A 57,671-nucleotide genomic window follows, 5' to 3' on the forward strand; every position below is an offset into this window, starting at 1 on the left:
TCGGGGCTGTAATGTTTGCCTGAGTAGTATTTTGAATTGGTTGCGCGGCACGGGCAAAGCACCTCGATGGTACTTTTCCCGGCGCCGGTTCTCTCACCGGGACCGCTCTAGCCTCCATTCAAGGACGAATGACTCATGGGAAAAAAACAGCCTGTCAAAGGCGCTGACACTGTCGATACTCACACCCGGGCCGGGCAACCGGACGACCCGATCGTGGCGCGGCCAGACTCACCGCCACGGCTCGATCCGCTGCCGCTTGAACCGCGCTTGCCCGATTCTGCGAACGATGCCATTGCCACGCAGGCGTCCGGGCTGGATACGCCGACGCCAGCGGTCGCGATCAACGACGTGGCATCCTTGCCGATTGCGCGGCCCTTACCCAGGCAGCGCCCACTGAGGTATTACCGGATCCCTGACAGCATCAATTTGCCGGATGCCGATGCTCAGGGCTTCCGGGTGTTTCAGGGCCGGCCGTTCGTCAAAGTGGCGGGCGGTTACGTGCAGGTCGGCATCGACTCTGAAACCAGCCTGTACCGTGCGTGTCTGGCCAGTGAGGCAACGCCGACCGGGCCGGTGCTGGTGCGCGATCACCACAGTCAGCTTTGGCGCGCGCTGGAGGAGTCAGCGGTGAATGTCTATCGTTCGGCGGTGGATGAGGGCGCCGAGGCGCGCAAACCGAATGAGCAGGACATGGAGCCCGATCACTCCGACGACGAATTTGAGCTGGCCTCGGAATCGATGCCGATCGCCCCGTTTACGCCCCAGGAACTGGCCTTCATGCGCGAAGCGGCGAGTCACAGCTTCGTCGACAATCAGTTGGGCTCCTACAACCGCGCCAACAATGGCCGCTATCCGTTCCGCGACTCACGTGGCCGCCCGGTGCGGATTCGCAAGATCGAAACCAGAGCCATCACCCCAGAGGGAGAGCAATACCTGGCGGCGGCGATCAAACCGTATATCAAGTTTGAAGGCCATGAAGACGTCGCCAGGCTTTATGAGGAAAAGCTCGAAGTGCGGCGTTTTACCCACGCCGATGCCAAAGTCCCGCAAGAAGTGGCTCTTGTCGGGCAATATCTGGTCGCGGCCAACAAACGTCTGGCCAAGGGCGAGGCGCTGGGGGTCTATGGCGGTACGATCATTCCGTTGAAGTACGTTCGCCGCCAGGAACAAACGTTCACCATGTATGCCGGTGCAACCATCCGCTATGGCGCCGGCCATTTGATTCAGGAGCGTCTGGTGATCGTGGGTGACAACGCCCTGTCCCGAATCAACTCCAATTTCGAGTATGACGCCACCGGCAGGCCGGTTCGCCAATCGCCGACCGGGTATAACGTGGGTTCGGTGGCGTTCAATGTTGAAGCGGAGTTGATCGTCGGCGACAAACTGATCCTCAAACCGTATGTGCTGACCGCTTTGTTTGCCCTTGAAGACATACCGGCAGGCGCAGAACTGCGGATGGATTACGACTATTCGGAGAAGGAGATGTCGTGGGTCTTTCTATAAGGTGGTTCGGCGGCGCCTGACCGGTTGATCGGGCGGGCGCCAGTGAGGGACTGCCTCAGCGAGCAGGCACTCGCCATAGATACCACGCCGCCACTGTCCGATACGGGCGCCATGCCTGGCCGATCTCCATCATCTGCTTGCGGGTCGGTTGCACCTCCAGCCCCTTCAACCGTCGATAGCCCTCGCGCACGCCGAAGTCGTCCGCCGGCAGGATGTCCATGCGCTCCAGGCTGTAAATCAACAGCATCTCCACGGTCCAGCGGCCGACCCCGCGCAGGGTGACCAGCCGCTCGATCAGCGCTTCGTCGTCCATGGCCAGCGCACTGGCGTAGTCCGGCACCACAGCGTCCAGCGTTGCCTGCGCAATGCCTTGAAGGGTCGCAATCTTGCTGGCGGAAAACCCGCAACCGCGCAGGCGATGGAAATCCGTGGCGAGGATCTGCTCCGGGCGCGGAAATGTCTGCCCCGCAAACAAAGCCACCAGCCGTCCGATAATCGCATCGCCGGCCTTGGCATGCAGTTGCTGATAGGCAATCGCGCGCACCAGCGATTCGTAGGGATCGCGTGCCGGATGCGGCTGATGCAGGCACGGCCCGACAGCGGCGATGTGCCGCCGCCAGTCGGCGTCGAGGGCGGCCAGAAAGTCACTGGCCGGCTGATAGCGCTCGGGCATGTTATTTCAGCAAGCCGTTGACTTCGCCATAGCTGAGCGCCTTGAGGTCATGAGTGTCGAGTTGGCCATTGGCGAGAAAGCTTTTGACCAGCGAGCCCATTGCGCCATACAAAAACTCGGCGATGCCCGACCCCGCGCTCAAACGGCGCACGCCCAGCGTCTGCAACTCGTGCGGCGAGGGCAGGCAGGCGACACCGAGGACGTTGACCGGCAGCGTGGTGCCCTTGCAGATGGCTTCGATTTCATAAGCCGCCGTGACACCTGCAGCGAACAGTCCATCGGTGCCGGCGGCTTGATACAGCGCAGCGCGACGCAGGGTCTCGGCGACGCGGTCTTCGGCCGGCACCAGGCCCTTGAGGTAAACGTCGGTGCGAGCGTTGATAAACAGCTTCACATCGCGTTTCGCGGCCACTTGCCGGGCGACTTCGATCTTGCGTGCCAACAGTTCCGGTGCGCCGCTGCCATCTTCGATATTGATCCCGACCGCACCGGCAGCGATCACCGCGTCGATGACTTCGGCGACACGCCCGAGATCATCGGAATACCCGGCCTCGATGTCCACGCTCAGCGGCACTTTGATCACCCGAGCGATGGATTCCACGGTGCAAATCAGGCGTTCGAGGGGCAGGGTGTTGCCGTCGGGGTAGCCGTGAGCCCATGCCACTGCCGCGCTGCTGGTGGCGACCGCTTTGCCGCCCAGGTGCTCGACCAGTCGCGCGCCAGTGGCGTCGGCGACGTTGGTCAGGAGCAGCAGGCCTTGCTGGTGCAACTGGTGAAATGCCGTGTCGAGCGCGTTCATCGAAAACCCTTCTTGTGAATGGTTGTAGGGGTCAGAAAGTCAATTGTTGCGTGAGCTGCACCGCGGCGTTTTCCAGTCGCAGCAAAAACGCCTTGCGCGGTTGTCCTCCACCATAGCCGGTGAGCGAGCCATCCGCGCCGATCACCCGGTGGCACGGCACCACAATCGCCAGACGGTTGTGCCCGTTGGCCAGCCCTACAGCGCGACTGGCGCCGGGTTTGCCCAAGCGTGTAGCGATAGTGCCGTACGTGCTGGTGTGGCCATAAGGGATTTGCAGCAGTTCGCGCCAGACTTGCCGGGCGAAGTCACTGCCGGGCATGTGCAGAGGCACCGAAAACTCTGTGAGCTTACCGGCGAAATACGCCGCCAGCTGCCGTTCGATCTGCTGCAAATGCACGTTATGCCCCGGCGCGACGAGGTAGGCATGGCGGTTCTGCAGTGATTCGACTTCGCGGGTCAACGCCGGGCGATCAAGAAACTCCAGCAACACCAGCCCCCGGCGTTCGGCCATGGCGATCATCGGCCCCAGTGGCGTGGTCAGACGCGTAAACAGCAGCGGTTCGCTGCGGGCGGCACGCCCCGGCGTGACGTGGAAAGATTTCTGGAAAGCATCGCGAAAGCCGCTGAGGGACTCATAGCCAGAGTCGAACGCGGCATGATCAATCGACGTGCCTTGTTTGATCCCGCCCAGCGCCATGCCGAGCCGCCGGGTGCGCAACCATGCGTGGAACGTCATGCCGAAATGCTGTTTGAACCAACGCCGCAATTTCAGCGGCTCGATGCCTTCGGCGAGCAGTTGCGCATCGCTCCAGCGTATCTCCGGCTCCGCGTCGATGGCCGTGAGCAACCGCTGCACCCATGGCGGGGCGATGGCCGCGGCATCCAGCGGCTTGCAACGCAGGCAGGCGCGGTAACCGGCGGACAGACATTCATCGGCGTGGGCGAAGAACTCGACGTTTTCAGGTTTCGGCTTGCGCGCCGTGCAGCTGGGGCGGCAAAAGATCCCGGTGGTTTTCACGGCCGTGAAAAATACGCCTTCATAGGCAGTGTCACTTTCGAGCATGGCGCGGACCATCTCGGCGTGGGGCGGCAGAGCAGCGGTTTGTATGTTCATGGCTTGAGAGTAAAACTGGATTGTCGATGGCTCCACCGAAAAATCGACAATGAATTTTCAGCAACCTGAACTACCGTGTAGGCGCTGCCGCAGGCTGCGATCTTTTGACGTTGATTTCGAAAAACAACATCAAAGGATCGCAGCCTGCGGCAGCTCCTACAGGGTTTATGAGGCACCGAATCCATGCATCCGTTTGTTATTCAACATATCGATCACATCGTCCTGCGGGTTGCGGACCTGCAACGCAGTATCGAGTTCTATGGACAAGTATTTGGCGCCGAGGTGGTCAAGATCAATGAACCACTGGGGCTGGTGCATTTACGCGCCGGTACCTCGATGATCGACCTGGTCGATCTGCACGGCGAACTCGGGCGCAAGGGCGGCGGGGCGGCGGGTGCCGAGCGGCGCAACGTCGATCACTTTTGCCTGCGTATCGAACCGTTCGATGAAGCGGCGCTGATCGAGCATTTGCAGGCGCACGGCCTGAGCGTCGAAAAAGCCGCCAGACGTTTCGGTGCCCAGGGTTACGGTTTGTCGGTGTACTGTTTCGACCCGGATGGCAACCAGGTCGAACTCAAAGGGCTGTCCGAGGTTTAAGCGCGTTTGGCCGTCAATAGCATCGACGCCGCCGCCGACAACAGCGCCGCGCAGCAACGATTGAAGATGCGTTTGCCACGCGGCTCGGCATACCAGCGGCGCATGTGCAGGCCCATCCAGGCGTAGGCGCCGATGGCGACCCACTCCAGCAGCAGAAACAGCCCGCCAAGCGCAGCGAATTGCGCAGGCATCGGGCGCGCCGGGTCGACGAACTGCGGCAGGAACGCGGTGAACAGCAGGATTGCTTTTGGATTGCCTGCTGCCACCAGGAACTCCTGACGGGCCAATGCAAAGAAGCCGACGGTCGCGCTGTTGCCGTGTTGCTCCATCTCAGGACTGGCTCGCCACAATTGCCAGGCCAGATACAGCAGGTACGCCGCGCCCACGATCTTGATCGCATGAAACAGCCATTGCGAGGTTTGCAGCACTACCGACAGTCCGGCGCCGGCGAGGGCGATCATTGCGGCAAAGGCCAGAATCCGCCCGATGCCCGCCCCGCAGGCGCGCCGAAAGCCATAGCGGGTGGCGTTACTGACCGATAGCAAATTGTTCGGTCCGGGGGCCATGTTCAAGGCGAAACAGGCCGGGATAAACAGTGAAAGCGTGGCAAGGTCCATGGCGCAGGCTCCGGGGGCGGGAACGGCATTTTTATCACGGCGTCACGGCGCTTGACCCGTACAGTCAGGCTGCGCTGTCGCGGTACAGCGGCTGCGAAGCTGATCAGTCCGTTTCGAACTTTTTGCTCGAAAGGAAACTCTGAAAAATCTGAGGGCGATGGTTTCGTCAGAAAAAACGATCCATACGGTCAGAAATGTCGTCTGCCGTGTATATTTCAGTCGACATTCAACTCACCCCGAATGGCCCCAGGTGGCCCCACCAAGAGCGATTTACATGCACGCAAAGGCCCGTGAAATTTATGTGCCACCGGTGCTGCAAGATCTGCGAGCCGGCACTGCCGAACTGCATATCGCACTGGAAAAACGCCTTCCTTTTTTTTCCGACACCCTTGATGCAAAAGCCTTTCAAAGGCTGATGCAGGCTTATTACGGTTTTTATCTGCCGCTGGAACGGGCCTTGCTCGACAGCGCGTGCGTCCCCGCCGATTTCGATCTGGCACCACGCCTCAAGACAGCCACCCTGCATAGCGATCTGTTGGCGTTGGGCGTCACCCATTCTGCACTTGAACAATTGCCGTTCTGTGGTGATTTGCCGGTCATCGACTCCAGCGCCGCGTGCCTGGGTGTGTTGTACGTACTCGAAGGCGCAACACTCGGTGGGCAGATCCTGCGGCGCGAAATCGCCGCGCGTCTGGGCCTGGAGGCCGATAACGGTGCGGCATTCCTCGATATCTACGGCGCCGCCACCGGACGGCGCTGGCGAGACTTCATCGAATACCTGGGCGCACGCCCACTGGATGCCGTTGCCCGCGCAGCCGTGGTCAACGCGGCACACACCACATTCAGCTGTTTCGAGCGTTGGCTCGACCGCCGGGAGGTACTGGCATGAACCCGCAAGACCGAGAAGCGTTTGAAGAACTGCTGGCCAACTGTGCCGACGAGCCGATCCGCTTTCCCGGGGCGATTCAGCCCCACGGTGTGTTGCTGACCCTGAGCGAGCCGGCGCTGGACATCATCCAGGTCAGCGCCAACGTTGAAAACGTGTTGGCGCGTCCGGCCGAGGAACTGATCGGGCAACCGCTGCACCAGCTGCTCGGCGATGCCTATGCCGGGGCCGTGCGCGGGGCGCTTCAGCAACCGGCATTTGCCGACGCCGGGCCGCTGAATTTTCAGCTCAATGGCACCGCGTTCGACGCGCTGTTGCACCGTCATCAAGGCGTGTTGATTCTGGAACTGGAAATCCACGTCGAGAACTTCCAGCCGCGAAATGTCGCCGGTAACCAGACGCATCTGGGGCGCATGCTCCAGCGTCTGCAAGCGGCTACGTCGTTGCAGGCGCTGTACGATATCAGCGTCAAGGAAATCCAGGCCATGACCGGTTACGACCGGGTGCTGATCTACCGTTTCGAGGATGAAGGCCACGGTCAGGTCATCGCCGAAGCGTCCGATCCGTCGATGGAAGTGTTCAACGGCTTGTTCTTCCCGGCCTCCGACATTCCCGAACAGGCGCGTGAGCTGTACCGCACCAACTGGTTGCGGATCATCCCCGATGCCGCCTACCAACCGGTGCCGCTGGTGCCGAAGCTGCGCCCCGACACCCAGACACCGCTGGATTTGAGCTTCGCGACCCTGCGCAGCGTCTCGCCGATTCACTGCCAGTACATGAAAAACATGGGCGTGCTGTCGTCAATGAGCATTTCCCTGCTCAAGGGCGACAAGCTCTGGGGCCTGATCAGTTGCGGCAACCGCCAGCCGTTGCACGTGCCGCACGAACTGCGTACCGCGTGCCAGACCATCGGCCAGGTATTGTCGCTGCAGATCAGTGCGCTGGAAGCGCTGGAGGTCAGCCGTCAGCGCGAGGAAAAAGTCGAGGCGCTGGCCTTGCTCAATCAGGCGATGATCGATTCGCCGCAGAACGTTTTCGACGGTTTGGCCAATCAGCCACAGGTCCTGATGGCGTTGGTCAATGCCGGTGGCATCGCGATCATTGAAGACAAACAGTTGCATCGCTATGGCAATTGCCCGGAGCCGGAAGAGGTCCGTGCGTTGCACAAGTGGCTGCAGGAAACCGGCGAGCCGGTGTTTGCCAGTCATCACCTGTCCAGCGTCTACCCACCGGCGGCGCACTATCAGCAAGTGGCCAGTGGCGTGCTCGCCATGAGCCTGCCCAAACCGGTGGACAACGGTGTGCTGTGGTTCCGTCCCGAGGTGAAAGAAAACATCAACTGGAGTGGTGATCCGCGCAAGCCGCTGGCGCTGGAAAGCTCCGATGCCGGGCTTCGTTTGCGCCCGCGCACCTCGTTCGAAATCTGGAAGGTCGAGATGGCCGGGATCTCCACCAAGTGGAGCCACGGCGACTTGTTCGCGGCCAATGACCTGCGCCGCTCGGCAATGGAAAATGATCTGGCCCGTCAGGTGCGTCGCGAGCAGGAAGCAGTGCGCGCCCGCGATGAATTGGTCGCAGTGGTTTCCCATGATCTGCGCAACCCGATGACGGTCATCTCGATGCTCTGCGGCATGCTGCAAAAAGCCTTCAGCTCCGAAGGCCAGCACACCTCGCGGCGCATCTCTACGGCCATCGACACCATGCAACAGGCGGCCGGGCGCATGAACACGCTGCTGGAGGATTTGCTCGACACGTCGAAAATCGACGCCGGGCGCTACACCATCACGCCGCAGAAGCTCGACGTCACGCAGATGTTCGAAGAAGCGCAAGCGTTGCTCACACCGCTGGCTCAGGACAAAGACATCAGCATTTCCTTCGCGGCGGATCCCGATCTGCGTATCCACGCCGACCCTGAGCGACTGTTTCAGGTGCTGTCGAATCTGATTGGTAACGCGATCAAGTTCACCCCGCGCCTGGGCACGGTCGGTGTGCAGGCCAAATCCATCGGTAACGACATTGTCTTTACCGTGCGTGACAGCGGCGAAGGAATCCCCAAAGCAAACCTGGCCCGCGTCTTCGACCGATACTGGACGGTGAAAGAAGGCAACCCCACCGGTACCGGCCTGGGTTTGTACATCAGCCAGGGTATTGTCGAGGCCCATGGCGGGCGGATCTTCGCCGAAAGCGAACCGGGACAGGGCAGTGAATTCCACTTTACGGTGCCGCGTCTGGACTGAACGCGCCGCGCACCGCGCAACGCCCTCCAAACGCAAAAAAACTGTAGGAGCTGCCGCAGGCTGCGATCTTTTGATCTTGTTTTTAAAACAAAAATCAAAAGATCGCAGCCTGCGGCAGCTCCTACACAAAGTGTGTTGTTGGCAGGGTGATTTTCTTCAATACCGGGGACGGGCGGCTGGTTACGGTGGGCACCTTGTTCCTCGTGTTGAAGCAGGTGTGCGATGAGTTTGATTATCTCGATGGCGGCGTTTGCCCTGGCGGCGTCCATTACCCCCGGCCCGGTCAATATCGTGGCGTTGAGTTCGGGCGCACAGTTCGGCTTTCGCGCCAGTCAGCGGCATGTCGCCGGGGCCACCTTAGGCTTTGTTCTGTTGCTGGTGCTGATGGGCCTGGGCCTGCATGAAGTGCTCACACTGTGGCCGTTCATGACCCGCGTGGTGCAACTGGCCGGCGTGGCGTTTCTGTTGTTCATGGCCTGGAAACTGGCGACTGACGACGGGCAGCTCAATGCTGGCGACACGGGGCGGGCGCCCTCGATGCTCTACGGCGCGATCATGCAGTGGCTCAACCCGAAAGCCTGGCTGGCCTGCGTGGCTGGCATGGGCGCGTTTGTCGCTGATGGCGAGGCGCGACTGGTCTGGCAGTTTGCCGCGGTGTATCTGGTGATTTGCTATGTGTCAGTGGCCTGCTGGGCGTATGCCGGGACATTTTTGCGCGGATGGTTGGCCAATCCGGCGGGGATGCGTTTGTTCAATCGTGTTATGGCGGGGTTATTGGCCGTGAGTGCGGGGTATTTGTTGTTGCCTTGAGCGCCTCTCTGCGCTTTCGGAGTGCCGTGACCGCTCATCTGAAAGACGTGCTACCTGTCAGATATGACAGTAGCCGTCTGGCTCCTTTGCGCGTGTGATGTGGGTTGTCAAAAAAACCGACACGGTTTCCAAGGAGAGAACATGACAATTACCCTGCTCAACTCAACGCAAGCCGATGAGGCGCTCGCACTCTCCCCCATGTTCATCCCCGGCTGGCAAGCTTCAGTGCAGCCGCCGGGCACGGCCCATGGCGGTATTCCCCAGGCAATTTATCAGCTGCCAGAAGGCCTGTTGGTGGTGATCGACCCGGCTCGGACGTTGTCCACCGCCATGGCCGCCTACGATGTCGTCGAGATGTGGGTCAACGGCAAACCGACGTCCATCGTCAAGATCATCAATCCGGGCGAAGAGAACGACCGTTTTGCGATGCGGTTGGCTGTCGGCTGGCTATTGAACGGCATCAATCAGCTGTTTTACCGGGTGAGCCGTCTTGGAGGAAATTTCGAGGATTCCCGACCGATACTGGACGTGCTGTATCACGATCCGGCGCCCGGTTATCCCGCGCCATCCGGTATCACTGTCATTCACCCTGTCAGCGTTGGCCCGGTGGAAGCGGCGAAAGGGGTAGAAATTACCGTGAACGTCAGTTTTGTGCGTGCTTTTGACGAGATTGTCTTGACCATTGGAACCTGGAGACGACCGATTACCGTCACAGATCCTACCCAGCCGATCACGTTCATGCTGACCACCGCCGATTTCCAGCAGATCGGCGATAACCAACGGATGCCGATCAGTGCCAGGGTGATCGATCAATTGAGCAACAGCAACGCCTCAGCGACGACCTACATGAATATCCATGTCAGCCAGTCGCCGGGTGTGGTGGCATTTCTCAATGGACCCTACAGCGTTGTTGCCGGAGGCGAGGTCAAGGAGATTGACCTAAGCCTGACCGAGGCAGGGCGGCCGAGTGCCGGATTGATCTCACTCACCTTGCCTGAGGGGGCGGAGTATCCGGACGGGGAAGGGGGGACTCGCAGTTTTCCTGTCGGCGCGGACGGCAGAGTGACGGTCAGCGGTGTGCGTGCAGGAAATACACCGGGGGTATTTTCACTAACGGCCAGTAGTGGCGGCGGCACCGCCAGCGCGGTGCTGACCATCACCGAACAGATGCCGGTCGGACCAATCGCACTTGATCCCGTACCAACCGGCATCACGCTCAGTCCGGACAATACATTGGCTTTTGTCACTGGCGCGGGATCGGTGCAGATAATCGATACGTCCACTTCCCAGCGGATCAAGAAGATTGATCTACCGCAATTGAGTGTCTCGTGGGAGATTGCCGTTAATGGCGATGCATCGCGTGTTTTTGCCTGTAACGGGAATAATGCGGTGATGGTCATTGATATCGCCACTTCGAGCATGATCGCCAACATTCCGGTAGCGGGGCACCCTATCGGCATAGTCATGAGCAAGAATGGGTTACAGGCCTTTGTCAGTACCTGGGGCGGCAACAGCGTTGGGGTTATCGACGTTGTGAATTCACGGGCGGTCAAAACCATTCCGGTCGGATCGCACCCCAGAGGCATTGCCTTGTCTCCGGATGGACGGTGGGTCTATGTCGCCAATAACAATAATTTCAGCGGTGTGGCTGGTTCCTCGATTTCCATCATCAGTACATTGACTTTATCGGTTGTCAGAACCGTGCCGATGCCTTTAGAGGCCTATGGTGTCGATATCAGTCCTGATGGCAAAAGCTTTTACGTCTGTGGCAGGAACCAGGCTACTGAAGGTTTTGTACTGCAGTACGATACGCAGACATTCGTACAGATCAGGGCCATAAGAGTGATTGGTTTGCCAAGGGGTATTGTCCTGGACCCCTCCGGTACGCAGGCTTATTGCTGCGACAGAGATACCAATACGGTATCGACGATTGATACGGCATCAGGGCAAGTCATTGCGACGACTACGGTGGGCCAAGGGCCTTTGGAAATTGCGATTAGCAAGGACGGCAAACTGGGTTACGTTACGTGTTACTACGACAACACGGTGTGGGTTTTCTCGCTGATGTCCGGTGCATCCGGACTGGGCACAACCGGTGCAATGTTTTCGGGTTTCGCGGTCAGCAGTCCACAAACGCGCGAGCCAATCCCGGGTGATGCTTACTGAACGAAGACGCCAAAGGGCTGTGGCTGATTCTGGCGTAGACACTTATCCCCGATACTGCCCCGGCGTCGCCGCCAGATGCTGTTTGAACGCCCGTTGAAAATGCGCCTGATCGGCAAACCCGGCTTCCAGCGCTACATCGGCAATCAGTCTGCCCCGGCGCAAACCCTCGCGGGCGTACTGAATACGCTGGTTGACCACAAAGGCGTGCGGCGTCATCCCGTAATGCTGTTTGAAGGCGCGGATCAGATAGGACGGTGACAACTGCGCCGCGCTGCAAATGTCATCGAGGCTCAGCAGGTCCGTGCAGTGTTCACGGATGAAATCGGCGGCGCGTTCAAGCTTGAAATTAGGCTCGCGCAATGGCTGTTCTGCCGGGTTCAGGCGCAACTGCAGCTCGGTGAAAAACTCCACCGCCGCGCTCTGTTTGCGCAAGACATCCTGCTGGTTATCGACCAGTACCTCATACAACCCGTTGAGATCACGGAACAGCCCGGCGTCGTCGAGATGGGTGGTCGCGAAACGCCGGAACTCAAGCTCGGCGGCAAACCCCAGTTGATGCTGCAAGTCCGTCAACCACGGTGTCTCGACGTACAGCATCACGTACGACCATGGCTGATCATCGATCGGATTGCACGCATGCACGTCGCCGGGATACATCAGCACCACGGTGCCCGCCGCGACTTCGAACTGGGTCTGTTCATGCACATACGTGCTGCGCCCGGCAGTGATCGCACCGATGGAAAAATGCGCGTGAGAATGCCGCGCATAGCAAACCTCGCGGCCATCGGCGATGGCCCGCGCCTCGATAAAGGGCAGGGCTTCGTCGCGCCAGAAACGCGGGGCTTTTTCAGGGTTTTTCGCGGCAGCGTGTTTCATCAACGTCATTCCCGGCAGGCCAGCACCCGAGTGTATTAGCTCTGGCCGGCAAAGGCCCGCTCGAGTTCGGCGATGTCGAGTTTTTTCATGCTGAACATGGCCTGCATGGCCCGCTGCGACTTGCTGGTGTCTGGGTCCAGCATCATGTGCATGAAGGCCACCGGCACGATCTGCCATGACACGCCGAACTTGTCCTTGAGCCAGCCGCATTGCTGGGCTTCTACCGGCCCACCAGCGCTGAGGTTGCCCCAGAAATGGTCGACTTCTTCCTGATTCTGGCAATTGACCTGAAACGATATCGCTTCACTGAACTTGAACACTGGCCCGCCGTTAAGGCCGGTAAAGGTTTGGCCATCGAGTTCGAAACTCACGGTCATCACCGCACCTTCCGGCTGCCCGTGAAATTCCTGGCCGACCTTGCTGTAGTGGGTCAGGCCGGTGATTTTCGAATGGTCGAAGATCGAGCAGTAGAACTTCGCCGCAGCCTCGGCCTGATCGTCGAACCACAGGCACGGTGTGAGTTTCTGAAAACGTTGCATGGCAGTCATCCTCGGCAGGTTAGACACGCTGGATTAACAGCGTAGTCAGTCTGTGGTCGGCTGGCGGTGCCGTAGATCGCCAAGTCGGCGCCTGTCAGTAACGTATAGCCTGGCAATCCTGCAAACACCCTGAACCCTGTGGGAGCTGGCTTGCCAGCGATGAGGCCGTCACGCTCGGCATCAAGGGTGTCTGACCCAATGCCATCGCTGGCAAGCCAGCTCCCACAAAAATCGCCGCGTGACTGAAGCTAGCGCCGCTCAGCCTGCATCAGCAAAGACTGCGGCACAGGGCTTTGCGGATGCTGTGGCTCTTGCAATCCGGCCAGTTGAAAACCGGCCATGTCCAGCGCATTGAGCCAGCTCGACAGGGTGCGGAAGTACCACGGCATCGGCTGCCACTGGCCCTTGAACCCGGCGAAAGTCTCCTCACGCCAACCATCCTGATAATCACCCGCCGCGACGGCCCACGGGTGCAACGTCTGGATCACCAGTGCGCCACCGGGCACCAGCAACGCGTTCATGGCCGCGAGCAAGGGGATGATGTCCTGATGCAATAAGGAGAAATTCGCGCAGATCAGGTCGTAGTCGCGACCGATGTCTGCCGTCGCCTCGACCAGCGCCTCATAACTGGCGACATGCACCTGCGATGCACCGGGCAAACGCGCCGCCTCAACCAGCGTCGCATCGCCATCCACGCCCGTGGCGTCAATGCCCCGATCCGCCAGTGCCCGCAACAGCCAGCCTTCGCCACAACCCAGGTCGAGCACCCGCTGTGGTTGCCGGCCCATGATCGCCAGCAGAATCGCCTGATCGGTGACCTGCTGACGGCTTTCGATGGCGCCGATGCGGATCACGTCGATCCAGGCGTGGGCGTTGTCGTGCCAGCTCTGCAGCAGGGTGATTTCGGGGGAGGGCATGTTGGTGTCCGGACAGTTGAGTGGAGGATGCCGTTTGCAAAAATTCAGTATGGACGCCGGACTCAAGATCGCCATGCAGGATGCACTGACCCTGCATGGCGATCCGTCGTGTATCTACTTCGGCACGCGCAGCTTATCCAGCAATCGATTGACCAACAGCTCGTTGAGCATGATCACCTGTTGCAGCGCCAGCAGCGGTTTACGCTCCGGGCCACCCACCGAGTTGGCGATATTGCCGGCCATGGCATGGGCGTATGACAGCGATTCACAGGCTTCGACCAGCAGGGTTTCGTCATCCAGCGTGGGGTCGACGAGGAACACAGGGCGAAACTTGGGCGATGCTGGAGGAGCTGCCAGGTCTTCGGGCTTGAGATAGTAGTCGAGGGCGCGATCGGTGGCTTCTTTGACCTTTTGCGGGTCAAGCGCGGGGTCGTGGGGGATGGGATCGGTGTGTGGTGGGTTAGGCGTGATTTTGAACATAGATAAAGCTCCAATTTAAAAAATGGGAGCCATCACCCTCGCTACCAAACGGCGGGTGGCGGCCATGCGCGGGTTGGTAGACCGGTTAAATCGGGAAACCCGGCGCTCACAGAGGAGCCCCACGCATGCCCACCATACAAAGCTATACCTTAAATAAGAGACAGCATCGAAGGTGTCGCAACAACGACAATTTAAAGCGGGCTACCAAACCCGATCACTGTTTTGCAGTGACAGGCAAACGATATAGCCCGCCCCATAGCCGTGTAAGCCGGCGGATTCTGGCGCACGCGTAGGTAACGGCGCAAGGTGTTGTAGGGAGGATGGCGTAACGGTTCGTGTACTTTAAACGTGATAACCGGATGACGTTTACCCATGGACAATGGTGAATGGTCAGAGTCCAAAACCAGGGCACCTTCTGGACTACAGGTTCGTACTCCACGCCCTACGACTGTTCCAGAGTCCACCGACTTGCACGTCTGAACGCAGAATTTTATTGTTTGCTGCACTGAGCTTCATCAAACCAGTCAGTCAGTATTCAGAGGCTACGATGACCACCAGCGGAAAGACCGAGGAACCTTGCAAAAAAGCAGTTCGTGAAGAGCTGACATTTCTTGATGTTCGGCAAGCTGCGCGTGATGGGCAAAAAGTTTTCAGAAAATTTGTGATCACTGGCAGGCTGCCTTAGCGGAGGTGCACCATGGATCGATTGGCTGGCGGTTGCCTATGCGGCGATGTCCGTTTCGAAGTATCCGGCCAGCCCTACCGCGTCGGCATCTGCCACTGCCTCGACTGCCGCAAACGCCACGGCGCGCTGTTCCACACCTCGGCAATTTTCCCTGAGCAAGCGCTGAAGGTCACCGGCAACCCACGCGACTATAACGGCCGGTTTTTCTGCCCGCGTTGCGGTTCACCCGTGTTCACGCGGTCGACAGATGAAGTTGAGGTCAACGTGGGTTCGCTCGATGAACCGAACCAGTTCAAACCCACTTATGAACTCTGGACCATCCGCCGCGAGTCGTGGCTATCGGCGCTTCCACTGGCTCACCACTACGAGCGTGATCGCGAGAGTACAAGTCGCACAGAGGAATAATGGACGTGAGCCCAATCACTTCCCCCTTGTGGGAGCGAGCCTGCTCGCGAAAGCGGTGGGTCATTCAGCTCAAGTTCAACTGAAAGATTGCATTCGCGAGCAAGCCCGCTCCCACAGGGTCAAGTGCATGACTGCCACTGATCTCAGTTGCGAATAAAGGTCAGCAGATCCGCGTTAATCGTCTCCGCCTCAGTCGTCGGCATTCCATGCGGGAACCCCGGATACGACTTCAACGTGCCGTTTGGCAGCAGTTTCGCCGATAAAGGCCCCGAGTTCGCATACGGCACAATCTGATCGTCCTCGCCATGCATCACCAGCACCGGCACGGTGACCTTCTTCAGATCTTCGGTGAAATCGGTCTGCGAGAACGCCACGATGCCGTCGTAATGCGCCTTGGCGCCGCCGATCATGCCCTGGCGCCACCAGTTTGAAATGATCCCTTCCGAAGGTTTGGCTCCCGGCCGGTTGTAGCCATAGAAAGGCCCGCTCGGAATATCCCGATAAAACTGCGCCCGATTGGTCGCCAGCTGCGCCTGAAAATCATCGAATACCGATTTCGGCAAACCACCCGGATTGCTCTCGGTCTGCACCATCAGCGGCGGCACGGCACTGATCAGCACGGCTTTGGCGACGTTGTCCTGACCATGGCGGGCGATGTAGTGGATGACCTCGCCGCCCCCGGTGGAGTGACCGACATGCACGACGTTTTTCACACCCAGATGATTGACCACCGCCAAGGCATCGTCAGCGTAGTGATCCATGTCGTGCCCTTCCCAAACCTGACTCGACCGCCCGTGCCCACGGCGATCATGGGCAATCACCCGAAAGCCCTGCGCCAGAAAGAACAGCATCTGCGCATCCCAATCGTCCGAACTCAGCGGCCAGCCGTGGTGAAAGTGGATGACCGGGGCGTCTTTCGGCCCCCAGTCCTTGTAGAAAATCTCGACGCCGTCTTTGCTGGTGACAAATCCCATGTTCGCTACTCCTGACCAATGTGGAGGATCGGTTTGCATGACGAGCGTGCCCGCGCGCGCGCTCGGGTGAGAGCCGTTATCAACTGTAGGATTAAAGTCGACATCTGCATGACCGGCGGTCGCCACACCTGGCCTTGCGCGCAAATTGCGCTTAGCTCAATGGGATAAGCCCAGGCGTGCGCAGGCATTCATTGCCGCAGCAACGCCCCTTCAGAACACCGTGAGTCTGAGGAAGTCCCCCGATGCTGACCTTGAATATCAATGGCAAGGATCAGGAGCTCGATGTCCCCGCGGACATGCCGTTGCTCTGGGTCCTGCGCGATGTCGCGCACCTGACCGGTACCAAATTCGGTTGCGGCATGGCCCAGTGCGGCGCCTGTACCGTGCATGTCGACGGTGTGCCGTTGCGCGCCTGCATCACCCCGGCCACAGCGGTGGCCCATGGGCAAAAAATCCTCACCATCGAAGGTTTGTCTACGGATGGCTCGCACCCGGTGCAGCAGGCCTGGGCCGAACTCGATGTGGTGCAGTGCGGTTACTGCCAGTCCGGGCAGATCATGTCCGCTGCCGCGTTGCTGGCGAAAATCCCCCAACCCACCGACAGCGATATCGATCAGGCGCTCTCCGGCAATATTTGCCGCTGCGGCACCTACCCAAGAATTCGTGCCGCGGTCAAACGTGCGGCCGAGATCGGTTGAGCCTGGCGGGGAGACAGACCATGAACAGTCCCGTATCGCGTCGGGGTTTTCTCAAGGGCAGCGCCATGTTGGGCGGCGGTCTGGTGGTGGCGTTTGTCGTACCCGGCGCCCATCGTTTTGCGTTGGCGGCGGAGAATGAGGGTAAGGTCTTCGCGCCAAATGCTTTCCTGCGCATTGCCGCCGACAACAGCGTTACCGTGTTGCTCGGCCATTCGGAAATGGGGCAGGGCATCTGGACCGGCCTGACCATGCTGATTGCCGAGGAACTGGACGCCGACTGGTCGACAATCCGCGTCGAACACTCGCCGGCCTCCGCGGCCGATTACGGCATGCCGGCGTTTGGCGGCATGCAGATTACCGGCGGCTCGACCTCGACCTGGATGGAGTTCGACCGCTATCGATTGGCCGGCGCTACGGCGCGGCAGATGCTGGTTGAAGCGGCGGCCAAACGTTTTGAGGTGGCGCCTTCGGCGATTCGCACCGAGTCGGGTGTGGTGATCGCTGGCGATAAACGCGCGACTTACGGCGAACTGGCGGACGCCGCCGGGCAACTGCCGGTACCGGACCCAAAATCCATCACGTTCAAAGAAGCCAAGGACTGGAAAGTCATCGGCAAACCGACCAAGCGTCTGGACACCCCGGAGAAAATCACCGGTCGCGCCAAGTTCGGTATGGATGTGCAATTCGAGGGTTTGATGACCGCTATGGTCGCCCGCGCGCCAGCATTCGGTGCCACGGTCAAATCCTTCGAAGGCGCCGAAGCGCTGGCGGTGCCGGGCGTGCATAAGGTGCTGCAGGTGCCGACGGGAGTGGCAGTGATCGCTGACCATTACTGGGCGGCGAAACTGGGTCGCGATGCGCTGAAAGTCGATTGGGACCTGGGGCCTAACGCGGATCTGAGCAGCGAAAAACTGCTGGAAAGTTTTCGCAAACTGGCTGCCACGCCGGGCACTTCGGCCAGCCAGGCCGGGGACGCCAAGGGCAATTTTGATAAAGCGGCGAAGAAAATCGACGTCGAATACAGCGTGCCGTATCTGGCGCACGCGCCGATGGAACCGCTCAACTGCACGGTGAAAATCAGTGCCGAGAAATGTGAGATCTGGACGGGCACGCAGTTTCAGACACTGGATCAGATGGTTGCCGGCAAAATCACCGGACTGAAACCCGAACAGGTGGAAATCCACACCGAGTTCCTCGGCGGCGGCTTTGGTCGGCGGGCCAATCCGACCTCGGACTTTGTCGCCGAAGCGGTGCAAGTGGCGAAAGCGGCAGGCATGCCGGTGAAAACCGTGTGGTCGCGGGAGGATGACATTCGTGGCGGTTACTACCGTTCGATGTTTTTGCATCAGGCGCGTGTCGGCCTTGGCGCCGATGGGCTGCCGCTGTCGTGGCAGCATGTGCTGGTCGGCCAGTCGATCATGACCGGTACGCTGATGGAGGCGACCATGGTCAAGAACGGTATCGACCCAACCTCGGTCGAGGGCGTTGCAGACAGCCCTTACGTCAAAGACGTGGCCCATCATCAGGTCGAACTGCACTCGCCGCAGACCGGCATCAATGTGTTGTGGATGCGCTCAGTGGGGCACACCCATACCGCGTTTGTCATGGAATCGCTGATCGATGAGCTGGCCACGGCGGCCGGCAAGGGCCCGCTCGAGTACCGCCGCACGCTGCTCAAGGCGCATCCGCGGCATCTCGGCGTGCTCAATCTGGCGGTGGAGAAGGCCAACTGGACAGCGCCGTTGCCCGCCGGCCATGCCTTGGGCGTGGCGGTACACGAGTCGTTCGGCAGCTATGTGGCGCAGGTGGCGGAGGTCTCGCAGGACAATCTGGCGATTCGTGTGCATCGCGTGGTGTGTGCGGTTGACTGTGGGATTGCGGTCAACCCGCAGAGCATCGCCGCGCAGATGGAATCGTGCATCACCTTCGGCCTGGGCATGGCGCTGCATAACAAACTGACGCTGAAGAACGGCGCGGTGGTGCAGTCCAACTATCACGATTATCAGGTGCTGCGGCTCAACGAAATGCCGGTGGTCGAGGTGCATATCGTGCCCAGCAGCGAGAAACCCGGCGGCATCGGCGAGGCCGGTGTGCCGCCGACCGCGCCGGCGGTGGCCAATGCGTTGTTTGCCCTGACCGGGCAACGCTTGCGTGAACTGCCGCTGCAACTGTCGGGGGTGTGAGATGAAACGACATCTGCTGTTGGGTGCGCTGGTGCTGGTGGGGCTGGGCGGCTACGCCTCGGACTTGTTCGCCGATGATCAGGAGGCCTTGAAGGCCTTCGGTACGATTCAAAAAGTCTTTCAGAGCCCGCGCTGCCAGAACTGCCACATTCCCGGGGATTCGCCGCTGCAATTCGACGCCGGCATTCCCCATGCGATGAACGTGGTGCGCGGCATGGACGGCAAAGGCGCCGCCGGTTTGCCGTGCGCAACGTGTCATGCCCAAAGCAATCCGCCGGCCAGTTACGGCCTCCATGCGCCACCGGGTGCGCCGCACTGGAGCCTGCCGCCCGCCGCGCACAAAATGGCCTGGATCGGCCTGCCAGCGGACAAGCTCTGCGCAATGATCAAGGACCGTTCTAGCAATGGCGACCGCGATTTCGCCGCGCTGATCAAGCATGTCAGCGAGGACAAACTGGTGCTCTGGGGCTGGAACCCCGGCACAGGGCGCGCACCGGTGCCGGTGCCCCACGATCTATTCGTGAACCAGTTCAAGCTCTGGGCCGATGCTGGCGGGCCGTGCCCGACGGCGGGTGGTTGATAGGCGTGAGGCATCGCTCAATTGGGGCTACTCTAAGGGCCATTGATGCCAATGGAGTGTGTGATGCTGGTTCCCGGAAAACCTGCCAACGAAGCGGCGCGCATTCAGGTGCTGCACGGTCTCAACCTTCTCGACTCGGCGCCCGAGGAGCGTTTCGACCGACTCACGCGGCTGGCCAAGCGCCTGTTCAATGTGCCGATCGCCCTGGTGACGCTGGTGGACAAGGATCGCCAGTGGTTCAAGTCTTGTGTCGGCCTGGATGTCACTGAAACCTCGCGGGACGTGTCGTTCTGCGGCCACGCGATTCTCAAGAACGATTTGTTGCTGGTGCCCGACGCCCGCGAGGACGAACGCTTTCACGACAATCCTCTGGTAACCGGCGAGCCACACATTCGCTTCTATGCCGGTTACCCGCTGACCGTGCCCAATGGCAACAAAATGGGCACGCTGTGCCTGATCGACACCAAACCCCGTGAGCTCGATGACGAAGAGCGCGCGCTGCTGCGTGACCTGGCGGAAATGGCCGAGCAAGAGCTGACAGCGGTGCAAATGGCGAGCATGGACGAGCTGACGCTGTTGTCCAACCGTCGCGGCTTCAAGCAATTGGCTCAGCATGCGCTGGACGCCTGCGCCCGGTTGAACCGGCCGGCGACACTGCTGTTTTTCGACCTCAATGATTTCAAACAGATCAACGATCTCTATGGCCATGCCGAGGGCGACGGTGCATTGAAGACCTTCGCTGATGTGCTGCGCATTGCCTTTCGCGAAAGCGACGTGGTCGGGCGCTTGGGCGGCGATGAATTCGTCGCGTTGCTGACCGGTTCGAGTCATATCGAGACCACGGCGATCATGGCGCGGCTCAGGGACATCCTCGAAGAGCGCAACGCCACGTTGCACCGCGGATATGCCATCCGCTTCAGCGTCGGCCAGATCGAATACGAATCGAAGCGCCATGAAACGGTGGATCAATTGCTGGCAGATGCCGATAGCGCGATGTATGTGCACAAGCAGGCCCTAAAGCGCAGTTAATGCTGGCCTCTTCGCGGGCAAGCCCGCTCCCACAGGTATCTTGGCTGTACTCAGTTTCGCCGTTCACCGCAGAACCTTGTGGGAGCTTGCCAGCGAAAGCGCTGTGTCAGTCAATAAATACTCATGCTATGCCGACGCCTTCGCGGGCAAGCCCGCTCCCACAGGTATCCTGGCTGTACTCAGTTTCGCCGTTCACCGCAGAACCTTGTGGGAGCTTGCCTGCGAAAGCGCTGTGTCAGTCAATAAATACTCATGCTATGCCGATGCCTTAGCGCGCAAGCCCGCTCCCACAGGTATCCTGGCTGTACTCAATTTTGCCGTTCACCGCAGAACCTTGTGGGAGCTGGCTTGCCAGCGAAAGCAGTGTGTCAGCCAATAAAGACTCATGCTATGCCGACGCCTTCGCGGGCAAGCCCGCTCCCACAGGTATCCTGGCTGTACTCAATTTTGCCGTTCACCGCAGAACCTTGTGGGAGCTGGCTTGCCAGCGAAAGCAGTGTGTCAGCCAATAAAGACTCATGCTATGCCGACGCCTTCGCGGGCAAGCCCGCTCCCACAGGTATCCTGGCTGTACTCAATTTTGCCGTTCACCGCAGAACCTTGTGGGAGCTGGCTTGCTAGCGAAAGCGGTGTGTCAGCCAATAAAGACTCATGCTATGCCGACGCCTTCGCGGGCAAGCCCGCTCCCACAGGTATCCTGGCTGTACTCAATTTTGCCGTTCACCGCAGAACCTTGTGGGAGCTGGCTTGCCAGCGAAAGCAGTGTGTCAGCCAATAAAGACTCATGCTATGCCGACGCCTTCGCGGGCAAGCCCGCTCCCACAGGTATCCTGGCTGTACTCAATTTTGCCGTTCACCGCAGAACCTTGTGGGAGCTGGCTTGCCAGCGAAAGCAGTGTGTCAGCCAATAAAGACTCATGCTATGCCGACGCCTTCGCGGGCAAGCCCGCTCCCACAGGTATCCTGGCTGTACTCAATTTTGCCGTTCACCGCAGAACCTTGTGGGAGCTGGCTTGCCAGCGAAAGCGGTGTGTCAGCCAATAAAGACTCATGCTATGCCGACGCCTTCGCGGGCAAGCCCGCTCCCACAGGTATCCTGGCTGTACTCAGTTTCGCCGTTCACCGCAGAACCTTGTGGGAGCTGGCTTGCCAGCGAAAGCAGTGTGTCAGCCAATAAAGACTCATGCTATGCCGACGCCTTCGCGGGCAAGCCCGCTCCCACAGGTATCCTGGCTGTACTCAATTTTGCCGTTCACCGCAGAACCTTGTGGGAGCTGGCTTGCCAGCGAAAGCAGTGTGTCAGCCAATAAAGACTCATGCTATGCCGATGCCTTCGCGGGCAAGCTGCTCCCACAGGGTTTGGTGGTGCTTACGGTATACGCGGAGTTGCAGATATCGCAGGCATAAAAAAACCCGCCAGAAGAGGCGGGTTTTTTATTGGCTAAGCGAAGATCACTCTTCGATGTTGCCCATGGCGGTGGTGTTGAAGCCGCCGTCGACGTACATGATTTCACCGCTGATGCCCGACGCCAGGTCGGAGCACAGGAAGGCGCCGGCGTTGCCGACTTCGTCGATGGTGACGTTGCGGCGCAGCGGGGTTTGCGCTTCGTTGGCGACCAGCATCTTGCGGAAGTTCTTGATGCCCGACGCTGCCAGGGTGCGGATCGGGCCAGCCGATACGCAGTTGACGCGGGTGCCGTCCGGGCCCAGGGAGCCGGCCAGGTAACGGACGCCAGCTTCCAGCGAAGCCTTGGCCATGCCCATCACGTTGTAGTTAGGCATGGTGCGCTCGGCGCCCAGGTACGACAGGGTCAGCAGGCTGCCATTGCGGCCTTTCATCATTTCGCGGCCAGCCTTGGCCAGGGCCACGAAGCTGTAGGCGCTGATGTCGTGAGCGATGCGGAAACCGTCACGGGTGGTGGCTTCGGTGAAGTCGCCGTCCAGTTGGTCGCCCGGGGCGAAACCAACGGAGTGGACGATGCAGTCCAGGCCGTCCCACTTCTTGCTCAGTGCTTCGAAGACCTTGGCGATTTCTTCATCGCTGGCCACGTCGCACGGGAAGCACAGCTCAGGGCTCGAACCCCAGCCCTGGGCGAATTCTTCAACACGACCTTTGAGTTTGTCGTTCTGATAAGTGAAGGCAAGCTCAGCGCCCTCGCGATGCATGGCGGCAGCGATGCCGGATGCGATGGACAGCTTGCTGGCGACACCGACGATCAGTACGCGCTTACCGGCGAGAAAACCCATGTGTTGCTCCTCTTTCAGGTTATTGCGCAGTGGCTGGTGCCAAAAAAGCGGCTTCCAGCAACTGCTGTGTATACGGATGTTGGGGAGCGGCAAAGATTGCTTGCGCCTCTCCCTGTTCGACCACTTGGCCATGCTTGACCACCATCAGCTGGTGGCTCAGCGCTTTGACGACAGCCAGGTCATGGCTGATGAACAAATACGTCAGGTTGTACTTGGCTTGCAGTGAACGCAACAGCTCCACCACTTGCCGCTGCACCGTCCGGTCGAGGGCCGAAGTCGGCTCGTCCAGAAGGATCAGCGCCGGTTTGAGCACCAAAGCCCGGGCAATGGCGATTCGTTGCCGTTGCCCACCGGAAAATTCGTGGGGGTAGCGGTGCCGGGTTTCCGGATCCAGACCTACCTCCTTCAATGCCGCAATAATCGCTGCCTCTTGTTCCTCAGCGGTGCCCATCTTGTGAATCCGCAGGCCTTCGCCGACGATGTCGCTCACGCACATGCGCGGGCTCAGGCTGCCAAACGGGTCCTGAAACACCACCTGCATCTCTCGACGCAACGGGCGAATCTCGTTCTGCGTCAGGCAGTCTAGCTGCTTGCCTTCAAAGCGGATGGCGCCTTTGCTGCCGATCAGCCGCAAAATCGCCAGACCCAGCGTGGATTTGCCGGAACCGCTTTCCCCCACGATCCCCAGGGTTTGACCCTGCGGCAGGCTGAAATTGATGCCGTCCACTGCCTTGACGTAATCCACCGTGCGTTTGAGCAGGCCTTTCTTGATCGGGAACCAGACTTTCAGGTCCTCGACCTCAAGCAGCGGCGCGCCGATTTTATTGGTCGCCGGGCCTCCGCTGGGCTCCGCGCCGAGCAATTCCCGAGTGTACGGATGCTGCGGCGAACGGAACAGCTCTGCGCACGATGCCTGTTCGACGATGCAACCGCGCTGCATGACACATACACGATGCGCAATTCTTCGCACCAGGTTCAAATCGTGACTGATCAGTAGCAACGACATGCCCAATCTGGCCTGAAGTTCCTTGAGCAAATCGAGGATTTTCAGCTGAACGGTCACGTCCAGCGCGGTGGTCGGTTCGTCGGCAATCAGCAGTTCCGGCTCGTTGGCCAGGGCCATGGCGATCATCACCCGCTGACGCTGACCACCGGACAATTCGTGGGGCAGGGCCTTGAGGCGCTTGTGCGGTTCAGGGATGCCGACCATCTCCAGCAGCTCCAGGGTGCGTCTGGTCGCGACTTTGCCGGTCAGGCCCTTGTGGATGCCGAGGATCTCGTTGATCTGCTTTTCGATCGAGTGCAGCGGATTGAGCGAGGTCATCGGCTCCTGAAAGATCATCGCGATACGGTTGCCACGGATGTGGCGAATGGTCTTTTCGCTCAGGCCCAGCAGATTTTGCCCGGAATAGTTGATGCTGCCAGCCGGATGCCGGGCGAGCGGGTAGGGCAGCAAGCGCAGAATCGAGTGCGCCGTCACCGATTTTCCCGAACCGGATTCGCCGACCAATGCCAAGGTCTCGCCGCGTTTGATATCGAAGCTGACGCCTTCGACCACCCGGTGTATGCGCTCGCCAAAGCCGAATTCGACGGCGAGGTCGCGCACTTCGATCAGATTGTCCTGATTCATTTCACTTCCTCGGGTCGAAGGCATCGCGAGCGGACTCGCCGATAAACACCAGCAAACTCAACATCAACGCCAGCACGGCGAAGGCACTCATGCCCAGCCATGGCGCTTGCAGGTTGGATTTACCCTGCGCGACCAACTCACCCAGCGACGGACTGCCGGCCGGCAAGCCGAAACCGAGGAAGTCCAGTGCGGTGAGGGTGCCGATGGCGCCCGTGAGAATGAACGGCATGAACGTCATGGTCGAGACCATCGCGTTGGGCAGGATGTGGCGGAACATGATCGCGCCGTTCTGCATGCCCAGCGCTCTTGCCGCGCGCACGTATTCGAGGTTGCGCCCACGCAGGAACTCGGCGCGCACCACATCCACCAGGCTCATCCACGAGAACAGCAGCATGATCCCTAGCAGCCACCAGAAATTTGGCTGGACGAAACTGGCGAGGATGATCAGTAGATAGAGGACCGGCAGACCTGACCAGATCTCCAGAAAGCGCTGCCCGGCCAGATCGACCCAGCCGCCATAAAAGCCCTGCAAGGCCCCGGCAATCACGCCGATGATCGAACTCAACACGGTCAGCGTCAGGGCAAACAGCACGGAAATGCGGAAGCCGTAAATCACCCGTGCCAGCACATCGCGGCCCTGATCGTCAGTGCCCAGCAGGTTGTCCGCCGAGGGCGGGGCCGGGGCCGGGACTTTCAGGTCGTAGTTGATGCTTTGATAGCTATAGGGAATCGGCGCCCACAGCACCCAGGCATCCTTGGCCTTGAGCAGTTCGCGGATGTACGGGCTCTTGTAGTTGGCTTCCAGCGGGAATTCGCCGCCGAACGCGGTTTCCGGGTAGCGCTTGACCGCCGGGAAGTACCAGTTGTTGTCGTAATGCACCACCAGCGGCTTGTCGTTGGCGATCAATTCGGCGCCCAGGCTTAGCCCGAACAGGATCAGAAACAGCCACAGCGACCACCAGCCGCGCTTGTTGGCCTTGAACAGTTCGAAGCGGCGGCGGTTGAGAGGGGACAGGTTCATCTCAATGCTCCCGGCTTTCGAAGTCGATACGCGGATCGACCAGGGTGTAGGTGAGGTCACCGATCAGTTTCACCACCAGCCCGAGCAGGGTGAAGATGAACAGGGTGCCGAACACCACCGGGTAATCGCGGTTGATCGCTGCTTCGAAACTCATCAGACCGAGGCCGTCGAGCGAGAAGATCACCTCGACCAACAACGAGCCGGTGAAGAAGATACCGATGAATGCCGACGGAAAACCGGCGATCACCAGCAGCATGGCGTTGCGGAAGACATGACCGTAGAGCACGCGATGCCGGGTCAGCCCCTTGGCCTTGGCGGTGACCACGTACTGCTTGTTGATCTCGTCGAGGAAGCTGTTTTTGGTCAACAGGGTCATCGTCGCGAAATTGCCGATCACCAATGCTGTCACCGGCAGCGCCAGGTGCCAGAAGTAATCGAGGATCTTGCCGCCCAGGCTCAGCTCATCAAAGTTGTTCGAGGTCAGCCCGCGCAAAGGGAACCAGTCCAGATAACTGCCGCCGGCAAACACCACGATCAGCAGAATCGCAAAGAGAAACGCCGGGATCGCGTAGCCGACGATGATCGCCGAACTGGTCCAGACGTCGAAATGGCTGCCGTGTCGCGTAGCCTTGGCGATTCCCAGCGGGATCGATACCAGGTACATGATCAGCGTGCTCCACAGGCCCAACGAAATCGACACCGGCATCTTTTCCTTGATCAGCTCGATGACCTTGGCATCGCGGAAGAAGCTGTCGCCGAAGTCCAGCGAGGCATAGTTCTTGACCATGATCCACAAACGTTCCGGGGCCGATTTATCGAAGCCGTACATGTGCTCGATTTCCTTGATCAGCGCCGGGTCGAGGCCCTGTGCACCACGATAGGAGGAGCCTGCCACCGACACCTCGGCACCGCCGCCAGCGATGCGGCTGGTGGCGCCTTCGAAGCCTTCGAGCTTGGCGATCATCTGCTCCACCGGGCCGCCGGGCGCAGCCTGGATGATCACGAAGTTGATCAGCAAAATGCCAAACAGGGTCGGGATGATCAGCAGCAGTCGCCGAAAAATATACGCCAGCATCTGATTACTCCGTGCCCGCAGGGTCGGCTTGCAGTTTGGTTTCGACTTCTATCGCCGGTTTCGCATCGGGCTTGACCCACCAGGTGTTCGTGCCGATGTCGTACTTGGGCGAGACTTTCGGATGACCGATGTGGTTCCAGTAGGCCACGCGCCAGGTTTTGATGTGCCAGTTGGGGATCACGTAATAACCCCATTGCAACACGCGATCCAGCGCGCGGGCATGGGCGACGAGCGTTTTGCGCGTATCGGCGTTGATCAGCTTTTCGACCAGTTGATCGACGATCGGATCTTTCAGGCCCATGGTGTTGCGGCTGCTGGGCCTGTCGGCCGCGGCACTCATCCAGAATTCGCGCTGTTCGTTACCTGGTGAATTGGACTGCGGGAAACTGCCAACGATCATGTCGAAGTCCCGCGAACGCACGCGATTGATGTACTGCGAGACATCGACACGGCGGATGACCAGATCGATGCCGAGGTCGCTGAGATTGCGCTTGAGCGGCAACAGCACGCGTTCGAAATCGGTCTGCGTCAGCAGAAACTCGATGACCACCGGTTTGCCCGTGGCGTCGACCATTTTGTCGTCGACGATCTTCCAGCCAGCCTCTTGCAGCAGTTGGTAGGCCTCACGTTGCTGGGTACGGATCATGCCGCTGGCGTCGGTTTTCGGATTCTCGAAGGCTTCGCTGAACACCTGCGCTGGCAGTTTGCTGCGGAACGGATCGAGGATCGCCACCTGTTCCGCGTCGGGCAGACCGGTGGCGGCCATTTCCGAGTTTTCGAAATAGCTGCGCGTGCGTATGTAAGCGCCGTTGAACAACTGCTTGTTGGTCCATTCGAAATCGAACAACAGGCCCAGCGCCTGACGCACTCGCACATCCTGAAATACCGGGCGGCGCAGGTTGAAGACGAACCCCTGCATGCCGGTCGGGTTGCCGTTGGTGATCTGCTCCTTGATCAGGCGCCCCTCGGTGACCGCTGGAACGTTGTAGGCGTTGGCCCAATTCTTCGCGGTCATCTCCAGCCAGTAATCGAACTGGCCGGCCTTGAGCGCTTCCAGTGCGACCGTGTTGTCGCGGTAATAATCGGTGGTCATCGTGTCGAAGTTGTAGAAGCCACGATTGACCGGTAGATCCTTGCCCCAGTAGTCCTTGACCCGCTCGTAGCGTACCGAGCGGCCGGCCTTCACTTCGGCGACTTTGTAGGGGCCGCTGCCCAGCGGAATCTCCAGGTTGCCTTTGCTGAAGTCACGATCAACCCACCAGTGTTTCGGCAGCACTGGCAACTGACCGAGGATCAGCGGCAGCTCGCGGTTGTTGGTGTGCTTGAACTTGAACAGCACCTTGAGCGGATCTTCAGCGATGACTTCGGCAACGTCGTTGTAGTAGCCGCGATACAGCGGCGAGCCTTCCTTGGTCAGGGTCTGGAAGCTGAACACCACATCGTCGGCGCGCACCGGGTGACCATCGTTGAAGCGTGCTTCGGGGCGCAGATAAAACCGCACCCAACTGTTGTCCGGGGCTTTTTCGATCTTGCCGGCGATCAGCCCGTATTCGGTGAACGGCTCGTCAAGGCTGTGCTTGGTCAGGGTGTCGTAGATCTGGCCGATGTCATCGGCGGGCACGCCTTTGCTGATGAACGGGTTGAGGCTGTCGAAGCCGCCAAACCCGGCCTGACGGAAGATCCCGCCCTTGGGCGCATCGGGGTTAACGTAGTCGAAATGCTTGAAATCGGCCGGGTATTTCGGCGGCTCGTTGTATAGGGTCACGGCGTGTTGCGGGGCGGCCAAGGCCAGCCCGGCGAACAGCATGCCGCTGGCCTGCACGAGCAGGGCGCGAATAAGCTTCATTGATCTTTCTCCGAAGACTTCAACCACCACGCGCTCAGGCCCAGGGTGTAGGGCGGCGTGGTGACGAAGGCCAACCGGTTGCGGTAGGCCAGACGGTGATAATTGAGGTACCAGTTGGGAATGCTGTAGTGCTGCCAGAGCAACACGCGATCGAGTGCCTTGCCGGCGGCGACCTGTTCATCGCGGGTTTGCGCGGCGAGCAGTTGTTCGAGCAGATGATCGACCACCGGGTTGGCGATGCCTGCGTAATTCTTGCTGCCCTTGACCCCGACCTGACTGGAATGGAAGTACTGCCACTGTTCAAGGCCCGGACTGAGGGTCTGGCTGAGCGTCATCAGGATCATGTCGAAATCGAACTGGTCCAGACGTTGTTTGTACTGGGCGCGATCCACCGTGCGCAGGCGTGCGTCGATGCCGATGCTGTTGAGGTTCTCGATGTACGGCTGGAGGATGCGCTCCAGGTTCGGGTTGACCAGCAGCAGCTCGAAACGCAGCGGCTGGCCATTGGCGTTTTGCAGGCGCTGGCCATTGAGCTTCCAGCCGGCTTCGGCGAGCAGGGCCAAGGACTTGCGCATGGTTTCTCGCGGGACGCCGCGGCCATCGGTCTGCGGCAGGGTAAACGGCTCGGTGAACAGCTTGGCCGGCAGTTGCTCCTTGTACGGCTTGAGCATCAGCCATTCATGGCCGACCGGCAGGCCGCTGGCGCTGAATTCACTGTTCGGGTAGTAACTGGTGGTGCGTTTGTAGGCGTCGCTGAACAAGGCTCGGTTGGTCCACTCGAAATCGAACATCAGGCCTAGCGCTTCACGGGTCTTCACGTCCGAGAAGGTGGCGCGGCGGGTGTTCATGAACAGGCCCTGACTCTGGGTCGGGATCTGATGCGCGATCTGCGCCTTGATCACGTCGCCACGGCGCACGGCCGGGAAGTTGTAGCCATTGGCCCAGTTCTTCGCCTGATGCTCGATGTAGATGTCGAACTCGCCGGCCTTGAACGCTTCGAACGCCACGTCGCTGTCGCGGTAGAACTCGACCTCCATGCGATCGAAGTTGTACTTGCCGCGATTGACCGGCAGCTCCTTGCCCCAGTAGTCCTTGACCCGTTCAAAGATCAACTGGCGCCCCGGCGTCACCGAGGTGATGCGATACGGCCCGCTGCCCAGCGGCGGTTCGAAGGTGGTGGCCTTGAAGTCGCGATCCTTCCAGTAGTGCTGCGGCAGCACCGGCAGCTCACCCAGGCGCAGGATCAACAGCGGATTGCCCGAGCGCTTGAGGACAAAACGGATGCGCTGCTTGTTGAGGATGTCGACCCGCAACACTTCCTGAAGCGCCGTGCGATACAGCGGATGACCGTCCTTGAGCAGCGTTCGATAGGAGAACGCGACGTCGTAGGCGGTGATCGGCGTACCGTCGTGAAAGCGCGCTTCGGGGCGCAGATTGAACACCACCCAGCTGCGATCTTCGCTGTACTCCACTGATTGCGCGATCAAGCCGTAACTGGAGGCCGGTTCATCGCCGGACGGCGAGTATTGGCCGGTGCCGACCATCAGCGGTTCGTTCAACTCGTTGATGCCGTACTGAAGGAAATTCGCCGTGGTCACCGGGCTGGTGCCCTTGAAGGTGTAAGGGTTGACCGTATCGAAGGTGCCAAACGCCATCACCCGCAACGTACCGCCCTTGGGCGCTTGCGGGTTGACCCAGTCGAAGTGGGTAAATCTGGCCGGGTACTTGAGCGTGCCGAACTGCGCATAACCGTGACTTTCGGTAATCGTCGCGCTTGCAGTTGAGCTCAAGGCCAGGCTGATCAGGAGCAGGAGGAGGGGACGCTTCAAGTCAGATCCGATCCAGGCGGCTTGGGCTTTGTGGGCCGTACAGTAACAGCTTGTCTGGACAGGAAAAAGATGCGGGTTAATGCGCGGTTAATCGGCTTCGATCGCATTTGCTTTTGGTGGGAGCGGGCTTGCTCGCGAATGCGGTCTGTCAGCCGTATATGTAGATGACTGATACAGCGCATTCGCGAGCAAGCCCGCTCCCCCCCAAAACAAAAAGCCCCTGAAATTCAGGGGCTCTTCTGTCAATGCGGCTGATAAACCGTGAGCATCTGCCCCGGCTTCAGTGCTTTACCCGCACCCGGATTCCAGCGCTTGAGATGTTGCATCTCAACGTTGAAACGCTTGGCCACCACATACAGCGTGTCGCCGCGCTTGACCTTGTACTGGGTCTGCTGCGCGCTGTCAGCCTTGCCCTTGGTCTTGCTGTTGGCGGCGATCACGGTGTTGACCCGGCCACTTTTGCGCGAAGGGCTGCGCTTGGTGGTGTCCTGCATTACCAGCGTCTGGCCGACCTTGAGGTTTTTGCCGCTCAATTTGTTCCAGCGTTGCAGATCCTTCACTTCGACCTTGTTGGCCTTGGCGATGGAGCCGAGGTTGTCGCCACGCTTCACGCGGTAAGCGCGTTTAAGCTGCGCCACTTCGCTTGGATCGGCACCGTCGAACACCGGTTTCAGCGAGCGTGGGCTGATCAGCTCGTCAGGCCGCATGGTTTGCAGGCTGGCGGTCAGCAGTTGCGCCTTGGACGTCGGCACCAGCAAATGCTGAGGGCCGTCGATGGTGGTGCGCTGTTTGAACGCCGGGTTGAGCTGGAACAGTTCGTCTTCATCGATGTTGGCAACCGCAGCGACCTTGGACAGGTCCATGCGCTGGTTGATTTCGACGACCTGGAAGTACGGTTCGTTGGCGATCGGGTTGAGGTTCACGCCGTAGGCTTCCGGCGCCAGGACCACTTGCGACAGGGCCAGCAACTTTGGCACGTAGGCCTGGGTTTCCGCTGGCAGCGGCAGGTTCCAGTAGTCGGTTGGCAGGCCGAGCCTTTCGTTACGCTCGATCGCGCGGCTGACCGTGCCTTCACCGGCGTTGTAGGCCGCCAGGGCCAGCAGCCAGTCACCGTTGAACATATCGTGCAGACGGGTCAGGTAGTCCATGGCAGCGGTGGTCGAGGCGGTAATATCACGACGGCCATCGTAGAAGCGGGTCTGACGCAGATTGAAATAACGACCGGTAGACGGAATGAATTGCCAGAGACCCACCGCGTTGGCCCGGGAATAGGCCATCGGGTTGTAGGAGCTTTCAATCACTGGCAGCAGGGCCAGTTCCAGCGGCATGTTGCGTTCTTCGAGGCGTTCGACGATGTAATGGATGTAGAGGCTGCCGCGTTCGCCGGCATTCTCGAGGAAAGAGGGATTGCTGGCGAACCACAGGCGCTGTTGCTCGATACGCGGGTTCACGCCCAGGCCTTCCTGCAGCTGGAAACCCTGGCGCATGCGTTCCCAGATGTCCTGGGGAACCTGTGGGCTGGGCTTCTCGTTCAGCCAGATCGGCTTCTGCTTGGCTCGCGCAGCGATGTTCGGCGTATGGGTCGCTTCAGTCTGCGGAGCATGGCTGGAACAGCCCGCCAGCGTGGCGGACACAGCCACCGCCATGGCTTGCGCCAGGCGGGTCAATGCGTCTGAATTGACGGACTTACGTATGGATGACGACATTGGCTGGAAGTAAGTTCCGGGCAAAAATGTCGGGCGATTCTAGAAAGCGCACCCCTTGCGGTCAACCATTCAGAATTTTTGTACCAGCAAGGGAGTCACTTAGAACGTATCTTTCCATGCCCGCAGGGCAGCAAAAACCTCACTCGGCGCCCGGTTTTGAGCGCCTGCCCGTTCGTCCACTTTTTGTGTAACTAATGTTTCAGTGGTGCGCAAAAACGGATTGGTGAGTTTTTCAAGGGCCAGGGTCGAGGGAAGGGTCATGACGCCGTTTTGCCGTTGCAGGGTGACCTTTTCCAGACGGGCGGCGATGTCCGGGTTGGTCGGTTCGACCGCAGCGGCGAACTTGAGATTGCTCAGGGTGTATTCATGGGTGCAATAGACCAGCGTATCTTCCGGTAAAGCGGCAAGGCGGCTGAGCGAGTGGTGCATTTGCTCCGGCGTGCCTTCGAACAAGCGGCCGCAACCGGCAGCGAACAGGGTGTCGCCGCAGAACAGCAGACCATGGTGGTAATAGGCAATATGTCCCAAGGTGTGACCAGGCACCGCGTAGACATCGAAGTCCCAGCCGAGCACGCTGACGCTGTCATTGTCCTTGAGGGCTACATCCCGCGCCGGGATGGTTTCGCTTGCCGGACCATAAACGGTCGCGCCGCTGGCCTGCTTCAGGCGTTCGACGCCACCGACATGATCATGATGATGGTGGGTGATCAGGATATCGCTCAACACCCAGTCCGGATGGGCGTCGAGCCACGTCTGCACGGGCGCGGCATCGCCCGGATCGACCACCGCGCAGCGCTGGGTGCGGTGATCCTGTAACAACCAGATGTAGTTATCGGTGAACGCGGGCAGGGCACTGATCTGTATCATCGTCGGAATTCGCCAAGCGGAAAACATTGGCGCATCTTAGTAGTTCCTGGCGCGTTGGAGAATGACATGACCGATAAAGCGTTCGCTCAGGCCGATCCCGACTGGCTGGCGTTGATCAGCGCCGCCCGTGAATGGCTGTCCGGTCCGATCGGGCAGTTTCTGCTGGATGAAGAGCGGCGCATGCTCGAAGACGAGTTGGGGCGGTTCTTCGGCGGCTATCTGGTGCATTACGGCCCGTCGGCCGAGGCCCCACCGTCTGCGCCACAGGTGCAGCGCAACGTGCGCCTCGGTGCGCCGCTGCCCGGTGTCGAGATCGTCTGCGAAGAGCAGGCGTGGCCGTTGAGCGAGCACGCCGCCGATGTGGTAGTCATGCAGCACGGTCTGGACTTCTGTCTGTCGCCTCATGGTTTGCTGCGCGAAGCGGCAAGCAGCGTGCGCCCCGGCGGGCATTTGCTGATCATCGGGATCAACCCCTGGAGCACCTGGGGCTTGCGCCATGTGTTCGCCCATGACGCCCTGCGCCAGGCCCGTTGCATCTCGCCGTCGCGGGTCGCCGACTGGCTCAATCTGCTGGGCTTTGCGCTGGAGAAACGCCGCTTCGGGTGCTATCGTCCGCCGCTCGCGTCGCCCAAGTGGCAGGCCCGTCTGGCTGGCTGGGAACGCAAGGCCGGTGACTGGCAGTTGTCGGGTGGCGGCTTCTATTTATTGGTGGCGCGCAAGATTGTGGTCGGGCTGCGGCCGCTGCGTCAGGAACGTCGCGAGCCGATGGGCAAGCTGATTCCGCTGCCGATGGCCAAGGTCAATCGCCGCCGTATCGAACCGTAAACCTTCTTTTATTTGTGGCCGGGTTTTCCCCGGCCTCGGTCATTGTCGATCGGTGATCGGCAAGACAGGCATTTTTCTGGATAGATAGGCATGAGCGAAAGCGTTGAAAGCGTCGACACCGTAGAACTGTTCACCGACGGCGCCTGCAAGGGCAACCCCGGCCCGGGCGGCTGGGGCGCCTTGCTGGTGTGCAAGGGCGTCGAAAAGGAACTGTGGGGCGGCGAGGCCAACACCACCAACAACCGCATGGAGCTGCTCGGCGCTATCCGTGGGCTTGAAGCGCTCAAGCGCCCGTGCGAAGTGCTGTTGGTGACCGACTCACAGTACGTGATGAAGGGCATCAACGAGTGGATGGCCAACTGGAAGAAGCGCGGCTGGAAAACCGCTGCGAAGGAGCCAGTAAAGAATGCTGATCTGTGGAAAGAACTGGACGAGCAGGTCAACCGCCACAAGGTCACCTGGAAATGGGTGCGCGGGCACATTGGTCACCACGGCAACGAACGGGCTGACCAACTGGCTAACCGTGGCGTGGATGAGGTGCGCGGTTACAAGCAGACCTGAGTCGTTCCTGACGTACTGCGGTGCGGCCATTCGCGAGCAGGCTCGCTCCCACAGGGGCTTTGTGCACCACACAGATCCAATGTGGGAGCGAGCCTGCTCGCGGAGAACGATAACGCGGACTCACAGAATCAAAATAGCTTCAGCCAACTGCAGATCACCATAATCACGATCCTCCAGTACCTGGCGAATCCGCAAAAACGCCGCCTCCATTCGCACCCCGCGAATCTCGCCGCCACTGGCGACAAATGCCTCCGCATCATCCTTCGCTGCCAGCACAACCTTGTCGTCCTTGAACGACCCACTCGTACCTTTGCTTGAGCTTAAAATCAGGCTCATGGTGATGTCGGTGCTGATGACGAAGCTAGTGGCATGCGCTTGCGCAACCGGCAAACCAATACCGAGCAATAGAACCAGTGCAGTCTTCATGGTGCGTTCAAACCCTTGGTAAACAAGGCGCGCACGCTAACAAGCGGTTTCCAGGCAGACTTTATGAACATTGCTAATGATTGTTAAAAACTGCATGAGCGCCGATCACTCGGGGGCGCGCGACTCACGCCGAGAGCGTGTTAACATTCGCGCTTTTGCACGATTGACCCGTTGAGAGCTGAGCACTGATGGCCACCAGATCCGTTGTACTCGATACCGAAACCACCGGCATGCCGGTGACCGATGGTCACCGGATTATCGAAATCGGTTGTGTCGAACTGATCGGTCGGCGCCTGACAGGCCGGCACTTTCACGTGTACCTGCAACCGGATCGCGAGAGTGATGAAGGCGCCATCGGCGTCCACGGCATCACCAACGAATTCCTCGTGGGCAAGCCACGCTTTGCCGAAGTCGCCGATGAGTTCTTCGAGTTCATCAAGGGCGCACAGCTGATCATCCATAACGCGGCGTTCGACGTTGGCTTCATCAACAACGAATTCGCCTTGATGGGTCAGCACGATCGCGCCGACATCACCCAGCACTGCTCGATCCTCGACACCCTGATGATGGCCCGGGAGCGTCACCCGGGGCAGCGCAACAGCCTTGATGCGTTGTGCAAACGTTATGGCGTCGACAACTCCGGCCGTGAACTGCACGGCGCCTTGCTCGACTCCGAGATTCTCGCTGACGTCTACCTGACCATGACCGGTGGCCAGACCAGCCTGTCGCTGGCCGGTAATGCTTCGGACGGTAATGGCACGGGCGACGGCGCGGACAATTCCGCCACGGAGATCCGTCGCCTGCCGGCGGATCGTCAGCCCGCGCGGATCATTCGTGCGACTGAAGATGAACTGGCAGCCCATCAAGTGCGACTGGAGATTATTGCCAAATCCGCTGGCGGGCCGGCGATGTGGACGCAGATCGCCGAGGCTGACGCCCAGGCTTGAAGATCAAAAGATCGCAGCCTGCGGCAGCTCCTACAGAGATCGCATTCTTCTGTAATTGGATGGACTCGCCCAAGCCGAGGCGTCAATGCGCCACGGTGGCAGTCTAAACAGCCATCGACAGCGAGGGCGAGTCCATGAAAAATCATAGTTCGAATGATCAATCCCTGTCTTCTTCCGATTTGTCGGCCTGCACAACTTTGGCGGTAGATCTGGCCAAACAGGTCTTTCAGGTCGCTGGTGAAGATGTCCTCGGCCAGGTGCGCTATGAACAGCGGATCAAGTCGCGTGAGGCGTTTTATGAGTTTCTCCAACAGCTGCCGCCTCATGTCGTGGTTTTGATGGAGACCGGTCCGGGAGCTCAAGCCTGGGCCCGGCAGTTGCAAGACAAAGGTAATCTGGCGCGGATTCTTCCAGCCGGTTTGGTGACCACACACCGCAGTGGGCCTAAAAATGATCGCAACGATGCGCTGGCGATTCTGCGCGCTGGTCGCGATGAAAAAATCTGCGCGGTACCGGTCAAAAGCGTTGCTGCGCTGGCAATGCAAGCGCTGCATCGCGCCCGTCAGGGCTATGTGCGTCGACGCACGGCGGTCAGCAATCAGATGCGCGGCCTGCTGCTCGAGCACGGCGTGGCCTTGGCGCAGGGCGATGTTGCGATCAGTCAGAAGATTCCGCGGGTACTGGAAGATGCGACCCAGCCACTGCCTGGCCTGCTGCGTGAATTGATCGACGAACTGTTGGCTGAGTGGCGCCATTTGGGCGAGCGCATCGGCGTGTTGACGGGCCGCCTGGAAGTGGCCGCTAACGCCGACATGACAGCGAGGCGACTGATGACCGTGCGCGGCATTGGCCCAGTCATTGCCACGGCACTGGTGGCCAAGGAAACCAACCCTGAGCGGTTTCCCAATGCCCGCAAGTTTGCCGCGTACTTTGGCATGGTGCCTGACCAGCACAGCAGCGGGCAGACGGTCCGGCTGGGCGACATGACCAAGCGAGGTGATGTTTATTTACGCAGCTTGATGATCCAGGGAGCCCATTCGGTCCTGCAACAACTGCGACCTGATTCCCTGCAACCCGATGACCGCCGCTTGTTGCGGTGGATGAGCCGACTGGGCCGTAAGGAGGCTGCGATCAGGTTAGCCAACCGCAACCTACGAATCGTCTGGGTGCTTCTACAGAATGACCAGTCTTATCGTCGTCATGCTGGTAATGGTCAGTAAGCGACGATAAGCCACTGAGCGACCGAGTTCTGCCACCGAGGTACTGACTGTCCGACCCTTTGCTGAAAAAAATTGACCCCAGGTAAGACCGGCGTGGATTGATGCCTAAGCTCCTACTGGCCTTCGAGGCCTGACTGTAATCGGCATGCCACGAGCTCTTCCAATTTTGGCCAGAGGCCGAAGACGGCTTCCACGAATAGGCCTAATACATAGATGCAACGGGGCGACAGTTTTCAAAAAACGGGTAGACAGTGGGGGCGAGTCCATACATAGGAGCTGCCGCAGGCTGCGATCTTTTGCTTTTGGCAGTACTGACAAGTGGCCACACTCGCCACTTTCGCTGCAACCCTCTACCCTGAGTGCATTGGCGGATTCGAATCCGCCGCCTCAGGACACTGAGCCCCATGTACAAAGATTTGAAGTTTCCGGTGCTGATCGTCCATCGCGACATCAAGGCCGACACGGTCGCCGGTGACCGTATCCGTGGCATCGCCCGGGAGTTGGAGCAGGAAGGTTTCAGTATCGTTTCGGCCACCGATTACGCCGAAGGGCGTCTGGTGGCTTCGACCCATCATGGCCTCGCGTGCATGCTGATCGCCGCCGAGGACGCCAGCACGAACTCCCATCTGTTGCAGAACATGGCCGAACTGATCGGCCTGGCGCGGGTGCGTGCGCCGGATCTGCCGATCTTTGCCCTGGGCGAGCAAGTCACCCTGGAAAACGCCCCGGCCGATGCCATGGCCGAACTCAATCAATTGCGCGGCATTCTCTATCTTTTCGAAGACACCGTGCCGTTCCTCGCCCGGCAAGTGGCGCGGGCGGCGCGCAAGTATCTGGACGGGTTGCTGCCGCCGTTTTTCAAGGCCTTGGTGCAGCACACCGCCGACTCCAATTATTCTTGGCACACCCCCGGTCATGGCGGCGGTGTGGCGTATCACAAGAGTCCGGTGGGGCAGGCGTTTCATCAGTTCTTCGGTGAAAACACCTTGCGTTCGGACTTGTCAGTGTCGGTGCCGGAGTTGGGGTCGCTGCTCGATCACACTGGCCCGCTTGCTGAGGCCGAGGCGCGGGCAGCGCGTAATTTCGGCGCCGATCACACCTTTTTCGTGATCAATGGCACCTCGACCGCCAACAAGATCGTCTGGCACTCCATGGTCGCTCGCGACGATCTGGTGCTGGTCGATCGCAACTGCCACAAGTCGGTGTTGCACGCGATCATCATGACCGGCGCAATCCCGTTGTACCTGTGCCCCGAGCGCAATGAGCTGGGGATTATCGGGCCGATTCCGCTGAGCGAATTCAGCCGCGAATCGATCCAGGCCAAGATCGACGCGAGCCCGCTGACCAAGGGGCGCGCGCCGATGGTCAAACTGGCGGTGGTCACCAACTCGACCTACGACGGGCTCTGTTACAACGCCGAACTGATCAAGCAACACCTGGGCAATAGCGTCGAGGTGCTGCATTTCGACGAAGCCTGGTATGCCTACGCGGCGTTCCACGAGTTCTTCACCGGGCGCTACGGCATGGCCACTTCGCGCAGCGCAGACAGCCCGCTGGTGTTCACCACCCACTCCACACACAAGCTGCTCGCTGCTTTCAGTCAGGCCTCGATGATTCATGTGCAGGACGGCGGCGCGCGGCAACTGGATCGAGATCGTTTCAACGAAGCGTTCATGATGCACATCTCCACTTCGCCGCAATACAGCATCATCGCCTCGCTGGATGTGGCCTCAGCGATGATGGAAGGCCCGGCCGGACGCTCGCTGTTGCAGGAAACCTTCGACGAAGCCCTGAGCTTCCGCCGGGCGCTGGCCAATCTGCGCCAGCACATCGCGGCAGATGACTGGTGGTTTTCGATCTGGCAGCCGCCGGGTGTCGAGGGCATCGACCGTGTGCAAACCGCTGACTGGCTGCTGCAACCGGATGCCGACTGGCACGGTTTCGGCGAAGTTGCCGACGACTACGTACTGCTCGACCCCATCAAAGTCACGCTGGTGATGCCGGGGCTGAACGCGGGTGGTGCGTTAAGCGAGAAGGGCATTCCGGCGGCGGTGGTCAGCAAGTTCCTCTGGGAGCGCGGGCTGGTGGTTGAAAAGACCGGGCTGTATTCGTTTCTGGTGCTGTTCTCCATGGGCATCACCAAAGGCAAATGGAGCACGCTGCTCACCGAGTTGCTGGAGTTCAAACGCAGTTACGACGCCAACGTCAGTCTGGCGACGTGCCTGCCGTGTGTCGCTCAGGAAGACACGGCGCGTTATCGCGGCATGGGCCTGCGGGATCTGTGCGACCAATTGCACGCCTGCTACCGCAGCAATGCCACCGCCAAACACCTGAAACGCATGTACACAGTGCTACCGGAAATCGCCATGAAACCCGCTCATGCCTATGATTATCTGGTGCGCGGTGAAGTCGAGGCGGTGCCGATCGATGAGTTGGAAGGCAGGATTGCGGCGGTGATGCTGGTGCCGTATCCGCCGGGGATCCCGTTGATCATGCCCGGTGAGCGCTTTACCGAATCGACCCGCTCGATCATCGATTACCTGAAATTTGCCCGCACGTTCGATAGCAGTTTTCCCGGTTTTGTCGCCGATGTGCATGGACTGCAACATGAAGATGAAGGCAGTGGGCGGCAGTACACCGTCGATTGCGTCAAGGAATGAGGAGTTTTGCAAGCATGCAACCGGTGATGAATCCAAAATACCCAGGCTTGTCGGTGCGGGTCGCCGATGAAGGCTTCGCGCCTTACATCTGGGGCTGTGACTTCAGTTTTGAGGTCGCCGCGTACGGTACGGCGGTGATCGGCAAACCAGTGGAGCAATGGCCGGTGACGCCGATTGTGCCGTACCGCAAATGTTATGGCATCGATCCCGAAGAGTTCAGCAGCTTTCGCGATGCCCCGGACAGCGCGATTTTCATGGCCTACCTCGATGACGAGCCGGTTGGCCATCTGGTGATCAGCACCAACTGGAACGGCTTTGCCCATATCGACGAACTGGCGGTGCACGCACCGGCCCGTCGCCATGGCGTGGCCAAGGCGTTGCTGGATGTCGCGCAATTCTGGAGCCGCAAGAAAAAGCTCCCGGGGATCATGCTGGAAACCCAGAACAATAACCTCGGCGCCTGTCGTTTGTATGAGCGTTGCGGGTATGTGATTGGCGGTGTCGACCATTTGCGTTATCGCGGCATAGATCCGAACACCGCCGAAGTGGCGTTGTTCTGGTATCGATTGTTCGATAATCCGCTGGAAAAATCGCTCAACTCGACAGCATCGCCACGGCTTGTTCCGTGAGGATCGCCAGCAAGGTCTGAATCGAAGCCGGTGTTGGCGCGTGCTTGAAGGTCAGTGCATACAGGCTGACGGGAACGGCCGGTGACAGCGGGCACACATCAAGGCCTGCGGCACGTGCGCCCAGCGCGGTGAACGGATCGACGATCGCCAGGCCTTCACCGGCTTCGACCATGCTGCGCATCATCTGGTGGGTCTGGACCCGGGTCTGAATGCTGGGCGCCGGGCGCAAGGCCTGTAGTTTGTTCTCGAGCGCCGGGCTCAGTGGGTCCTGGCCTTCGAGGCCGACCATCGCTTGCCCGGCCAGATCCTGCAGGGAAATGTATTTCTGCTTCGGTTGCAGCCAGCCGTGGGGCGCGAGCAATTGCAGCTTGCCCAAGGCCAATGGCTGGCAATGAATGTCGGGATGTTCCGGATCGTGCAGGCTCAAGCCCAGATCACTTTCGCGCAGCAACAGGCTGCGAACGATGTCGCGCGTTGGTGCGCTGAGCAGGCTGCAAGGGGCGTCGGGCAGGCGTCGGCGCAGGGCGGCGAGGCTTTGTGGCAATAATTGTTGGGCCAGCGGAGGGGTGCCGATGATGCGCACGGGCGGGGCGAGGTATTGCTTGAGGCTGCTGGCCAGGCGTTGCACCGGCTCCAGCGCTGCATAAACGTGCGCGATTTGTGCCTGCAATGCCCGCGCCTCGGGCGTCGATTGCAGGCGCCCGCGCACGCTGGCGAACAGCATGAACCCCAACTGACTCTCGGCTTCACGCAAACGCTCTTCGACCTCGGCCAGCGGCAACTCCAGCCATTCGGCAGCGGTGCCCAGGTGACCGGTCTGCAAGAGCGCCTGAATCACTTCGATATGACGTAAACGCATGCGTGAAGTCCATGTTCAGCAGGTGGGGTCAGAGGCTGAATCCTACCCCAAGTCTGCGCATATGACTTCTGCTCATAACGACGAGTTATGAAGCGATTGGCTCAGGTTCGCGGGTCAACATGACACCCGACTGAACCAGTTCAAACTGGTTGTCATCAATCTTGTTGACACGATCGCCAATGGCCAGCTTGTAGGTGGTGACAGGCTCCATGCCAGCGAGACCGTCTGCCGACGGAGTGGATTCCTGGAATTCATGCACGGAATAAACGCGGCCTTCCGCATCTCTTGCATGGAACTGACCGACGAGTACTGCTGCCATCTGCTTAGAACCTCTGGAGATAAAACGCTTGATTTGCGGCTTGGTAGACCGTCATCAAGGCCTGTAAGTTTTCCTACAGGAAAAAAATAATCAACGGGCGTGAATTTGCTTCGCCTGCTGGTGGAACCGGCACCGGATCATCTATAACTTGTGGCTCCTCCCACGGACATCGAGAGTCTTCCATGAGCAATGTCTACAACGTCGCCGTAGTGGTCGGTAGCCTGCGTAAAGCTTCGATCAACCGCAAAGTTGCCCTGGCCCTGGCTGAACTGGCCCCGGCGAATCTCAAGCTCGAGATTGTCGAAATCGGCGATCTGCCACTCTACAACGAAGACATCGACGGTGATTCACCGCCGGCAGCCTACAGCACTTTTCGGCAAAAAGTGGGTTCATCCGACGCGGTGCTGTTTGTCACGCCGGAATACAACCGTTCGGTACCCGCACCGTTGAAGAATGCCATCGACGTCGGTTCGCGGCCTTATGGCAAAGCTGTCTGGAGTGGCAAGCCGGGTGCGGTGATCAGCGTATCGCCCGGTGCCATTGGTGGTTTTGGTGCCAACCAGCACTTGCGCCAATCGTTTGTCTTTCTTGATGTGCCGTGCATGCAGCAGCCAGAGGCCTATCTGGGCGGGGCAGGTTCGGCGTTCGATGAGGCAGGAAAATTGAGCGAAACGGTCAAGCCGTTCCTGCAAAAATTCATTGATGCTTATGGTCAATTCGTAGAGCAACACAAAAAGTAACTTCAGCGAAATCCCCTGTGGGAGCGAGCCTGCTCGCGAAGGCGTCGTCAGCCGTTGCATCAATGGCGACTGACAGTGCGCTTTCGCGAGCAGGCTTGCTCCCACAGGTCATCTTTTTGGCTCGGCACTCGTCGTGGCCTTTTTACCTCACTCTTTGAAGGCTGTTACGGATGCTCGCTGCGTCACTGATTTTCCTGCTGACCATTACCCTCGTGATCTGGCAACCCAAAGGCCTCGGCGTCGGCTGGAGCGCGACATTGGGCGCGGTGCTGGCGCTGATCTTCGGCGTGGTACACCTGAGCGACATCCCACTGGTGTGGCAAATCATCTGGAACGCCACCGGCACCTTCGTGGCGCTGATCATCATCAGTCTGTTGCTCGACGAGGCCGGCTTCTTTAACTGGGCTGCGCTGCACGTGGCGCGATGGGGACGGGGTAGCGGGCGCAAGCTGTTTGCCTTCATGGTGCTGCTCGGTGCGCTGGTCTCGGCACTGTTCGCCAATGACGGCGCGGCGTTGATCCTCACGCCCATTGTGATTTCGATGCTGCTGGCCCTGCGTTTCTCGCCGGCGGCGACCCTGGCCTTCGTCATGGGTGCAGGGTTTATCGCCGATACCGCGAGCCTGCCGCTGGTGGTGTCGAACCTGGTCAATATCGTCTCGGCGGACTTCTTTCACATCGGCTTCAACCGCTACGCGGCGGTGATGGTGCCGGTCAACTTCGTCAGCGTGGCGGCGACACTGGGCATGCTGCTGTGGTTTTTCCGTCGCGACATTCCCAAGGCCTACGACCCCGAACAGCTCGAACACCCGCAAACCGCGATTCACGACAAAGCCACGTTTTATGCCGGTTGGGCGGTGTTGGCGATCTTGTTGGTGGGCTGTTTTGCCCTCGAGCCGCTGGGCATCCCGATCAGCGCGATTTCCGCCGTCTGTGCGGCGTTGCTGCTGGGCATCGCCGCTCGTGGCCACAAGATTTCCACGCGAAAGGTGATGAAAGAAGCGCCGTGGCAGATCGTGATTTTCTCGCTGGGCATGTATCTGGTGGTGTATGGCCTGCGCAATGCCGGGTTGACCGGGTACCTCGCTGGTTGGCTGGACGTCTTCGCAGGTGGCGGCGTGTGGGGCGCGGCCATGGGCACCGGCGTGCTGACGGCGCTGCTGTCGTCGATCATGAACAATTTGCCGACGGTGTTGATTGGCCTGCTGTCGATTGATGCCAGTCAGGCCAGCGGGGTGGTCAAGGAGGCGATGATCTACGCCAACGTGATTGGCAGCGATTTGGGGCCAAAGATCACCCCGATTGGCAGTCTGGCGACGTTACTGTGGCTGCACGTGCTGGAGCGCAAGGGGATCCACATTGGCTGGGGGTATTACTTCAGGGTCGGGATTGTGCTGACGGTGCCGGTGTTGTTGGTGACGCTGGCGGCTTTGGCTGTGCGTTTATCCCTTTAAACCGAGTCGCCCCCTTCGCGAGCAGGCTCGCTCCCACAGGGGGATGTATCGCCTCTCCCTACATTTGAAATGCAGTCCAAATGTGGGAGCGAGCCTGCTCGCGAAGAGGCCGGGTCAGGCACTGAAATTTTCAGGCTTGGCCGGGCACATTCGGCCAAAGATCGGACACCAGAAACAAGCGCTCTGCCTCTTCCCATTCACCCTGTGCATTCTCGATCAGGCGCACCATTAGCTGCGCCGGGGCCAGCGGTTCCAGATCCTCCAGCCACATCTGCAAATGCTCCGCAGCCCAGGTCTGATCTGCCGGGTAATGCGCCGGCGCCAGCCAGGCATGGCGGGGCAGGGGTTGCCAGCGCCCGGCCGGACGTTGGTCGACAAATGCCGGCCAATCCTTCTGATGCAGCCAACTGCCGCGTAAATGTTGCGGATGCGCGCCGCTCGGTGATGCCGCCGTGCCGGGCCATGGATACAGCAGATAACCGCCCAGCCACAGCTGCGCACTGAACACTTCGATATCCAGCGCCGCCAGGACCTCGCGGCTTTCCGGGCGCGCCGAAATCGGCAGTTGATGCTCGGCCAGATGCGCCAGTTTGCGATCCAGTCGATCATGGCAACCCGGCCCCAGCCATTGCGCCGGGTCATGCCCGTCACCTTCTTGCGGGCCGAGGTAGAGCTTGATCGCCAGTTCCAGATGATGCACGCCATCGCGGTCACGCAACAGCATGTCCAGTTCACCCAGGGTGTGGCCCTCGCGACGGATCGGCAGATTCGCCGCGATCAGCTCGATGCCCGGCGCATGCTTCACGGCAAACTGCCACAAGCGCTCGTAATACAGGCCCAGACGGCGGGTGCGCGCCTGGGACAACCAGTGCAGCAATTCGTAGCTGTCGTGATCAAGCTGGCGCAGCCATTGCTCCAGGCGCTGGGGATCGGCCACCCAGTCACTACCGGCCAAGGGGGGGCGCTGCGGCCACGGCGTGGTGGCGAGCATCGGCGGGGCGAGGATCACCCACGCCAGATCGCGCACTTCGGGATGGCGCAATTGGTGGGGTAACTGGAGCTGGTCGGGAAATAGGATCATCTTGCGAGCATAGCCTTAAACACAAGCCCACCCTTGAGGCTGAAAGGATTTTGTCTAACGGCGGCTTTCGCCCGATTCTGTTGAAAAAGTAGCTCCCCTGTCTGACCTGCGGCAAAATTGCTTCATTGGCCGGCGGGGGATCACAGAGCATGATGGGACAGTTATCGAGTGGGCAGGAGCGGCTGTTTTACTCGTTCAACCTTGAAGATCACATCCCAGCCAATCATCTTCTGCGCAGCATTGATCAGTGTCTCGATCTGAGTGACCTGCGCCATTACCTCGCCGATTTCTATAGCCCGATTGGACGTCCGTCGATTGATCCTGAACTGATGATCCGCATGCTGATCGTCGGCTACTGCTATGGCATCCGCTCCGAACGACGGTTGTGCGAAGAGGCCCATTTGAACCTGGCGTATCGCTGGTTCTGCCGGTTGAGCCTTGAAGATGAAGTGCCCAACCACTCGACCTTTTCCAAAAATCGACACGGCCGTTTTCGGGACAGTGATCTGTTTCGCTGGTTGTTCAATGAAGTGCTGCGTCGTTGCATGGACGCAGGCTTGGTCAAAGGTGAAGGCTTTGCCGTGGACGCCAGCATCATCAAGGCGGATGCGAGTCGGCAGCGCGGCGTACCGGGAGATGAACAGGTCAACTGGAGCGATCCATCCCTGACCACTCGCGCCGTGCGTGAGTATCTTGAGGCGCTCGATGAAGAGGCTCTGGCCGAAACGCTACCGAAGCGCCTGTCGCTGACGGATCCTCAGGCCCGTTGGACCGCTGCTCCAGGCGGCCCAGCTTTCTACGCTTACTCCACGAATTATCTGATCGATACCGAGCACGGCGTGATCATGGATGTGGAACCCACACCGGCTCATCGAACCGCAGAAGTCGAGAGCACCAAGACGATGATCGAACGGGTCGAAGCGCTGTTCGACATCAAGCCGGAACGCCTCATTGGCGACACCGCTTACGGTACCGCGCCGATGCTGGCCTGGATGGTGGAGGAAAAAGACATCGAGCCGCATGTGCCGGTGTGGGACAAAACTGAGCGCAAGAACGACAGCTTTTCGAGTAACGATTTCCACTGGAATGAAGAGGCCGAGGAATACCGCTGCCCAGCCGGCAACCCATTGCGCAGCGAATGGCGAGCCTTCAAAAACGAGCGTTCACACGTCACCAAAGCCAACACCATCATCTTCCGATCCCGGCAGACCGATTGCGCTACGTGTCCGATGAAAGCCAAGTGCTGCCCGAACACTGCGTTCCGCAAGATCGCTCGCAGCGTCCATGAAGCCGCTCGCGATGTGGCTCGGCGCATTGCAGCAACGCCGGCATATCAGCGCTCTCGCCACGAACGTAAAAAGGTCGAAATGTTGTTTGCCCACCTCAAGCGCATCCTGAAATTGGATCGCCTGCGGCTACGTGGCATGAGTGGCGCGACGGATGAATTCACGCTGGCCGCTGCGGTGCAGAACCTGCGACGGCTGGCCAAATTTTCATCTCAAGGGCCACCAGTCACGGGATAGGTGCGCCTGCACCAAGCAAAAAACCTCAAATTAACCCAATAACAGAGCAGCAAAGGTCACCGAAGGGCCGAAAAACCACTCAATGTGGTGAGTAGGTTCTCCGGTGGTGGTCGTGCCTGAGTTCAGGCCATTTGAAAATCCGACTTTTTCAACAGAATCGCCCATAATCGGGTTTTTCGCGTTTTCGATTGTCCGCAGAGGTCCCATGGAGCAATTTCGTAATATCGGCATCATCGGTCGCCTGGGCAGTTCCCAGGTGCTGGATACCGTCCGCCGACTGAAACGCTTTCTGCTCGATCGTCACCTGCATGTGATCCTCGAAGACACCATCGCCGAAGTGCTGCCGGGCCACGGCCTGCAAACCTCGTCGCGCAAGATGCTCGGCGAAGTCTGCGACATGGTCATCGTCGTCGGCGGTGACGGCAGCCTGCTCGGCGCCGCACGGGCGCTGGCCAAACACAACATTCCAGTGCTGGGGATCAACCGCGGCAGTCTCGGATTTCTCACCGACATTCGCCCGGACGAGCTGGAAGTCGAAGTGGCCAAGGTGCTCGACGGCCATTACCTGGTAGAAAACCGCTTCCTGCTGCAAGCCGAAGTTCGCCGGCATGCCGAGGCCATCGGTCAGGGCGATGCGCTCAACGACGTGGTGCTGCACCCGGGCAAGTCGACGCGGATGATCGAGTTCGAGCTGTACATTGACGGCCAGTTCGTCTGCAGCCAGAAGGCCGACGGCCTGATCGTCGCCACCCCGACCGGTTCCACCGCGTATGCGCTGTCCGCCGGCGGGCCGATCATGCATCCCAAGCTCGATGCCATTGTGATCGTGCCGATGTACCCCCATATGTTGTCGAGCCGGCCAATTGTGGTCGATGGCAACAGTGAGCTGAAAATCGTCGTGTCGAAAAACATGCAGATTTACCCGCAGGTCTCCTGCGACGGGCAGAACCACTTCACCTGTGCACCGGGCGACACCATCACCGTCAGCAAAAAAGCGCAGAAGCTGCGCCTGATTCACCCGCTCGACCACAACTATTACGAAGTCTGCCGCACCAAGCTCGGCTGGGGCAGCAAGCTGGGTGGTGGAGGCGACTGATGCTCGATCCCGCGCGCAGTTATGACCTGATTGGTGACGTGCACGGATGCGCCCTGACCCTGGAACACCTGCTTGACCGTCTCGGTTATCACAAGCAGGGCGGGGTCTGGCGGCATCCATCGCGCATGGCCGTGTTTGTCGGCGACATCATCGACCGTGGCCCGCGCATTCGCGAGGCGCTGCACATCGTTCACGACATGGTCGAGGCCGGTCAGGCCTTGTGCATCATGGGCAACCACGAATTCAACGCCTTGGGCTGGAGCACGCCGGCGCCGCCGGGCAGCGGCAAGCAGTTCGTGCGCGAACACACGCCGCGTCACGCGCGTTTGCTCCATGAAACCCTGACACAGTTCGAAGACCATCCCGGCGACTGGCACGACTTTCAACAGTGGTTCTATGAACTGCCGCTGGTGGTGGATGCCGGGCGTTTCCGTGTGGTGCATGCCTGCTGGGACGCCGGCCTGATCGAACCGCTGCGCGGCCTGTTTCCCGATGCGCGCATCGATGAGCATTTCCTCCAGGCCTCGGCCGTGCCCGGCAGCTTTGCCTGCACCGTGTTCGATCGCCTGCTGCGTGGCACCGACATGCGCCTGCCCGACGGCCAGACCATGACCAGCGGCGACGGTCTGGTGCGTTCGTTCTTCCGCACCAAGTTCTGGGAAGACGACCCGAAAACCTACGGCGACATCGTCTTTCAGCCCGACGCACTGCCCGAGCCAGTCGCGCAAACGCCGCTGACTTCAACCGAAAAGAATTCCCTGCTGCGCTACGGCGTTGATGAGCCGTTACTGTTCGTCGGTCATTACTGGCGCAGCGGCAAACCGGCGCCGATCCGCCCGAATCTCGCCTGCCTGGACTACAGCGCGGTGCTCTACGGCAAACTCGTCGCCTATCGTCTGGATCAGGAAACCCGCCTCGATCCGCATAAATTTGTCTGGGTCGATGTTGAGCGGCCGGAGGTGCTGCAATGAGTGCGGTAGCGGTATTGCGTCTGCCACTGGCGGTGGATCTGAGTGGTTTCGTCCAGTTGTTGCAACGTATGCAAGTGCCACATCGGGTCAGCGAAGAGGCGGGCGAGCAAGTGTTGTGGGCGCCGTCCGAGATCAGCGAAGACGTGCGCTCGCTGTACGAGCGCTTCCCGGCCGGTGATCCCGATCAGCAACTGGACGTCCCGGTTGCCCCGACCTTCAAGCGCCCGAGCTTTGCCGAGCAACTGAAGCACGCCAAGGCCACTGGCTTCATTCTGCTGTTGTGCCTGATCGTCGGCGGCCTGACCTTTCTGGGTGAAAACCTGGAAACCCTGCGCTGGCTGACCTTCCTCGATTTCCGTGTGATCGGCGAATACATCCACTTCACTCCGTTGGCCGACAGCTTGGCGGCGGGGCAGTGGTGGCGTCTGGTCACGCCGATGCTGATCCACTTCGGCATCCTGCACCTGGCCATGAACGGTATGTGGTACTGGGAACTGGGCCGGCGCATCGAGTCGCGTCAGGGCAGTATCAATCTGATCGGCCTGACGTTGCTGTTCAGCCTCGTTTCCAACTATGCGCAGTTCGCCTGGAGCGGCGCGACCTTGTTTGGCGGCCTGTCCGGCGTGCTTTACGGTTTGCTCGGTCACTGCTGGATCTTCCAGTTATTGTCACCGAACCCGGCCTATCGTTTGCCGCGCGGCGTGTTGGTGATGATGCTGGTGTGGTTGTTGGTGTGCATGTCCGGGCTGATCTCGATGATCGGTTTCGGCGAAATTGCCAACGCCGCCCATGTCGGCGGGTTACTCATCGGATGCTTCACCGGTTTGTTGGGCGGTTTGTATAACCGCCGTAAACTGGCCGCCTAAAATTTTCAGTGAATAAAGATCACGGAGACCCTGATGTCCTCTTTTAACGAAATGATCAAGAACATCACCCCGGACATCTACGAGAGCCTGAAGCTGGCCGTGGAAATCGGTAAGTGGTCGGACGGTGGCAAGCTCACCGCCGAACAGCGCGAGCTGTCGTTGCAGGCGATGATCGCCTGGGAAATCCAGAACCTGCCTGAAGACCAGCGCACCGGTTACATGGGCCCGCAAGAATGTGCGTCGAAGTCGATCGAAGTGCCGAACATCCTGTTCAAGTCGGATGCCATCCATTGATCGAGATTGGCCGCGGTGCAATCAGCAAAATGTCGGCGCGCCTGGACGGGCCGAACGTGCAATACGCATTTCGTCTGGACGACGTCGAGGTGCCGGTCAATCCAATGATCGGCACCACCGTGCGTCTGGAATACCTGGGGGCGATTCACTGCACCCATTGCGGACGCAAGACCAAAACCAGTTTCAGTCAGGGTTATTGCTACCCTTGCATGACCAAACTGGCCCAGTGCGACCTCTGCATCATGAGCCCGGAGCGCTGTCACTTTGACGCCGGCACCTGCCGGGATCCGGCGTGGGGCGAGCAGTTCTGCATGACTGACCATGTGGTTTACCTGGCCAACTCGTCGGGGATCAAGGTTGGTATCACCCGTGCAACTCAGTTGCCGACCCGCTGGCTCGATCAGGGCGCGAGTCAGGCGTTGCCGATCATGCGTGTGTCAACGCGGCAGCAGTCGGGCTTCGTCGAAGACCTGTTCCGTAGCCAGGTGGCGGACAAGACCAACTGGCGTGCACTGCTCAAGGGCGATGCGGTGGCGGTCGATCTGGCGCAAGTGCGCGATCAGTTGTTCGAAAGCTGCGCCGAAGGCCTGCAAAGTTTGCAAGAGCGATTCGGCCTACAAGCTATTCAGACGATTGCCGATGTAGAACCTCTCGAAATCCGCTATCCGGTCGAGCAATACCCGGCCAAAATCGTCAGCTTCAACCTGGACAAGAACCCGATTGCCGAAGGCACGCTGCTCGGGATCAAGGGCCAGTACCTGATCTTCGACACCGGCGTGATCAACATTCGCAAGTACACGGCTTATCAGCTCGCCGTGCATCAATAAGGATTCCAGCATGCGCACCGAACAACCGAAGATGATTTACCTGAAGGACTATCAGGCGCCTGAGTACCTGATCGACGAAACGCACCTGACCTTCGAGTTGTTCGAGGACCACAGCCTGGTTCACGCGCAACTGGTGATGCGCCGCAATCCGGCGCGTGGCGCGGGCCTGCCGCCGCTGGTGCTCGATGGCCAGCAACTGGAATTGCTCTCGGTGACCCTGGCGGACCAGGAACTGAGCGCTGATGATTACCAGCTCAGCGAAAACCACCTGACCCTGCACCCGACCAGCGATACGTTCACGGTCGACACCAGCGTCAAGATCCACCCGGAAACCAACACCGCGCTGGAAGGCCTGTACAAGTCCGGCACGATGTTCTGCACCCAGTGCGAGGCCGAAGGCTTCCGCAAGATCACCTATTACCTCGACCGCCCGGACGTGATGAGCAAGTTCACCACCACGGTGGTGGCCGAACAGCACAGCTATCCGGTGTTGCTGTCCAACGGCAACCCGATCGCTTCCGGCCCCGGCGAAGACGGCCGGCACTGGGCGACCTGGGAAGACCCGTTCATGAAACCGGCGTACCTGTTCGCGCTGGTGGCCGGTGATTTGTGGTGCGTTGAAGACACCTTCACCACCCTGACCGAACGCACCGTGGCGCTGCGCATCTACGTCGAGCCGGAAAACATCGACAAGTGCCAGCACGCGATGAACAGCCTGAAGAAGTCGATGCGCTGGGACGAAGAGGTCTACGGTCGCGAGTACGATCTGGACATCTTCATGATCGTCGCGGTCAATGACTTCAACATGGGCGCGATGGAGAACAAGGGCCTCAACATCTTCAACTCCAGCGCCGTGCTGGCCCGCGCCGAAACCGCTACCGACGCCGCGCACCAGCGGGTCGAGGCCATCGTCGCCCACGAATACTTCCACAACTGGTCGGGCAACCGCGTGACCTGCCGCGACTGGTTCCAGTTGTCGCTCAAGGAAGGCTTCACCGTATTCCGCGATTCCGGCTTCTCGGCCGACATGAACTCGGCCACGGTCAAGCGCATTCAGGACGTGGCGTACCTGCGTACCCACCAGTTCGCCGAAGATGCAGGTCCCATGGCCCACGCTGTGCGCCCGGACAGCTTCATCGAAATTTCCAACTTCTACACCCTGACCGTGTACGAAAAGGGCTCGGAAGTGGTCGGCATGATCCACACCTTGCTCGGCGCCGAAGGCTTCCGTAAGGGCAGCGATCTGTACTTCGACCGCCACGACGGCCAGGCCGTGACTTGCGACGACTTCATCAAGGCCATGGAAGATGCCAATGGCGTCGACCTGACCCAGTTCAAGCGCTGGTACAGCCAGGCCGGCACGCCGCGTCTGGCAGTGAGCGAGTCTTACGATGCTGCGGCGAAAACCTACAGCCTGACCTTCCGCCAGAGCTGCCCGGAAACCCCGGACAAGGTCGAAAAACTGCCGTTCGTGATTCCCGTGGAGCTGGGCCTGCTCGACAGCCAGGGCAAAGAAATCGCCCTGCGTCTGGCTGGCGAAGCCGCTGCCCAAGGCACCACTCGCGTCATTTCCGTGACTGAAGCCGAGCAGACCTTCACCTTCGTCGATGTCGCCGAACAACCGTTGCCGTCGCTGCTGCGTGGCTTCTCGGCGCCGGTGAAACTGAGCTTCCCGTACAACCGCGATCAACTGATGTTCCTGATGCAGCACGACAGCGACGGCTTCAATCGCTGGGATGCCGGTCAGCAACTGTCGGTGCAAGTGCTGCAAGAGCTGATCGGCCAGCAGCAGAAGGGCGAAAGCCTGGTGCTCGACCCGCGCCTGATCACGGCGCTGCGCACGGTGCTGTCCGATGAGTCGCTGGATCAGGCGATGGTCGCGGAAATGCTCTCGCTGCCGGGTGAGGCGTACCTCACCGAAATCAGCGAAGTGGCTGACGTGGACGCGATCCACATCGCCCGCGAATTTGCCCGCAAGCAACTGGCGGACAATCTGTTCGAAGGACTGTGGCTGCGTTATCAGGCCAACCGTGACCTGTCGAAGAACACCCCGTACGTGGCCGAGGCCGAACACTTCGCTCGTCGTGCCCTGCAGAACATTGCGCTGTCGTACCTGATGCTCAGCGGCAAGCCGGAAGTACTGGCGGCGGCGCTGGAGCAATTTGAAACAGCCGACAACATGACCGAGCGCCTGACCGCGCTGGCGGTACTTGTCAACTCGCCGTTCGAGGAGCAAAAAGCCTTGGCACTGGCCAGTTTCGCCGAGCACTTCAAGGACAACCCGCTGGTCATGGACCAGTGGTTCAGCGTGCAGGCAGGCAGCACGTTGCCAGGCGGTCTGGAGCGGGTGAAAGCGTTGATGCAGCACCCGGCGTTCAACATCAAGAACCCGAACAAGGTGCGCGCACTGGTCGGCGCGTTTGCCGGGCAGAACCTGATCAACTTCCATGCGGCGGACGGTTCGGGTTATCGCTTCCTGGCGGATCTGGTGATTGAGCTGAACGGGTTTAATCCGCAGATCGCCTCGCGGCAATTGGCACCGTTGACTCGCTGGCGCAAATACGACGTTGCGCGGCAGGCGTTGATGAAAGGCGAGCTGGAGCGGATTCGGGCTTCGGGGCAGTTGTCGAGTGATGTCTACGAAGTGGTGAGCAAAAGCCTGGCGTAAGCCGGGAGCACACTGGAACCTGTGGGCGCGGCTTGCTCGCGAAGGCGTCAGGTCAGGCAGCACCGATGTTGAATGTGCTGCCCCCTTCGTGAGCAAGCCCACTCCCACCCTGACTGTGGCCAGACACAACTCTCGTCCCCAACATCATTCCCATGTGGGAGCGGGCTTGCTCGCGAAGGCGTCGTGTCAGGCAACACCGATGTTGAATGTGCCGCCCCCTTCGTGAGCAAGCCCACTCCCACCCTGACTGTGGCCAGACGCAACTCTAGTCCCCACCGTCATTCCCTAGTGGGAGCGGGCTTGCTCGCGAAGGCGTCATGTCAGGCAATACTGATGTTGAATGTATCGCCCCCTTCGTGAGCAAGCCCACTCCCACCCTGACTGTGGCCAGACACAAATCTAGTCCCCAACATCATTCCCATGTGGGAGCGGGCTTGCTCGCGAAGGCGTCATGTCAGGCAATACTGATGTTGAATGTGCTGCCAGCTTCGTGAGCAAGCCCACTCCCACCCTGACTGTAGCCAGACACAAATCTAGTCCCCAACATCATTCCCATGTGGGAGCGGGCTTGCTCGCGAAGGCCCCAGGTCAGGCAACACCGATGTTGAATGTATCGCCCCCTTCGTGAGCAAGCCCACTCCCACCCTGACTGTGGCCAGACACAAATCTAGTCCCCAACATCATTCCCATGTGGGAGCGGGCTTGCCCGCGAAGGCGTCATGTCAGGCAATACTGATGTTGAATGTATCGCCCCCTTCGTGAGCAAGCCCACTCCTACCCTGACTGTGTCCAGACACAAATCTAGTCCCCAGCATCATTCCCATGTGGGAGCGGGCTTGCTCGCGAAGGCGTCATGTCAGGCAACACCGATGTTGAATGTATCGCCCCCTTCGTGAGCAAGCCCACTCCCACCCTGACTGTGTCCAGACACAAATCTAGTCCCCAACATCATTCCATGTGGGAGCGGGCTTGCTCGCGAAGGCGTCATGTCAGGCAATACTGATGTTGAATGTGCTGCCAGCTTCGTGAGCAAGCCCACTCCCACCCTGACTGTAGCCAGACACAAATCTAGTCCCCAACATCATTCCCATGTGGGAGCGGGCTTGCTCGCGAAGGCCCCAGGTCAGGCAACACCGATGTTGAATGTATCGCCCCCTTCGTGAGCAAGCCCACTCCCACCCTGACTGTGGCCAGACACAAATCTAGTCCCCAACATCATTCCCATGTGGGAGCGGGCTTGCTCGCGAAGGCGTCAGGTCAGGCAACACCGATGTTGAATGTGCTGCCAGCTTCGTGAGCAAGCCCACTCCTACCCTGACTGTGTCCAGACACAAATCTAGTCCCCAGCATCATTCCCATGTGGGAGCGGGCTTGCTCGCGAAGGCGTCATGTCAGGCAACACCGATGTTGAATGTATCGCCCCCTTCGTGAGCAAGCCCACTCCCACCCTGACTGTGTCCAGACACAAATCTAGTCCCCAACATCATTCCATGTGGGAGCGGGCTTGCCCGCGATGGCGGCGTCAGATCCAACATCAAAGTTGAATGATCTTCCGCAATCGCTGGCAAGCCAGCTCCCACAGGCTTTTGCGTTTTCAGTTACTTCAGGTCAAAGCGATCCAGGTTCATGACTTTCGTCCACGCCGCCACAAAGTCCTTAACAAACTGCTCCTTCGCATCCGAACTGGCATACACCTCCGCCAACGCCCGCAATATCGCATTCGACCCAAACACCAGGTCAACCCGCGTTGCCGTCCACTTCACGCTGCCGGTTTTGCGGTCGCGCCCTTCGAACTCGTCCGCATCCCGCGAGGTCGGCTTCCACTCCACACCCATGTCCAGCAGGTTGGTGAAGAAGTCGTTGGTCAGCGCTTCGGCCTGGCTGGTGAACACACCATGACGGGTTCCACCGACGTTGGTGTTCAACACCCGTAAACCACCCAGCAGCACAGTCATCTCCGGGGCGGAGAGGGTAAGCAGTTGTGCCTTGTCGATCAGCAGTGCTTCGGCTGAAACCCGGTATTTGCCTTTGCTGTAGTTGCGGAAACCATCGGCAATCGGTTCAAGGAAGCCGAACGAGTCAACATCGGTTTGCTCTTGGGTCGCGTCCGCGCGCCCTGGTGTGAAAGGTACGCTGAGCGAATGCCCGGCATTCTTCGCCGCTTGCTCGACCCCGGCATTGCCCGCCAGCACGATCAGGTCCGCCAGCGAGACTTTCTTGCCCGATGCGCCACCATTGAACTCGTTTTGAATCCCCTCAAGGGTCTTCAGCACCTTGTCCAATTGCTCTGGCTGGTTGGCCTGCCAGAACTTCTGCGGTGCCAGACGCAGACGGCCACCGTTGGCGCCGCCACGTTTGTCCGAACCACGGAAGGTCGAAGCCGCTGCCCAAGCGGTCGAAACCAGCTCCGAGACAGAAAGCCCCGAGGCCAGCACTTTGCTTTTCAGCGAGGACACATCGTTGTCGTCGATCAGCGCATGAGTGACCTCAGGAATCGGGTCTTGCCACAGCAGCTCTTCGTTGGGCAGTTCCGGGCCGAGGTAGCGCGACAGCGGGCCCATGTCGCGGTGGATCAGTTTGTACCAGGCGCGGGCGAAAGCGTCGGCCAACTGATCGGGATTGGCCAGGAAGCGCCGGGAGATCTGTTCGTAGGCCGGGTCGAAGCGCAGCGCCAGGTCGGAGGTGAGCATGGTCGGCGAGAGTTTTTTGCTCGGGTCGTGGGCATGCGGAACGGTGCCGGCCCCCGCGCCGTTCTTCGGTTGCCACTGGTGCGCGCCGGCCGGGCTTTTGGTCAGTTCCCACTCGAAACCGAACAGGTTTTCCAGATAGTTGTTGCTCCATTGGGTCGGCGTGGTGGTCCAGGTCACTTCGAGGCCGCTGGTGATGGTGTCGCCACCCTTGCCGGTGCCAAAGGCGTTGCGCCAGCCGAGGCCTTGCTCTTCCAGTCCGGCGGCTTCCGGTTCGGGGCCGACGTTATCGGCAGGGCCGGCGCCGTGGGTTTTGCCAAAGGCGTGACCGCCGGCAATCAGTGCCACGGTTTCTTCATCGTTCATGGCCATGCGGCCGAAGGTTTCGCGGATGTCGCGGGCCGAGGCCACCGGATCGGGGTTGCCTTCGGGGCCTTCCGGGTTCACATAGATCAGGCCCATCTGTACGGCGGCGAGCGGGTTTTCCAGATTGCGTTCGCCCTGATCGGTGCGGCTTTCCTCTTTACCGTGCAAGTCAGGTTCAGCCACCAGTGTGCCGTCACCGGGTTCCTGCATGGCAGACTTGTCCTTGCCGTAACGGCTGTCGCCGCCCAGCCATTCGTGTTCCGAACCCCAGTAGACGTCTTCGTCTGGCTCCCACACATCAGGGCGTCCGCCGGAGAAGCCGAAGGTCTTGAAGCCCATGGATTCCAGGGCGACGTTACCGGTGAGGACGATCAGGTCGGCCCAGGAGATGTTGCGGCCATATTTCTGTTTGATCGGCCACAGCAGGCGGCGGGCCTTGTCGAGGCTGACGTTGTCGGGCCAGCTATTGAGCGGGGCAAACCGTTGCTGCCCGGAGCCGGCGCCACCGCGGCCATCCGCGGTGCGATAGGTGCCGGCGCTGTGCCAGGCCATGCGGATAAAGAGCGGGCCGTAATGGCCGAAGTCTGCCGGCCACCAGTCCTGGGAGTCGGTCATCAGGGCGCGCAGGTCTTGTTTCAGGGCCTGGAGGTCCAGGCTTTTGAAGGCTTTGGCGTAGTCGAAGTCCCTGCCCAGCGGATCGGACTTGGGCGAATGCTGGCTGAGGATTTTCAGGTTGAGTTGATTCGGCCACCAGTCACGGTTCGTCGTACCACCACCGGCGGCGTGGTTGAACGGGCATTTCGATTCGTTTGCCATGTTCGAGTCCTTATCAGGTCTTGTACGGCCGGCTCGTGCCGACTTCGGACTTGTAAGGCTAGACCCGACTTGGCGAGTCGGCTAATAGCCCGGCTATTGGAGGCTGATAGGCAGAACCTTTCACCGACTCCCCGTCAGCTTCGCCACTTCATCCTTCGGGGCAGGTGGTATCTCCGGGTTTCTTGACATCGCAGTTCACCCTCTTCTTGAACGAAGTGGCCGAGCCCGGCGCATTTTTGACCACCACATGTGCTTCCACACTGCCACGGCTGTACACGACAAAATGATGCCGGGAGGGATACTGTCAGAAATTACAGGTGCTGCAGTCATTCGGATGAATGGTCGCAGGAACAAGGTTTTTGCGTCACGGACGCGTCAGCTGATAACCCGATACTTCCACCGGCCCTTGCGGGCTCTCGATTTTAGTATTGGGAATATCTAAAGTTGTTTTTATATCAAATACGATTAAAGGACTGTCATATATGACAGTGGTTAAGCGGTTGTTGTTAACGTACTTTTGAATTGGGTGGTGCCTCGTAAATTGCTTTGAAACTCTCATGGAGGAAAACATTATGGCTTTAAACGAAAGAAGGCCTGGGTCAGGCACGCTTACTGCCTCTGTTGATGGCAGAGGTTTTCTGAACAGTACCAGCGTTACTTTTCACGATGCGAACAAACATTATTTAATTGCGGGGTACGACGGTAATGATCATTGGGTGGTTTTTTCTGTGCCCAGCTCTCTGGTGGGCGAGGGGCCGCATGTAGTGAACCACTATGACGACGGGCTTACGTGGACCGTTAATGTCGACGGTGTCAATAATTTTGTCGCGTCAGGCACCGCCACGAT

The 57,671-nt window shown here is 59.7% G+C and carries 50 protein-coding genes (2 of these 50 running past the window's edge); 28 read left to right on the forward strand and 22 right to left on the reverse strand.

Translation table 11 applies throughout. The features are described 5' to 3' along the window. Window positions 1–12, forward strand: the end of a protein-coding gene (locus ATI02_RS30190; RefSeq protein ID WP_100848197.1) for an extracellular solute-binding protein. The gene continues 1,086 nt to the left of window position 1, outside the view; only the last 12 of its 1,098 coding nucleotides appear in the window; its start codon lies off the left edge, out of view; the stop codon is at window positions 10–12. Between the two features lie 123 nt (window positions 13–135). Further along, window positions 136–1,503, forward strand: coding sequence for a hypothetical protein (locus ATI02_RS30195; protein ID WP_100848198.1), 1,368 nt, complete (start codon window positions 136–138; stop codon window positions 1,501–1,503). 55 nt (window positions 1,504–1,558) lie between these two features. Here the strand turns inward: ATI02_RS30195 and ATI02_RS30200 are convergent, their stop codons facing one another. From ATI02_RS30200 to ATI02_RS30210, 3 genes are read right to left on the reverse strand one after another with little or no spacing between them, the layout of a single operon-like run. Then, the gene (locus tag ATI02_RS30200) at window positions 1,559–2,176 is read right to left on the reverse strand and encodes a DNA-3-methyladenine glycosylase family protein (RefSeq protein ID WP_100848199.1); all 618 of its coding nucleotides are present in this window, start codon (window positions 2,174–2,176) and stop codon (window positions 1,559–1,561) included. Window position 2,177: 1 nt separating this feature from the next. Then, a complete protein-coding gene (locus ATI02_RS30205) occupies window positions 2,178–2,975 on the reverse strand; it encodes an isocitrate lyase/PEP mutase family protein (RefSeq protein WP_100848200.1) in 798 nt (265 codons plus the stop codon). A 31-nt stretch (window positions 2,976–3,006) separates the two neighbouring features. Continuing rightward, on the reverse strand, window positions 3,007–4,089 hold the full coding sequence (locus ATI02_RS30210; protein WP_100848201.1) for a bifunctional transcriptional activator/DNA repair enzyme AdaA: 1,083 nt from the start codon (window positions 4,087–4,089) through the stop codon (window positions 3,007–3,009). Window positions 4,090–4,272: 183 nt separating this feature from the next. On the opposite strand from ATI02_RS30210, the gene ATI02_RS30220 reads away from it, so the two are divergent. Continuing rightward, entirely contained in the window at window positions 4,273–4,686 is a 414-nt protein-coding gene (locus ATI02_RS30220) for a VOC family protein (RefSeq protein ID WP_100848202.1), read from the forward strand. On the opposite strand, the gene ATI02_RS30225 is transcribed toward ATI02_RS30220, so the two are convergent. Then, window positions 4,683–5,303, reverse strand: a complete 621-nt coding sequence (locus tag ATI02_RS30225; protein WP_100848203.1) for a LysE family translocator — start codon at window positions 5,301–5,303, stop codon at window positions 4,683–4,685. The two genes, ATI02_RS30220 and ATI02_RS30225, sit on opposite strands and share 4 nt — an antisense overlap. A 274-nt stretch (window positions 5,304–5,577) precedes the next feature. On the opposite strand from ATI02_RS30225, the gene ATI02_RS30230 reads away from it, so the two are divergent. The 4 genes from ATI02_RS30230 (at window position 5,578) to ATI02_RS30245 (ending at window position 11,402) form a co-directional block, all read left to right on the forward strand. Continuing rightward, window positions 5,578–6,192, forward strand: a complete 615-nt coding sequence (locus tag ATI02_RS30230) for a biliverdin-producing heme oxygenase (RefSeq protein ID WP_100848204.1) — start codon at window positions 5,578–5,580, stop codon at window positions 6,190–6,192. Further along, window positions 6,189–8,426: an ATP-binding protein gene (locus tag ATI02_RS30235; protein WP_100848205.1), complete on the forward strand. Its 2,238-nt coding sequence runs from the start codon at window positions 6,189–6,191 to the stop codon at window positions 8,424–8,426. The genes ATI02_RS30230 and ATI02_RS30235 overlap by 4 nt, the downstream gene beginning before the upstream one ends. Before the next feature lie 222 nt (window positions 8,427–8,648). After that, window positions 8,649–9,236 carry a LysE family translocator gene (locus ATI02_RS30240; protein WP_100848206.1) on the forward strand — a complete coding sequence of 196 codons (588 nt, stop codon included), beginning with the start codon at window positions 8,649–8,651 and terminating at the stop codon, window positions 9,234–9,236. Window positions 9,237–9,377: 141 nt separating this feature from the next. Continuing rightward, the gene (locus ATI02_RS30245; protein WP_161555375.1) at window positions 9,378–11,402 is read left to right on the forward strand and encodes a YncE family protein; all 2,025 of its coding nucleotides are present in this window, start codon (window positions 9,378–9,380) and stop codon (window positions 11,400–11,402) included. A gap of 42 nt (window positions 11,403–11,444) precedes the next feature. On the opposite strand, the gene ATI02_RS30250 is transcribed toward ATI02_RS30245, so the two are convergent. The 4 genes from ATI02_RS30250 to ATI02_RS30265 all read right to left on the reverse strand — a co-directional run bounded on the left by ATI02_RS30250 (window position 11,445) and on the right by ATI02_RS30265 (window position 14,214). Next, complete coding sequence (locus ATI02_RS30250) at window positions 11,445–12,278, reverse strand: helix-turn-helix transcriptional regulator (protein WP_100848208.1); 834 nt, start codon at window positions 12,276–12,278, stop codon at window positions 11,445–11,447. Window positions 12,279–12,313: 35 nt separating this feature from the next. Continuing rightward, the gene (locus tag ATI02_RS30255; protein WP_100848209.1) at window positions 12,314–12,817 is read right to left on the reverse strand and encodes a VOC family protein; all 504 of its coding nucleotides are present in this window, start codon (window positions 12,815–12,817) and stop codon (window positions 12,314–12,316) included. Window positions 12,818–13,065: 248 nt separating this feature from the next. Further along, window positions 13,066–13,734 (reverse strand): class I SAM-dependent methyltransferase, encoded by a 669-nt coding sequence (locus tag ATI02_RS30260; RefSeq protein ID WP_100848210.1) that lies wholly within the window; start codon window positions 13,732–13,734, stop codon window positions 13,066–13,068. Window positions 13,735–13,848: 114 nt separating this feature from the next. Next, entirely contained in the window at window positions 13,849–14,214 is a 366-nt protein-coding gene (locus ATI02_RS30265) for a DUF6124 family protein (protein WP_100848211.1), read from the reverse strand. 697 nt (window positions 14,215–14,911) lie between these two features. Between ATI02_RS30265 and ATI02_RS30275 the strand changes: the two genes are divergently transcribed. Beyond that, entirely contained in the window at window positions 14,912–15,304 is a 393-nt protein-coding gene (locus ATI02_RS30275) for a GFA family protein (protein ID WP_095190988.1), read from the forward strand. 143 nt (window positions 15,305–15,447) lie between these two features. On the opposite strand, the gene ATI02_RS30280 is transcribed toward ATI02_RS30275, so the two are convergent. Further along, the gene (locus ATI02_RS30280; RefSeq protein WP_100848212.1) at window positions 15,448–16,278 is read right to left on the reverse strand and encodes an alpha/beta fold hydrolase; all 831 of its coding nucleotides are present in this window, start codon (window positions 16,276–16,278) and stop codon (window positions 15,448–15,450) included. A 242-nt stretch (window positions 16,279–16,520) separates the two neighbouring features. On the opposite strand from ATI02_RS30280, the gene ATI02_RS30285 reads away from it, so the two are divergent. The 4 genes from ATI02_RS30285 (at window position 16,521) to ATI02_RS30300 (ending at window position 20,768) form a co-directional block, all read left to right on the forward strand. Next, complete coding sequence (locus ATI02_RS30285; RefSeq protein WP_095190986.1) at window positions 16,521–16,976, forward strand: (2Fe-2S)-binding protein; 456 nt, start codon at window positions 16,521–16,523, stop codon at window positions 16,974–16,976. Window positions 16,977–16,996: 20 nt separating this feature from the next. Beyond that, on the forward strand, window positions 16,997–19,159 hold the full coding sequence (locus ATI02_RS30290) for a xanthine dehydrogenase family protein molybdopterin-binding subunit (RefSeq protein WP_095190985.1): 2,163 nt from the start codon (window positions 16,997–16,999) through the stop codon (window positions 19,157–19,159). A 1-nt stretch (window position 19,160) separates the two neighbouring features. Next, entirely contained in the window at window positions 19,161–19,739 is a 579-nt protein-coding gene (locus tag ATI02_RS30295) for a hypothetical protein (RefSeq protein ID WP_095190984.1), read from the forward strand. A 63-nt stretch (window positions 19,740–19,802) separates the two neighbouring features. Continuing rightward, the gene (locus ATI02_RS30300; protein ID WP_100848213.1) at window positions 19,803–20,768 is read left to right on the forward strand and encodes a sensor domain-containing diguanylate cyclase; all 966 of its coding nucleotides are present in this window, start codon (window positions 19,803–19,805) and stop codon (window positions 20,766–20,768) included. A 1,452-nt stretch (window positions 20,769–22,220) separates the two neighbouring features. On the opposite strand, the gene fabI is transcribed toward ATI02_RS30300, so the two are convergent. From fabI to gloB, 8 genes are all read right to left on the reverse strand, one after another. Continuing rightward, the gene (gene fabI, locus ATI02_RS30315; RefSeq protein ID WP_100848216.1) at window positions 22,221–23,015 is read right to left on the reverse strand and encodes an enoyl-ACP reductase FabI; all 795 of its coding nucleotides are present in this window, start codon (window positions 23,013–23,015) and stop codon (window positions 22,221–22,223) included. A 19-nt stretch (window positions 23,016–23,034) separates the two neighbouring features. Further along, window positions 23,035–24,645, reverse strand: a complete 1,611-nt coding sequence (locus ATI02_RS30320; RefSeq protein ID WP_100848217.1) for an ABC transporter ATP-binding protein — start codon at window positions 24,643–24,645, stop codon at window positions 23,035–23,037. Between the two features lies 1 nt (window position 24,646). After that, window positions 24,647–25,666 carry an ABC transporter permease gene (locus ATI02_RS30325; protein WP_100848218.1) on the reverse strand — a complete coding sequence of 340 codons (1,020 nt, stop codon included), beginning with the start codon at window positions 25,664–25,666 and terminating at the stop codon, window positions 24,647–24,649. Window position 25,667: 1 nt separating this feature from the next. Continuing rightward, on the reverse strand, window positions 25,668–26,741 hold the full coding sequence (locus tag ATI02_RS30330) for a microcin C ABC transporter permease YejB (protein WP_100848219.1): 1,074 nt from the start codon (window positions 26,739–26,741) through the stop codon (window positions 25,668–25,670). A 4-nt stretch (window positions 26,742–26,745) separates the two neighbouring features. Continuing rightward, window positions 26,746–28,587, reverse strand: a complete 1,842-nt coding sequence (locus ATI02_RS30335) for an extracellular solute-binding protein (protein WP_100848220.1) — start codon at window positions 28,585–28,587, stop codon at window positions 26,746–26,748. Then, window positions 28,584–30,416, reverse strand: coding sequence for an extracellular solute-binding protein (locus ATI02_RS30340; RefSeq protein ID WP_095190977.1), 1,833 nt, complete (start codon window positions 30,414–30,416; stop codon window positions 28,584–28,586). Before ATI02_RS30340 ends, ATI02_RS30335 begins: the two co-directional genes overlap by 4 nt. Window positions 30,417–30,658: 242 nt before the next feature. Next, window positions 30,659–32,122 (reverse strand): lytic transglycosylase domain-containing protein, encoded by a 1,464-nt coding sequence (locus tag ATI02_RS30350; RefSeq protein WP_100848222.1) that lies wholly within the window; start codon window positions 32,120–32,122, stop codon window positions 30,659–30,661. Window positions 32,123–32,221: 99 nt separating this feature from the next. Next, entirely contained in the window at window positions 32,222–32,989 is a 768-nt protein-coding gene (gloB, locus tag ATI02_RS30355; RefSeq protein WP_100848536.1) for a hydroxyacylglutathione hydrolase, read from the reverse strand. Window positions 32,990–33,055: 66 nt separating this feature from the next. Between gloB and ATI02_RS30360 the strand changes: the two genes are divergently transcribed. Both ATI02_RS30360 and rnhA read left to right on the forward strand, forming a co-directional pair. Further along, the gene (locus tag ATI02_RS30360; protein WP_095190975.1) at window positions 33,056–33,814 is read left to right on the forward strand and encodes a class I SAM-dependent methyltransferase; all 759 of its coding nucleotides are present in this window, start codon (window positions 33,056–33,058) and stop codon (window positions 33,812–33,814) included. Window positions 33,815–33,904: 90 nt separating this feature from the next. Next, entirely contained in the window at window positions 33,905–34,375 is a 471-nt protein-coding gene (gene rnhA, locus ATI02_RS30365) for a ribonuclease HI (RefSeq protein ID WP_064390484.1), read from the forward strand. Window positions 34,376–34,495: 120 nt separating this feature from the next. Here the strand turns inward: rnhA and ATI02_RS30375 are convergent, their stop codons facing one another. Then, window positions 34,496–34,801 (reverse strand): DUF2388 domain-containing protein, encoded by a 306-nt coding sequence (locus ATI02_RS30375; protein ID WP_100848224.1) that lies wholly within the window; start codon window positions 34,799–34,801, stop codon window positions 34,496–34,498. A 188-nt stretch (window positions 34,802–34,989) separates the two neighbouring features. On the opposite strand from ATI02_RS30375, the gene dnaQ reads away from it, so the two are divergent. From dnaQ to ATI02_RS30395, 4 genes are all read left to right on the forward strand, one after another. Further along, on the forward strand, window positions 34,990–35,748 hold the full coding sequence (gene dnaQ / locus ATI02_RS30380) for a DNA polymerase III subunit epsilon (RefSeq protein ID WP_095190972.1): 759 nt from the start codon (window positions 34,990–34,992) through the stop codon (window positions 35,746–35,748). Window positions 35,749–35,927: 179 nt separating this feature from the next. Next, the gene (locus ATI02_RS30385; protein ID WP_100848419.1) at window positions 35,928–36,968 is read left to right on the forward strand and encodes an IS110 family RNA-guided transposase; all 1,041 of its coding nucleotides are present in this window, start codon (window positions 35,928–35,930) and stop codon (window positions 36,966–36,968) included. A gap of 404 nt (window positions 36,969–37,372) precedes the next feature. Beyond that, the gene (locus ATI02_RS30390; RefSeq protein WP_100848225.1) at window positions 37,373–39,628 is read left to right on the forward strand and encodes a lysine-specific pyridoxal 5'-phosphate-dependent carboxylase LdcA; all 2,256 of its coding nucleotides are present in this window, start codon (window positions 37,373–37,375) and stop codon (window positions 39,626–39,628) included. Window positions 39,629–39,642: 14 nt separating this feature from the next. Further along, complete coding sequence (locus tag ATI02_RS30395; RefSeq protein ID WP_100848226.1) at window positions 39,643–40,257, forward strand: GNAT family N-acetyltransferase; 615 nt, start codon at window positions 39,643–39,645, stop codon at window positions 40,255–40,257. Here the strand turns inward: ATI02_RS30395 and ATI02_RS30400 are convergent. Both ATI02_RS30400 and ATI02_RS30405 read right to left on the reverse strand, forming a co-directional pair. Beyond that, window positions 40,223–41,116: a LysR substrate-binding domain-containing protein gene (locus ATI02_RS30400; RefSeq protein WP_100848227.1), complete on the reverse strand. Its 894-nt coding sequence runs from the start codon at window positions 41,114–41,116 to the stop codon at window positions 40,223–40,225. The genes ATI02_RS30395 and ATI02_RS30400 overlap by 35 nt on opposite strands. 85 nt (window positions 41,117–41,201) lie before the next feature. Next, on the reverse strand, window positions 41,202–41,435 hold the full coding sequence (locus ATI02_RS30405) for a hypothetical protein (protein WP_100848228.1): 234 nt from the start codon (window positions 41,433–41,435) through the stop codon (window positions 41,202–41,204). Between the two features lie 182 nt (window positions 41,436–41,617). Here ATI02_RS30405 and ATI02_RS30410 point away from each other — a divergent pair, with 182 nt between their 5' ends. After that, complete coding sequence (locus ATI02_RS30410) at window positions 41,618–42,175, forward strand: NADPH-dependent FMN reductase (protein ID WP_095190150.1); 558 nt, start codon at window positions 41,618–41,620, stop codon at window positions 42,173–42,175. A gap of 170 nt (window positions 42,176–42,345) precedes the next feature. Beyond that, a complete protein-coding gene (locus ATI02_RS30415; RefSeq protein WP_100848229.1) occupies window positions 42,346–43,629 on the forward strand; it encodes an arsenic transporter in 1,284 nt (427 codons plus the stop codon). Window positions 43,630–43,759: 130 nt separating this feature from the next. Here ATI02_RS30415 and ATI02_RS30420 read toward each other — a convergent pair whose 3' ends face one another. Next, on the reverse strand, window positions 43,760–44,710 hold the full coding sequence (locus ATI02_RS30420; RefSeq protein ID WP_100848230.1) for a DUF1853 family protein: 951 nt from the start codon (window positions 44,708–44,710) through the stop codon (window positions 43,760–43,762). 149 nt (window positions 44,711–44,859) lie between these two features. Between ATI02_RS30420 and ATI02_RS30425 the strand changes: the two genes are divergently transcribed. The 7 genes from ATI02_RS30425 to pepN all read left to right on the forward strand — a co-directional run bounded on the left by ATI02_RS30425 (window position 44,860) and on the right by pepN (window position 52,955). Further along, entirely contained in the window at window positions 44,860–46,233 is a 1,374-nt protein-coding gene (locus ATI02_RS30425; RefSeq protein ID WP_100845584.1) for a transposase, read from the forward strand. 205 nt (window positions 46,234–46,438) lie between these two features. Further along, complete coding sequence (locus tag ATI02_RS30430) at window positions 46,439–47,329, forward strand: NAD(+) kinase (protein ID WP_003224174.1); 891 nt, start codon at window positions 46,439–46,441, stop codon at window positions 47,327–47,329. Next, entirely contained in the window at window positions 47,326–48,300 is a 975-nt protein-coding gene (locus tag ATI02_RS30435) for a metallophosphoesterase (protein ID WP_370872657.1), read from the forward strand. Before ATI02_RS30430 ends, ATI02_RS30435 begins: the two co-directional genes overlap by 4 nt. Further along, a complete protein-coding gene (locus ATI02_RS30440) occupies window positions 48,297–49,166 on the forward strand; it encodes a rhomboid family intramembrane serine protease (RefSeq protein WP_100848231.1) in 870 nt (289 codons plus the stop codon). Before ATI02_RS30435 ends, ATI02_RS30440 begins: the two co-directional genes overlap by 4 nt. Window positions 49,167–49,199: 33 nt before the next feature. Beyond that, complete coding sequence (locus ATI02_RS30445) at window positions 49,200–49,460, forward strand: YeaC family protein (RefSeq protein ID WP_060540507.1); 261 nt, start codon at window positions 49,200–49,202, stop codon at window positions 49,458–49,460. Then, entirely contained in the window at window positions 49,457–50,287 is an 831-nt protein-coding gene (locus tag ATI02_RS30450; RefSeq protein ID WP_095190145.1) for a DUF2797 domain-containing protein, read from the forward strand. The genes ATI02_RS30445 and ATI02_RS30450 overlap by 4 nt, the downstream gene beginning before the upstream one ends. 10 nt (window positions 50,288–50,297) lie before the next feature. After that, the gene (gene pepN, locus ATI02_RS30455; RefSeq protein ID WP_100848232.1) at window positions 50,298–52,955 is read left to right on the forward strand and encodes an aminopeptidase N; all 2,658 of its coding nucleotides are present in this window, start codon (window positions 50,298–50,300) and stop codon (window positions 52,953–52,955) included. A 1,598-nt stretch (window positions 52,956–54,553) separates the two neighbouring features. On the opposite strand, the gene katG is transcribed toward pepN, so the two are convergent. Then, entirely contained in the window at window positions 54,554–56,824 is a 2,271-nt protein-coding gene (gene katG, locus ATI02_RS30475; RefSeq protein WP_100848233.1) for a catalase/peroxidase HPI, read from the reverse strand. Window positions 56,825–57,396: 572 nt separating this feature from the next. Between katG and ATI02_RS30480 the strand changes: the two genes are divergently transcribed. Further along, window positions 57,397–57,671, forward strand: the 5' portion of a protein-coding gene (locus tag ATI02_RS30480; RefSeq protein WP_095190142.1) for a hypothetical protein. Its footprint extends 109 nt past the window's final position; 275 of the gene's 384 nt are visible here — the first part of the coding sequence; its start codon is at window positions 57,397–57,399; its stop codon lies off the right edge, out of view.

The sequence above is a fragment of the Pseudomonas baetica genome, from assembly GCF_002813455.1.
Lineage (GTDB): Bacteria > Pseudomonadota > Gammaproteobacteria > Pseudomonadales > Pseudomonadaceae > Aquipseudomonas > Aquipseudomonas baetica.

What these genes read in the sequence shown, in the direction of transcription:
- ATI02_RS30195 (WP_100848198.1), top strand. Translation starts at nt 136, where the DNA reads ATGGGAAAAAAACAGCCTGTCAAAGGCGCTGACACTGTCGATACTCAC.
- ATI02_RS30200 (WP_100848199.1), bottom strand. Translation starts at nt 2,176, where the DNA reads ATGCCCGAGCGCTATCAGCCGGCCAGTGACTTTCTGGCCGCCCTCGAC.
- ATI02_RS30205 (WP_100848200.1), bottom strand. Translation starts at nt 2,975, where the DNA reads ATGAACGCGCTCGACACGGCATTTCACCAGTTGCACCAGCAAGGCCTG.
- ATI02_RS30210 (WP_100848201.1), bottom strand. Translation starts at nt 4,089, where the DNA reads ATGAACATACAAACCGCTGCTCTGCCGCCCCACGCCGAGATGGTCCGC.
- ATI02_RS30220 (WP_100848202.1), top strand. Translation starts at nt 4,273, where the DNA reads ATGCATCCGTTTGTTATTCAACATATCGATCACATCGTCCTGCGGGTT.
- ATI02_RS30225 (WP_100848203.1), bottom strand. Translation starts at nt 5,303, where the DNA reads ATGGACCTTGCCACGCTTTCACTGTTTATCCCGGCCTGTTTCGCCTTG.
- ATI02_RS30230 (WP_100848204.1), top strand. Translation starts at nt 5,578, where the DNA reads ATGCACGCAAAGGCCCGTGAAATTTATGTGCCACCGGTGCTGCAAGAT.
- ATI02_RS30235 (WP_100848205.1), top strand. Translation starts at nt 6,189, where the DNA reads ATGAACCCGCAAGACCGAGAAGCGTTTGAAGAACTGCTGGCCAACTGT.
- ATI02_RS30240 (WP_100848206.1), top strand. Translation starts at nt 8,649, where the DNA reads ATGAGTTTGATTATCTCGATGGCGGCGTTTGCCCTGGCGGCGTCCATT.
- ATI02_RS30245 (WP_161555375.1), top strand. Translation starts at nt 9,378, where the DNA reads ATGACAATTACCCTGCTCAACTCAACGCAAGCCGATGAGGCGCTCGCA.
- ATI02_RS30250 (WP_100848208.1), bottom strand. Translation starts at nt 12,278, where the DNA reads ATGAAACACGCTGCCGCGAAAAACCCTGAAAAAGCCCCGCGTTTCTGG.
- ATI02_RS30255 (WP_100848209.1), bottom strand. Translation starts at nt 12,817, where the DNA reads ATGCAACGTTTTCAGAAACTCACACCGTGCCTGTGGTTCGACGATCAG.
- ATI02_RS30260 (WP_100848210.1), bottom strand. Translation starts at nt 13,734, where the DNA reads ATGCCCTCCCCCGAAATCACCCTGCTGCAGAGCTGGCACGACAACGCC.
- ATI02_RS30265 (WP_100848211.1), bottom strand. Translation starts at nt 14,214, where the DNA reads ATGTTCAAAATCACGCCTAACCCACCACACACCGATCCCATCCCCCAC.
- ATI02_RS30275 (WP_095190988.1), top strand. Translation starts at nt 14,912, where the DNA reads ATGGATCGATTGGCTGGCGGTTGCCTATGCGGCGATGTCCGTTTCGAA.
- ATI02_RS30280 (WP_100848212.1), bottom strand. Translation starts at nt 16,278, where the DNA reads ATGGGATTTGTCACCAGCAAAGACGGCGTCGAGATTTTCTACAAGGAC.
- ATI02_RS30285 (WP_095190986.1), top strand. Translation starts at nt 16,521, where the DNA reads ATGCTGACCTTGAATATCAATGGCAAGGATCAGGAGCTCGATGTCCCC.
- ATI02_RS30290 (WP_095190985.1), top strand. Translation starts at nt 16,997, where the DNA reads ATGAACAGTCCCGTATCGCGTCGGGGTTTTCTCAAGGGCAGCGCCATG.
- ATI02_RS30295 (WP_095190984.1), top strand. Translation starts at nt 19,161, where the DNA reads ATGAAACGACATCTGCTGTTGGGTGCGCTGGTGCTGGTGGGGCTGGGC.
- ATI02_RS30300 (WP_100848213.1), top strand. Translation starts at nt 19,803, where the DNA reads ATGCTGGTTCCCGGAAAACCTGCCAACGAAGCGGCGCGCATTCAGGTG.
- fabI (WP_100848216.1), bottom strand. Translation starts at nt 23,015, where the DNA reads ATGGGTTTTCTCGCCGGTAAGCGCGTACTGATCGTCGGTGTCGCCAGC.
- ATI02_RS30320 (WP_100848217.1), bottom strand. Translation starts at nt 24,645, where the DNA reads ATGAATCAGGACAATCTGATCGAAGTGCGCGACCTCGCCGTCGAATTC.
- ATI02_RS30325 (WP_100848218.1), bottom strand. Translation starts at nt 25,666, where the DNA reads ATGAACCTGTCCCCTCTCAACCGCCGCCGCTTCGAACTGTTCAAGGCC.
- ATI02_RS30330 (WP_100848219.1), bottom strand. Translation starts at nt 26,741, where the DNA reads ATGCTGGCGTATATTTTTCGGCGACTGCTGCTGATCATCCCGACCCTG.
- ATI02_RS30335 (WP_100848220.1), bottom strand. Translation starts at nt 28,587, where the DNA reads ATGAAGCTTATTCGCGCCCTGCTCGTGCAGGCCAGCGGCATGCTGTTC.
- ATI02_RS30350 (WP_100848222.1), bottom strand. Translation starts at nt 32,122, where the DNA reads ATGTCGTCATCCATACGTAAGTCCGTCAATTCAGACGCATTGACCCGC.
- gloB (WP_100848536.1), bottom strand. Translation starts at nt 32,989, where the DNA reads ATGATACAGATCAGTGCCCTGCCCGCGTTCACCGATAACTACATCTGG.
- ATI02_RS30360 (WP_095190975.1), top strand. Translation starts at nt 33,056, where the DNA reads ATGACCGATAAAGCGTTCGCTCAGGCCGATCCCGACTGGCTGGCGTTG.
- rnhA (WP_064390484.1), top strand. Translation starts at nt 33,905, where the DNA reads ATGAGCGAAAGCGTTGAAAGCGTCGACACCGTAGAACTGTTCACCGAC.
- ATI02_RS30375 (WP_100848224.1), bottom strand. Translation starts at nt 34,801, where the DNA reads ATGAAGACTGCACTGGTTCTATTGCTCGGTATTGGTTTGCCGGTTGCG.
- dnaQ (WP_095190972.1), top strand. Translation starts at nt 34,990, where the DNA reads ATGGCCACCAGATCCGTTGTACTCGATACCGAAACCACCGGCATGCCG.
- ATI02_RS30390 (WP_100848225.1), top strand. Translation starts at nt 37,373, where the DNA reads ATGTACAAAGATTTGAAGTTTCCGGTGCTGATCGTCCATCGCGACATC.
- ATI02_RS30395 (WP_100848226.1), top strand. Translation starts at nt 39,643, where the DNA reads ATGCAACCGGTGATGAATCCAAAATACCCAGGCTTGTCGGTGCGGGTC.
- ATI02_RS30400 (WP_100848227.1), bottom strand. Translation starts at nt 41,116, where the DNA reads ATGCGTTTACGTCATATCGAAGTGATTCAGGCGCTCTTGCAGACCGGT.
- ATI02_RS30405 (WP_100848228.1), bottom strand. Translation starts at nt 41,435, where the DNA reads ATGGCAGCAGTACTCGTCGGTCAGTTCCATGCAAGAGATGCGGAAGGC.
- ATI02_RS30410 (WP_095190150.1), top strand. Translation starts at nt 41,618, where the DNA reads ATGAGCAATGTCTACAACGTCGCCGTAGTGGTCGGTAGCCTGCGTAAA.
- ATI02_RS30415 (WP_100848229.1), top strand. Translation starts at nt 42,346, where the DNA reads ATGCTCGCTGCGTCACTGATTTTCCTGCTGACCATTACCCTCGTGATC.
- ATI02_RS30420 (WP_100848230.1), bottom strand. Translation starts at nt 44,710, where the DNA reads ATGATCCTATTTCCCGACCAGCTCCAGTTACCCCACCAATTGCGCCAT.
- ATI02_RS30425 (WP_100845584.1), top strand. Translation starts at nt 44,860, where the DNA reads ATGATGGGACAGTTATCGAGTGGGCAGGAGCGGCTGTTTTACTCGTTC.
- ATI02_RS30430 (WP_003224174.1), top strand. Translation starts at nt 46,439, where the DNA reads ATGGAGCAATTTCGTAATATCGGCATCATCGGTCGCCTGGGCAGTTCC.
- ATI02_RS30440 (WP_100848231.1), top strand. Translation starts at nt 48,297, where the DNA reads ATGAGTGCGGTAGCGGTATTGCGTCTGCCACTGGCGGTGGATCTGAGT.
- ATI02_RS30445 (WP_060540507.1), top strand. Translation starts at nt 49,200, where the DNA reads ATGTCCTCTTTTAACGAAATGATCAAGAACATCACCCCGGACATCTAC.
- pepN (WP_100848232.1), top strand. Translation starts at nt 50,298, where the DNA reads ATGCGCACCGAACAACCGAAGATGATTTACCTGAAGGACTATCAGGCG.
- katG (WP_100848233.1), bottom strand. Translation starts at nt 56,824, where the DNA reads ATGGCAAACGAATCGAAATGCCCGTTCAACCACGCCGCCGGTGGTGGT.